Below are 48,405 nucleotides of genomic sequence, written 5' to 3' on the forward strand. Positions count from 1 at the left end.
GGACCTTGTCCCTGTGAGAGTAGGACGTCGCCAAGCAACTAAAAACACAAGTCTTTTGACTTGTGTTTTTTTGTGTTTTCAAACAGTATGCAAAAAGAAGTAATGGTAATACAAACACGTTGCCCAAGGATGAATCATATTATATAAGAAATCGATGTATATTTTTCTGTAAATTGTTAAGGAATAGAAGTATAAAATATGTCCATTTAAATTAAATAGGGAGGGAAAGATATGAAATCACAAAACGAAGTTTGTATTGTTTGTGAGACAGAAAGAAAAGAAGGGATATATGTTTATAATAATTTAATATGTTATGAATGTGAAAAGGACATGGTGAATACGGAAACAAATGATCCGAAGTATATATATTATTTAAAACAGCTTCGGAAATTAGAAGTATCATATTTTTAAATAGGCATATGCCTATTATTTTTTTTGTTCTGTATAATAGAGAAAGAATGAAATAATAAGGAAGAGATATAGATGAATCAAAATCGCATACCTTTATATGAAGCATTAATAGAGTTTAAAGAAAGAAGGCCGTTATCCTTTCATGTCCCAGGTCATAAAAATGGTTTAAACTTCCCTCAGGAGGCGGTAGGAGAGTTTAAAGATATACTATCTATCGATGTAACTGAGTTGTCAGGATTAGATGATTTACATAGTCCGTTTGAATGTATAGATGAGGCACAACAATTATTAGCTGATGTATATGGAGTGAACAAAAGTTATTTTTTAATTAATGGCTCAACAGTCGGGAATCTAGCAATGATTTTGTCTTGTTGTGGGGAACATGATATTGTTCTTGTACAAAGAAATTGTCATAAATCCATTATTAATGGTTTAAAGTTAGCGGGAGCAAATCCTATTTTTTTAGATCCATGGATTGATGAGGCTTATAACGTACCAGTGGGAATTCATGATGAAATTATTAAGGAAGCAATTGAAAAGTATCCGAATGCGAAAGCACTCATTTTAACGCATCCTAATTATTATGGTATGGGTATGGATTTAGAGGCAAGCATCGCTTATGCACATGCACATAAAATTCCTGTGTTAGTAGATGAAGCGCATGGAGCTCATTTTTGTTTAGGCGGGGCATTTCCAAAGTCAGCGTTAGCATATGGTGCAGACATTGTAGTTCATTCTGCGCATAAAACATTACCCGCAATGACGATGGGATCCTATTTACATATAAATAGCCGCTTAGTGAAAGAAGAAAAAGTTTCTACTTATTTAAGTATGCTACAATCTAGTAGTCCATCGTATCCAATTATGGCTTCCCTTGATATTGCACGCTTTACGATAGCGCGTATAAAAGAAAAGGGACATGATGAAATTGTCGAGTTTTTACAGGAATTTAAAGAAGAATTGTCTTCTATCCCACAATTAGCTATTTTACAATATCCATTACAAGACGAGCTAAAAGTTACCATACAGACGCGTTGTCAGTTATCAGGATACGAATTACAGTCTGTATTAGAAAAGGTTGGTATATATACCGAAATGGCAGATCCATATAATGCCTTATTTATTTTGCCTTTGCAAGTAGATAAGAAGTATATGAAGGCTATAGAGATGATCCGGGCGGCATTGCAACCTTATGAGGTGAAAGACAAGACGGAATCTATTCGTTATACTTATAAAGGAGAAATTTCTCCCCTGCCGTATACATATAAACAACTGGAAGGATATGAAACAAAAGTAGTATCTGTAGAAGAAGCAGTTGGGATGATAGCGGCGGAAATGGTAATTCCATATCCACCTGGTATTCCATTGATTATGTATGGAGAAAGAATTACTTCAGAACATAAAGAGCAAATTATGCATTTAGAGAGAGCAGGCGCTCGTTTTCAAGGTAGCACGAAATATATGAAAGTGTATGATATAGAAAGTAGGTTTTAGGATGAAGGGATTATTTGTAACAATTGAGGGGCCAGAAGGTTCGGGTAAAACAACGTTAATTCAAGGTTTATTGCCATACTTTGAACAAAAGGAACAAAAGGTAATGGCGACGAGAGAACCAGGTGGTATTGCAATTTCTGAGGAGATTAGAACGATTTTACATAAGCAAGAATATACGATGATGGAAGCACGTACAGAGGCACTTCTATATGCCGCTGCACGTAGACAACATTTAGTGGAAAAAGTTATGCCGGCACTTGATGAGGATTACCTTGTATTATGTGATCGTTTTATAGATAGCTCTTTAGCGTATCAAGGCTATGCAAGAGGGTTAGGTATGGATAAAGTATTTGAAATCAATCGTTTCGCAACGGAAGACTGCATGCCTAGTTTAACAATTTACCTAGACATTGAACCCGAGGTTGGTTTAGCTCGAATTGCAAAAGATGCAGGACGTGAAGTGAATCGGTTAGATATGGAAGATATCACTTTCCATAAACGTGTGCGTGAAGGGTATTTACAAGTTGTAGAACGTTTCTCGGATCGTATTGTATTAGTAAATGCTGATCAACCAATGGAAAAACTTATAGAAGAAGTTATTCAAGTTATAGAAGATAAATTGTTATAATAGAAGGAAAGAATGAAATAAGTGAGGTATGCATTATGACGAAGACGTGGGAGCAGCTTTCTGCTATACAACCCATCGGTGTAAAAATGTTGATGAATAGCATCGCAAAAGAGCGTATATCCCACGCTTACTTATTAGAGGGAGGGAAAGGGACAGGAAAGTTTGCGACAGCAATTCAAATGGCAAAGAGTTTCCTCTGTTCTCAGCGGAATGGGGTAGAACCTTGTCATGTATGTACAAATTGTAAGCGAATTGATTCAGGTAACCACCCAAACTTACATATTGTAAAGCCAGACGGATTGTCTATTAAGAAGCAGCAAATTCATGATTTACAAGAAGAGTTTTCAAAAACAGGATTAGAAGCAAATAAAAAAGTATATGTTATTGAGCACGCAGACCGTATGACAGCAAATGCGGCGAATACACTGTTGAAATTTTTAGAAGAACCAAGTAGTGATACAACAGCTATTTTACTTACTGAACAAAGTCATCAAATTTTAAATACGATTTTATCTCGTTGTCAAGTTGTTACATTTAGACCGTTACCTACGGAATCTTTAATTAGAAGATTACAGGATGAAGGTGTTACGACATCTTTATCGACACTTGCTGCACAACTCACAAATAGTTTTGATGAAGCTTTAGCTTTATGTAGTGATGAATGGTTTGCACAAGCACGAGCTTTAGTGATAAAATTATGTGAAGCGCTCGAAAAAGATAAAGCCTCTATTTTTTTTGTACAAGAAAAATGGGGAAAACACTTTGGAGAGAAGGAACAATTACAGCAAGGTTTAGATATGTTACTCCTTATTTATAAGGATTTATTATATGTTCAACTTGGAGAAGAAGATCGTCTTGTTTTTCATGAGCAGAAAGAGATGTTTGAATCTTTCTCCTACGCTCAGAAGCGCATTGTATCAGCTCTCTTTAATATATTAGAGGCAAAAAATAGAATCAACGCTAATGTAAATGCGCAGCTTGTGTTCGAACAGTTAGTGTTGCGGTTGCAGGAGGGATGACCGTTTTGTATGATGTAGTAGGTGTTCGCTTTAAGAAGGCCGGAAAGGTGTATTACTTTGATCCGAATCAGTTCGATATCTCTGAAAATGAGTTTGTAATTGTAGAAACGGTAAGAGGTATTGAATACGGAAAAGTAGTTATTACCAAAAAGCAAGTTGATGAAAACGACGTTGTATTACCACTAAAAAAGGTTATTCGCATTGCAAATGAAAACGATCGTACCATTGTTGAAGAGAACAAACATGCTGCAAAAGAAGCATATCAAGTTTGTCAGCAAAAGGTAGTAGAACATAATCTTGATATGAAACTTGTAGATGTAGAGTATACGTTCGATCGCAATAAAATTATTTTCTACTTTACTGCGGATGGTCGGATTGATTTTCGCGAACTAGTGAAGGACTTAGCAGCAATTTTTAGGACAAGAATTGAACTAAGACAAATCGGTGTTCGTGATGAAGCGAAAATGCTTGGTGGTATTGGTCCATGTGGTCGTATGCTTTGTTGTTCTACTTTTTTAGGGGATTTTGAACCTGTATCCATTAAGATGGCAAAGGATCAAAATTTATCATTAAATCCTGCAAAAATCTCTGGTTTATGTGGTCGCTTAATGTGTTGCTTAAAATATGAGAACGATGAATATGAGGCAGCAAAGGAACAACTTCCTGATTTAGATCAACGTATACAAACCCCGCATGGTACTGGCCGTGTTATCGGATTAAATATTTTAGAAAGATTAATTCAAGTGGAACTAGTAGACAAGGAACGGATAGTAGAATATACGTTAGATGAGTTAGTGAATAAAGGGGTCGTTTCGAGTCAAACCACAGATTAATGAGGTGGGTGCTTGTGGAGAAAAAAGATATTTTTGCATCGGTTTCTAGTATGGAAGAGCAAATTGGACATTTATACAAACAGTTGGGAGAATTAAAACAACATCTTGCAGAGTTACTGGAAGAAAACCAACATATAAAAATGGAAAATGAAAATTTGCGACACCGCTTTGAAGAAGTACAGATTAAAGAAAAACAAAAAACTCAAAAACGTAAAGAAGTGAAGCCGAAGACAGATATTGGTGAAGGCTACGATAATTTAGCAAGACTATATCAAGAAGGTTTTCATATTTGTAATCTGCATTATGGAAGTGTACGTAAAGAGGGAGATTGTTTATTCTGCCTGTCATTTTTAAATAAAAAGTGAAATTACCTTTCCAATAATAATTGGAAAGGTAATTTTTTATACATGAGAGTAGAATCGAATATGTTTTTTATTAGTAGAAGATGAAATAGGGTAGGTTAAGTGTAAGAAAAGGAGCAACATATGAATTTATATGAAGATGAACGTTTAGATTACTTATTAGCACAAGATTTGAAGATTATACAAAGCCCATCAGTATTTAATTTCTCGTTAGATGCTGTTTTACTTGCAGACTTTGCTTGGGTGCCAATTCAAAAAGGTAATTTACTTGATTTGTGTACAGGTAATGCAGTTGTGCCCCTGCTATTAAGTACAAGGACGAAAGGGAATATTACTGGTGTAGAAATTCAAGAACGCTTATATGATATGGGAATAAGAAGTGTCCAATACAATAAGTTGGAAGAAAGAATTCACTTAATACACGGGGATTTGAAAGATATGCCGGAGAAACTTGGGCGTCATCAATATGATGTTGTCACATGTAATCCGCCTTATTTCCAAACACCTGCAACTTCTGAAAAAAATATGAATGAACATTTAGCGATAGCTCGTCATGAAATTATGTGTACACTAGAGGATGTTGTATCTGCAAGTAGTCAGCTAGTAAAGCAAGGCGGGAAAGTAGCATTTGTACATCGTCCAGGTCGTTTATTAGATATTGTTACATTAATGCGTAAATACAAAATTGAACCGAAGCGTGTACGATTTGTTTATCCTAAGGCAGGGAAAGAAGCGAATACATTGTTAATTGAAGGAATTAAGGACGGAAACGCAGATTTGAAAATATTGCCACCCCTTTTTGTATATGAAGAAAATAATGAATATACAAAGGAGATTCGCTCGATTTTATATGGAGAAGAATAAGCATTGTTTTTATGTAGTGGAGTGCTCTGATGGAAGTTACTATGCTGGATATACAAATCATATAGAGAAGCGGATTGAGACCCATAATAGCGGAAAAGGGGCTAAGTATACGCGTGCTAGACTTCCTGTTGCTTTAAAATATGTAGAATTTCATGAAGATAAGCGTACAGCTATGCAAGCAGAGTATTATTTTAAGCAATTAAATAGAAAACAAAAAGAAGAATATATGCAAAAAGGAGAACGCTATGTGGCAACAAAAAAGCTTTCAACAAAGTGAAAAGGGAGTTTTATATTTAGTACCAACTCCTATTGGAAATTTAGAAGATATGACATTTCGTGCAATCCGAATTTTAAAAGAAGCGGATTTAATTGCTGCTGAAGATACGAGACAAACGAAAAAACTTTGTAATTATTTTGAAATTGAAACGCCTGTTATGAGTTACCACGAGCATAATAAAGAAGTAAGTGGAAAGAAAATATTAGAGAAGTTAGATGAAGGAAAGACTGTAGCACTTGTTAGTGACGCTGGTATGCCGTGTATTTCCGATCCAGGCTATGATATTGTTGTCGAGGCAGTAGCTGAGCAATATCATGTAATCCCGCTTCCTGGGGCAAATGCAGCCCTTACAGCATTAATTGCATCAGGACTTGAAACAAAACAGTTTTATTTCTATGGGTTTTTACAAAGAAATAAAAAAGAAAGAAAAATGGAGTTAGAGAAGCTTCGTTACATACAAACTACAATGATGTTTTATGAAGCGCCTCACCGCCTGGATGATACTTTAATCTCGATGCAAGAAGTATTGGGAAATAGAGAAATCGTATTATGCCGAGAGTTAACGAAAAAATTTGAGGAATTTATTCGAGGAACAGTTGAAGAAGCAATTGAGTGGACGAAACAAAATGAAGTTCGTGGTGAGTTTTGTATTTTAGTAGCTGGTTCAAAGGAAGAACCTGCTCCAGAAGAAAAATGGTGGGAATCTATTTCAGTATATAATCATATTGAACATTATATAAATGAAAAAGGTATGAATTCAAAAGAGGCGATAAAAACAGTCGCTAAAGATCGAGATTTGTCGAAACGCGATGTATATCAAATCTATCATGTCGATAAAAAATAAGCTTCTCATAATTGAGAAGCTTATTTTGCTGTTTCGATATAATTTTGAAGCTCGTTTAAGATTTGCTCAGCGCCTTCTTTGCTTAAGATAATTTTACCTTCAGCTAAAGATAGGTTACCATCAGATACTTCACCAGTTACTTGGCAAGTCATGTTTGGCTTATATTTTTTTAAGATGATTTTCTCGTCATCAACATAGATTTCAAGAGCATCCTTTTCTGCAATACCTAAAGTACGGCGTAATTCGATCGGAATTACTACACGACCTAATTCATCAACTTTACGAACGATACCAGTAGATTTCATAATTCTTTTCCTCCTAAAGAAATAGTTTATAAGTTTCGAGTCTATTTTTAGATTCGTCATTTTTCGACAAAATACCCTATGGACATATGATACCAATCATTTACATTTCCGTCAATTCTTTAATTCTATATTTTTTAAAAAGATTTATAGATTTCTTACTTCTTATATATAATAGAATTTGAGTAATTTCTACTATTATTTCACTTTATTTTCGGAAAAATCAAGAAATTATAGGTAATGACTGTATATTTTCTTGAAATATGAGTAATAGATGATAAATATAAAAATATGAACTTGTTTTTATCCTGCATTAACGAGTAGTAAGATTCTAAATTTTAAATTCGGCTGGGCCAAAAAGAAGTTAAGTGGAAGTCGGATTGCTCGTAAAAGTCCGATTGGTGTGGGTTGATAATCTGTGGGAATGAACAAGACCCTCACAGATTAAAGTTTCACTTTATATATAAGTTTTTGATATACTATTTATAAATACATATGAGGTTATCCGGGAGGTCCAAAACAATGACAAAGGAAAACAAATCCTTTTATATTACTACCCCAATTTATTATCCAAGTGGAAAATTACACATTGGACATGCTTATACAACAGTAGCAGGAGATGCGATGGCACGATATAAGCGTATGCAAGGATATAATGTTCATTATTTAACAGGAACTGATGAGCATGGACAGAAGATCCAAAAGAAAGCAGAAGAATTAAATGTTACACCACAAGCATATGTGGATAACATCGTTGCAGGAATTAAAGAACTTTGGGAGAAGATGGATATCTCCTATGATGACTTTATCCGTACAACGGAAGATCGTCATAAAGATGTTGTCGAAAAAATCTTCAAGCAACTAGTAGATCAAGGTGATATTTATCTTGATGAATATGAAGGTTGGTATTCTGTACAAGATGAGACATTCTATACAGAGCATCAATTAGTAGATCCAATTATGGAAGGTGACAAAGTAGTTGGGGGAAAAAGTCCAGACAGTGGTCATGATGTAGAACTTGTTCGTGAAGAATCATATTTCTTTAGAATGGGTAAATATGTTGACAGACTATTAAAGTTCTATGAAGAGAATCCACATTTCATTCAGCCAGAGTCTCGTAAGAATGAAATGATTAATAACTTTATTAAACCAGGATTGGAAGATTTAGCAGTTTCCCGTACTTCATTTGACTGGGGAGTTCGTGTTCCAGGTAATCCGAAACACGTTATTTACGTATGGGTTGACGCATTATCTAACTACATTACAGCATTAGGTTATGGAACAGAAAATGAAGAGATGTATAAGAAGTTCTGGCCAGCAGATGTGCATTTAGTTGGAAAAGAAATCGTTCGTTTCCATACGATTTATTGGCCAATCATTTTAATGGCATTAGATTTACCTCTTCCGAAAAAAGTCTTTGCTCACGGTTGGATTTTAATGAAGGATGGAAAGATGAGTAAGTCAAAAGGAAATGTAGTAGATCCAGTTACATTAATTGATCGTTACGGATTAGATGCATTACGTTATTACTTACTTCGTGAAGTTCCATTTGGATCTGATGGCGTATTCACACCAGAAGGATTTGTGGAGCGTATTAATTTCGATTTAGCAAATGACTTAGGTAACTTATTAAATCGTACAGTAGCTATGATTGATAAGTACTTTAACGGAGAAATCCCTGCATTTAAAGAAAATGTAACGGAATTTGATGAAACGTTAGTAACATTTGCGAAAGATACATTGAAAAAAGTTGAAGAAGCAATGGAGAATATGGAATTCTCTGTAGCTCTAAGCTCAATTTGGCAATTGGTTAGCCGTACGAATAAATACATTGACGAAACACAACCGTGGGTATTAGCGAAAGATGAGAATGATCGTGAAAAGTTAGCCTCTGTAATGGCTCACTTAGCAGAAGTACTTCGTCAAACAGGTATTATGCTTATGCCATTCTTAACAGTAGCACCAAGCAAGATGTTTGCTCAGCTTGGCCTGACTGATGAAGCACATACATCTTGGGGAAGCCTATCTACAATCGGCTGTATTCCAGCTGGAACAAAAGTAGAAAAAGGACAACCAATTTTCCCTCGTTTAGAAATGGACGTGGAAGTGGCGTACATTAAAGAACAAATGAAAGCCTCTGCTCCTAAAGTAGAAGAGAAAAAAGAAGAAGAACCGAAGGCAGAAGAAATTACAATTGATGATTTCTTTAAAGTAGAATTGCGTGTAGCTGAAGTTCTATCTGCGGAACCTGTGAAAAAAGCAGACAAGTTGTTAAAAATTCAACTAGACTTAGGTACAGAAAAGCGTCAAGTTGTTTCTGGAATTGCAAAATTCTATTCGCCAGAAGACCTAAAAGGTAAAAAGGTTATTTGTGTAACAAATTTAAAACCTGTAAAATTACGCGGTGAATTATCGCAAGGTATGATTTTAGCGGGTGAAGAGAATGGCGTATTGTCATTAGCATCTATTGACCAAAATCTACCGAATGGTACAAAAATTAAGTAATTAAGACAAGAAAAGAGATGTTTCACGTGTAACATGTGTGAAGCGTCTTTTTTCTTTTTACACTCTCAATTTTTGCATTAAGATTGTAGTATTGTTATCGTTAAGTTATAAAAGAGCTTATTTGCGTAGAATAAATTTGATTTCAATATAAAAGGAGTTATGTATTATGTTGTTTGATACACATTCACATTTGAATGCAGAGCAATTTGAAGAAGACTTACAAGAAGTTATTGCCCGAATGAAAGAAGCGGGGGTTACTTATACAGTTGTTGTTGGTTTTGATGAAGTAACGATAAAAAAGGCGATTGAATTAGCTGAAGCCTATGATTTTATTTATGCCGCGGTTGGATGGCATCCAGTTGATGCAATCGACATGACAGAAGAGCATTTAGCTTGGTTAGAAGAACTTGCTTCTCATCCTAAAGTCGTTGCACTTGGAGAAATGGGCTTAGATTATCACTGGGATAAGTCTCCAAAAGAAATACAGAAAGAAGTATTCCGTAAACAAATTGCATTAGCGAAAAAAGTAAAATTACCGATTATTATACATAACCGCGATGCAACTCAAGATATTGTTGATATTCTAGAAGAAGAGAATGCAGCTGAAGTAGGGGGTATTATGCATTGCTTTAGCGGTAGCGTAGAGGTAGCAGAGCGATGTGTTGATATGAACTTTTTAATTTCGTTAGGTGGACCAGTTACATTTAAAAACGCTAAGAAACCGAAAGAAGTTGCTACGGAGATTCCATTAGAGAAATTATTAATAGAGACGGATTGTCCGTATTTAACACCGCATCCATTTCGCGGGAAACGAAATGAACCAAGTTATGTAAAACTCGTAGCAGAAGAAATTGCGAACTTAAAAGGAATTTCTTATGAAGAGGTAGCGGAAGTAACAACTAAGAATGCAAAAGCTTTATTTGGTGTCGAATAAAAAGAATGGGGGAGCCCATTCTTTTTATTTTTTGAGAAACAGAATAGTAGAAGTGGTAGAGAAAACGAGGGTGAATGAGTAAGTGTTACAATAAGGAGAGAGAACAAAGTTTTGGACATTCTATTTTTTAAAATGTAACAATGGGGAAAATAATAATGGAAAAGTCGTCATTTTTTTGTTTTACTAAGTAGAGACGAAACGAGTGTGGAGGCAAGCATGAAAATTAAAGAGATTATCGTTGTAGAAGGTAAAGATGATACAGTCGCGATTAAGCGTGCTGTTGATGCGGATACAATTGAAACGAACGGTTCAGCAATCGGTGATCATGTTATTGAACAAGTTAAATTAGCGCTGCAAAAACGAGGCGTTATTATTTTCACAGATCCGGATTATCCTGGAGAGCGTATTCGAAAAATTATTTCTGATAAGGTGCCTGGATGTAAACATGCTTTTTTACCGAAGGAAGAAGCACTTGCTAAGAGGAAAAAAGGTGTCGGGATTGAACATGCTTCTGATGAATCAATTCGCCGTGCTTTAGACAATATACATGAAGAAATGGAAGCTTACACAAGTGAAATCAGTTGGAGCGATTTAGTCGATGCAGGTTTAGTGGGCGGAGAAATGGCAAAGAGTCGCAGAGAAAGAATGGGTAAGCTATTAAAGATTGGTTATACAAACGCAAAACAGTTACATAAACGTTTACAAATGTTTCAAGTTTCAAAAGAATCATTTGCAGAAGCTTATAAGCAAGTCATACAGGAGGAAAGAAAATGAAGGATATCGCAACGCCAAATCGTACGAAAGATATTGTTGAAAAGTATGGATTTTCATTCAAAAAAAGTTTAGGACAAAATTTTTTAATTGATACGAATGTATTAAATCGTATCGTTGATCACGCTGAAATTGGTTCAGAAAGTGGTGCAATTGAAATTGGACCAGGTATCGGTGCATTAACAGAACAATTAGCGAAGCGTGCTAAAAAAGTAGTGGCTTTTGAAATTGATCAAAGGTTATTACCGATTTTAGATGAGACGTTAGCTCCATATGGCAACGTTACTGTTATCAATAAAGATGTACTAAAGGCAGATGTACATGAGGTGTTTAGTGAGCAATTTGAAGAAGGGCAAGATGTAATGGTAGTAGCTAACTTACCATACTATATTACGACGCCAATTTTATTTAAATTGCTGGAAGAGAAATTACCGGTTCGTGGATTCGTTGTTATGATGCAAAAAGAAGTTGGGGATCGTTTAGCGGCTAAGCCTGGAACGAAAGAGTATGGCTCTTTATCCATTGCTATTCAGTATTATACAGAGGTAGAAACAGTTATGACTGTACCGCGTACAGTGTTTGTGCCACAACCGAATGTTGATTCTGCAATTATTCGCCTCCTAAAGCGTCCTAAACCAGTGGTAGAAGTAACAGATGAGACATTCTTCTTTGAAGTAGTACGAGCAAGTTTTGCACAGCGTCGTAAAACTTTAATGAATAATTTATCAAATAATTTAAATGGTTTCCCGAAAGATAAAGAGCTGTTGGATCGGATTCTAACAGAAGTAGGAATTGATCCAAAACGAAGAGGCGAAACGCTATCTATCGAAGAGTTTGCGACATTAAGTAATGCATTAGTTCTTCATAAGTTATCATAAGGGTACAAAAGGGACAGTTCAATTTGAACTGTCCCTTTTGTCACCTTTCTCCTCCTAAATTCATACTTTAAAAACAGGTAAGATGGCCTAACGAGTTTGGAGGTAGGAGAATGGCTTTACATGTTGGAGAATTAGTGGAACGATATTCTCATAATAGGGATATCCTTTTTCGTATTATAGAAATAAAAGGCGAGATAGCTATATTGTTTGGAGAGGAAATTAGATTAGTGGCAGATGCGCCACTTGAAGATTTAATTAGTATAGATCAACGAGAACATAAAAAGAGAGCGAAGCGTGAGAAAGAAACAATGGAGCGGACGTATCGTTTGTTTCAACAAGATTACGTATTAATGAAACAAAGGCATGAACACACTTCAACTGGTGGATATACAAGTGAAGTGAATTATTTTCAAATGCCAGGGCGTGTCTTGCATATAGATGGAGACCCGTTATATTTGCGCAAGTGCCTAGATTTATATAATAAAATTGGTGTTCCTGTACAAGGTATTCATTGTAAAGAAACAGAGATGCATGAAAAGGTAGTAGATTTAATAGATCATTTTCGTCCGGACATTTTAGTTATTACAGGGCACGATGCGTATACAAAATCAAAAGGCGTAAAGGGAGATTTAGCAGCCTATAGGCATTCAAGGCATTTTGTACAGGCTGTTCGAGAAGTGAGAAAAAAATATCCATCATTGGATCAACTCGTTATTTTTGCTGGGGCATGTCAATCACACTTTGAAGCATTAATTCGAGCAGGTGCTAATTTTGCTAGTTCCCCATCTAGAATTAATATTCACGCACTAGATCCTGTATATGTGGTTGGCAAAATTAGTTTTACGTCATTTATGGAAAGGGTTAATGTATGGGATGTTGTACGTAATACCATTACTGGTGAAAAGGGGCTTGGCGGGATTGAGACGAGGGGGATTTTACGAACTGGATTACCTTTTCAACATTATGAAGAATAAGCAAGGTACATATGTATCTTGCTTTTTTATTTGGAGAGGATTTAAATCAGTTTGGATAAAAAGAGACAAGAACGCACAGACTACATAATGATACTTTTACAATATAGTATTTCTTCTATCTATTCGAACGCATGATGCTTTTATAATGATATTGTCTGTGAGTTGCGGTTAATAATTGGGATAGATATATCGTGTTTTAAGTGTTCAATCTAAATTACAGCGAGGTGTAACGAAGTATATGTCAAAACGTTTAGATGAAATTAAAAGCGAATTAGATCACCATCTTGGACAGAGACTGATGTTAAAGGCGAACAGTGGGAGAAGAAAAACTGTAGAACAATCGGGTGTACTTGCAGAAACGTACCGTTCTGTTTTTGTTGTACAACTGGATCAACAAGAAGATGCGTTACAACGTGTATCGTATAGTTATGCGGATGTTTTAACAGAGACAGTAGAGTTAACATTTTATGGTGAACCTCATAATGAAGTGATTTTATAATTCATGTATCGTTACATATATTCCCACAAATGAAAAGCTATATTATTTTGCATACTAATGATACCGTAGCAAAATAAGGAGGGACTCTGCATTGAGTAGACGAAGAGGTGTCATGTCGAATCAATTTAAAGAAGAGCTTGCAAAAGAGTTGGGCTTTTATGATGTTGTTCAGAAAGAAGGATGGGGCGGAATTCGTGCGAAAGATGCTGGTAACATGGTGAAACGTGCTATAGAAATTGCAGAACAGCAATTAATGAAACAAAACCAGTAGTTGTAAGATACTTTCTATGCTACGGTAGCCGAGGAGTGATTCCTCGGCTTTTTGTACTATAAAAGGTGCCATCATTTTACATAAGTAGTTTCATTCTGAATGCTTTTCGTTATAATTAGGGAAGTGTCATCGTCTTACTATAAATTTATGGTAAAATAAACGATAAAAGATTGAGTACATAGAGTGGGTGAATAGATTGAAGCTACTAGTGAAAGCACCAGCAAAGATTAATCTGTCGTTAGATGTACTGGGAAAAAGACAAGACGGATATCATGAAGTGAAAATGATTATGACAACAATTGATTTAGCGGATCGTTTAGAACTAATGGAATTAGCAGAAGACCGTATTGAAATTTTATCCCATAATCGGTATGTCCCAGACGACCAAAGAAATCTGGCTTATCAAGCAGCGAAATTATTAAAAGAGAAGTTTAATGTGAAAAAAGGTGTATCTATTACTATTGAAAAAACGATTCCAGTAGCAGCTGGATTAGCGGGTGGAAGTAGTGATGCAGCAGCGACATTACGTGGTCTTAATAAATTATGGAATTTAGGGCTTACAATTGATCAGTTAGCAGAGCTTGGCGCAGAAATTGGGTCAGACGTATCGTTTTGCGTATATGGTGGGACAGCAATTGCCACTGGAAGAGGGGAGCAGATTGAGCACATAAAAACTCCACCTTCTTGTTGGGTTATTTTAGCAAAACCCCATATTGGTGTATCTACTGCTGATGTGTATGGAAATTTAAAGTTAAATCGAGTTACACATCCAAATGTAGATAAAATGGTGGATGTCATAAATGCTGGAGACTACAAAGGGATTTGTGATACTGTCGGTAACGTTTTAGAAGATGTAACGTTTGCGATGCATCCTGAAGTTGCACGTATTAAGGCACAGATGAAGCGATTTGGAGCAGATGCCGTATTAATGAGTGGTAGTGGTCCAACTGTATTCGGTCTTGTGCACCATGATTCGCGAATGCATCGTATATATAACGGATTAAAAGGATTTTGTGAACAAGTATACGCAGTACGTTTATTAGGAGAGCGAGAAACGCTTGAATAAAGACGTATAATACGTTATGATTTGTTTAGAATATTCGTGATTTGAGGTGAGAGTATGAAAATTAGACGAAGTACAAGATTGGTCGATATGACTTATTACTTGTTACAAAACCCTCGTCAGCTAGTTTCTCTCACTTTTTTTGCTGAAAGGTATCAATCAGCTAAGTCTTCTATTAGTGAAGATTTAGTTATTATTAAGCAAACGTTTGAACAACAAGGGGTCGGCACATTGCAAACGATACCAGGAGCAGCAGGAGGAGTGAAATATATACCATATATAAGTGAAGAAGAGGCAGATCTAATTATTGGTGAGCTGTGTACCTTATTTGAAAATCCAGATCGTATTTTGCCTGGTGGTTACTTATATATGACAGATCTTTTAAGTAATCCTCGTCATATTAATGGCGCAGGTCGTTTGTTTGCTTCTGTTTTTGCTAGGCAACCAATTGATGCAGTTATGACGGTGGCAACGAAGGGGATCCCACTTGCATATGCAGTGGCGAACTACTTAGATGTACCGGTAGTGATTGCAAGAAAAGATAATAAGGTAACAGAAGGCCCCACTGTTAGTATTAACTATGTATCAGGTTCTTCTAAGCGAATTCAAACAATGACGTTAGCGAAGCGTAGCCTTCCAGAAGGATCCAATGTTTTAATTATTGATGACTTCATGAAAGCTGGCGGAACCATTCAAGGTATGATGAGTATGTTAGAAGAGTTTAAAGCTAATGTTGTTGGTATTGGTGTATTAGTAGAGTCTACGGATATTGAAGAAAGACTAATTAATAATTTTGTATCATTAATTCGTCTATCGGAAGTTGATGTGAAAGAAAAAGCGATTCAAGTGGAAAAGGGAAATTATTCACTGGCACCATTTGATGAAGGGCTTGTAGAGGCTGAGTAAAAAGGTAAAGCAAATAGCTTTATCTTTTTTTATTCTATTTATAAGTTATAAAATAGATGGACAAACTGCTTTTCGTGCACTATTTTTAAAGAGTAAAAATAAATAATAAAAGGGTGAAAAGTATGAAAGTTGTTCAAACAAACAATGCACCACAAGCGATTGGACCATATTCACAAGGGATTATTGTAAATAATATGTTTTACAGTTCAGGACAAATTCCGTTGACTGCAAGTGGAGAGCTTGTAGCAGGAGACGTAACAGTACAAACAGAGCAAGTATTTCAAAATTTACAAGCAGTATTAGAAGAAGCAGGTGCTTCATTTGATACGGTAGTAAAAACAACAGTATTCTTAAAAGACATGGATGATTTTAATGCTGTTAATGAAGTATATGGATCTTATTTCTCTGCTCATAAGCCAGCTCGTTCTTGCGTACAAGTAGCAAAATTACCGAAAGATGTTTCAGTTGAAATTGAAGTAATTGCCCTAGTTAAGTAATTCTTTGTAAGCGATAACCTCCACTAATCTCTATATTCAATTACACTAAAAATTTTTATCTTAAAAATTTTTAAAAAATTAAAGGGAAAATAGAAATTTTGTGGAATTTATACAAATATATCGCTTATTTAGAAAAGGGTGGTGAACACAAGATGGAAGTGACTGACGTAAGATTACGCCGCGTAAACACAGAAGGCCGCATGAGAGCAATTGCCTCTATTACTCTAGACCATGAATTTGTTGTTCATGATATTCGTGTAATTGATGGTAATAATGGATTATTTGTAGCAATGCCAAGTAAACGTACTCCAGATGGAGAATTCCGTGACATTGCACATCCAATTAATTCTGGTACACGCTCTAAAATTCAAGATGCGGTTTTAACAGAGTATCATCGTTTAGGCGAGTTAGAAGAGGTTGAGTTTGAAGAAGCGGGCGCTTCGTAAAATTCGAATGAAAAGGGCTTTTTAAAGGAAGCCCTATAATTTTGCAACAAACTCCTGTAAGCATTTACAGGGGTTTGTTTTTTGTGTTTATACATATATCTCGTTTAGAAAATTCCGAATTAAATAAAATAAAGAGGGGAACTTCTAATTTTTTCAAAATCATTTTAAATAGTATAGCTTATTTCTTAAAAAAGATACTAAAGAGTAAAACATCTTATAAGAATTATGGTAAAATTTAATAGTTAAAATGTGTTTCTTGAAATATATGATGATTTAGGATAATATCGTTAATGGATAAATAGGTTGCGATGGAGGGTCTATATGTCAAACAGATTTGCAGTGATTCTAGCGGCAGGTAAAGGCACACGTATGAAGTCTAAGCTATACAAGGTGCTTCATCCTGTATGTGGAAAACCTATGGTACAACATGTTGTCGATCAAGTATCTCAATTAGGATTGCAGAAACTTGTAACAGTCGTAGGACATGGTGCTGAAATGGTACAAGAACAGCTAGGAAACGTAAGTGAGTTTGCATTACAAGCAGAACAACTTGGTACAGCGCATGCCGTAGATCAAGCTGCAAGTGTACTTGCAAACGAAGAAGGAACAACTTTAGTTATTTGTGGTGATACACCGCTAATAACTGCTGAAACGATGGAAGCATTACTTCAGCAACATAAAGAAGCAGGGGCAATGGCAACGGTATTAACAGCTTACATAGAAGAACCTGCTGGATATGGTCGTATCGTTCGTAATGAGAATGGTCATGTTGAAAAGATTGTTGAGCATAAGGATGCAAATGAGAAAGAATTAGCTATTAAAGAAATCAATACAGGTACGTATTGTTTTGATAATAAAGCTTTATTCGCTTCACTTTCTAAAGTTTCAAATGATAACGTACAAGGTGAATATTACCTGCCAGATGTTATTGAAATTTTAAAAAATGAAGGTCATATTGTATCAGCTTATCAAACAGAGCACTTCGATGAAACGTTAGGTGTTAACGACAGAGTCGCTCTATCGCAAGCGGAAATTATTATGAAAAACCGTATCAACCGAAAGAACATGGTAAATGGTGTTACTATTATTGATCCAAGTAACACGTATATTTCTGCTGATGCAATTATCGGTAGTGATACAGTTCTTCATCCAGGAACAATTATTGAGGGGAACACTGTAATTGGTTCTGATTGTGAGATTGGACCGCATACAGTAATTCGCGATAGTGAAATTGGAGATCGTACGACAATTCGTCAATCTACTGTACATGATAGTAAGCTTGGTACAGAAGTATCGGTTGGCCCATTTGCACATATTCGCCCAGATTCAGTTATTGGAGATGAAGTACGCGTTGGAAACTTCGTGGAAATCAAAAAAACTGTTTTTGGTAATAGAAGTAAAGCTTCACACTTAAGTTATATCGGGGATGCACAAGTTGGAGAAGACGTGAATCTTGGTTGTGGTTCAATTACGGTGAACTATGACGGTAAGAATAAATTTAAAACTGTGATTGGTAACGGGGTATTTATTGGATGTAATTCAAACCTTGTTGCTCCTGTAACAGTTGAAGATGGTGCTTATGTGGCAGCAGGCTCTACAATTACAGAGAATGTTCCATCAAAAGCATTATCTGTAGCACGTGCACGTCAAGTTAACAAAGAAGACTATGTTGATCAATTGCTGAATAAGAAAAAATCATAATGTGGAGGGTTAATCTAGATGTCGACTCAATATCTAAATTCTAATTTGAAAGTATTCTCTTTAAACTCTAATAAGGAACTTGCTGAGCAAATTGCAAAGCATATTGGAGTAGGACTAGGAAAATGTTCTGTTGATCGTTTTAGTGATGGAGAAGTTCAAATTAACATTGAAGAAAGTATCCGTGGTTGCGATGTATTCATTATTCAATCTACAAGCTTCCCAGTAAACGAACATATCATGGAATTACTTATTATGATCGATGCATTAAAGCGTGCATCTGCAAAAACAATTAATATTGTTATTCCTTACTATGGTTATGCGCGTCAAGACCGTAAAGCGCGTTCTCGTGAACCAATTACATCGAAACTTGTAGCAAACTTGCTTGAAACAGCAGGTGCAACTCGTGTAATCACTCTAGATTTACATGCTCCACAAATTCAAGGGTTCTTTGATATCCCAATCGACCACCTAATGGGTGTACCGATTCTTTCAGATTACTTTGAAACAAAAGGTCTTAAAGATATCGTAATCGTGTCACCTGACCACGGTGGAGTAACTCGTGCTAGAAAAATGGCAGATCGCCTAAAAGCACCAATCGCTATTATTGATAAGCGTCGTCCTCGTCCGAACGTATCTGAGGTAATGAACATTATCGGTAATATTGAAGGTAAAACAGCAATTTTAATTGATGACATCATTGATACAGCTGGTACAATTACATTAGCAGCAAACGCTCTTGTTGAGAACGGTGCTTCTGAAGTATATGCTTGCTGTACACACCCAGTATTATCTGGTCCAGCAATTGAGCGTATCCAAAACTCAAATATTAAAGAGTTAGTTGTAACGAACTCTATCGTATTACCAGAAGAGAAGAAAATCGACAAAGTACATGAACTTTCAGTTGCTCCGCTAATCGGAGAAGCAATCATTCGTGTATACGAAGAAGAATCTGTAAGTGTATTATTCAATTAATTGGATAGAATGAGACGTAACCAAGATTGGTTACGTCTTTTCGTATCGAAAAAAGAAAGTAGTGGTACAAGAATGAAATTGATAGTAGGACTTGGGAACCCAGGTAGAGAATATGAATTAACAAGGCATAATATTGGATTTATGGCGATTGATGAACTTGCAAAGCGTTGGAATATTTCTTTGAACGAACAAAAGTTTAAAGGAGTATTTGGTGCAGGATTTGTTAATGGAGAAAAAGTAATCTTATTAAAGCCACTTACATATATGAATTTATCTGGGGAAAGTATTCGTCCGTTAATGGATTACTATAAAATTGATGTAGAGGACTTCGTTGTTCTGTACGATGATTTAGACATCCCTGTAGGTAAATTACGCCTTCGTATGAAAGGCAGTGCGGGTGGACATAATGGTGTGAAATCAACAATTTCACATTTAGGAACACAAGAGTTTCAACGTATCCGCATGGGAATCGATCGTCCGAAAAATGGAATGAAGGTAGTAGATTACGTATTAGGACGTTTTACATCAGAAGAGATTCCTGATGTAAATCATTCTATTGAAAAAGCAGCAGATGCATGTGAAGAATGGTTAAATAAACCTTTTCTTCAAATTATGAATACTTTCAATAGTTAAGAGTACGATTGGGAATATTTTATTTTATTTTTACCCATACTAGCAGTAATTGGATTTTTAGGAGGCTAGTATGGAAGGGTATTATTATTGCAGACATTGCGGGAGTAATGTAGGCTCCGTTACCGCAGAAAAAGTATATAGCGACGTTTTATTTCAACTAACAGAGCAAGAAGTAGTAGAAATGATTCATTTTCATGAGAATGGAAATATATATATAAAAACGATTTGTGAATTGTGTCAAGAAACGCTCGCATCTTATCCTGAGTATTATGAATATGAAAAATTTCTGCAATAAAATGTTGTCGCTTTGGCATGTCCAAAGCATTTTTCTGTTTTCTTTTTCCGAAATATTTGCATAAAATATAGTGGCTTGCTCTTTATGTTGAGAGGGGTTTTGAAAATGATAGGTTTATTAGAGCAATTTTATAAAAATGAAGAGATCCAATCGGTCATTAATGGATTAGAAGATGGTTTAAAAGAGCAACTTGTATCAGGTATGGCAACCTCTTCTCGTTCGTTATTAATGGCGGCCTTATATAAAAAAACAAAAAAATCACAACTTATTGTGACGCATAATTTATATCAAGCACAAAAAGTACATGAAGATTTAGTGGCGTTACTTGGTGAAAAAGATGTATGGCTATATCCAGTAAATGAATTGATAGCATCAGAACTTGGTGTTGCAAGCCCAGAATTGAAGGCGCAACGTATTGAAGTGTTAAATCGCTTAGCTGCAGGAGAGCATGGGATTATTGTAGCACCAGTTGCAGGACTACGCAGATTTTTACCAATGAAAGAGTTGTGGAAGCAAAGGCAAATCGAAATTAGTCTAGGGCAAGAGATTGATTTAGATACATTTTTGCATACCTTACATCATATTGGCTATGAGCGTAAGTCTATGGTAGAAGCTCCTGGAGAATTTAGTTTGCGTGGGGGAATATTAGATATATATCCACTAACTGAAGAGTTACCATTTCGTATTGAATTTTTCGATACAGAAGTCGATTCTATTCGATTATTTGATGTGGATGAACAGCGCTCTCAAGATAAAAAAGAAAGTGTTAGATTTGGTCCAGCAACAGAGTTTTTATTTTCGCAGGAAGAATTGAAATCGGGAATTAAGCATCTTGAAGAAGGCCTGACTAAGACGATGCAAAAACTTTCTGATGATAAGTTGAAGACTACAGTGCTTGAGACGGTAAGTCATGAAATTGAGATGTTAAAAAACGGGCAAAGTATAGAACAGATGTTTAAATATTTATCTATTTTCTATAACGAACCTGCTAGTCTGATAGATTATTTACCAGAAGATGGTGTTGTGATTTTAGATGAGATTTCACGTATTCAAGAAACAGCATCACATCTTGAAACAGAAGAGGCGGAATGGTATATATCCCTTCTTGGTGAGGGAACAATTATTCAAGATTTAACTTTCTCTCATTCCTTTGAAGAATTTCTTCATCATAAAAAAAGAAGCTTTGTATATTTAACGTTATTCTTACGTCATATAGCACATACACATCCACAAAACATTGTGAATGTGACATGTAAAACAATGCAAGATTTCCATGGGCAGATGCAGTTGTTGAAAACTGAAATTGATAGATGGAACGAAGGGCATTTTACGACTGTTGTGCTAGGTACAGATGATGAACGTGTGAAAAAACTACAACATATTTTAAGTGATTATGATATTGAGGCAGATATTGTAGAAGGTACAGATATATTATTGCCTGGAAGGTTACAAATTGCTGTAGGTGATTTACATGCAGGATTTGAAATGCCGATGCAAAAGCTTGTTGTCATTACTGAAAAAGAGCTTTTTCATAAGAAAGTTAAAAAATCACAACGTAAGCAAAAGTTATCGAATGCTGAACGTATTAAAAGTTATTCGGAATTAAAAGTTGGGGATTATGTAGTTCATGTAAATCATGGTATAGGTAAATTCTTAGGTATTGAAACATTAGAGATTAACGGTGTTCATAAAGATTATTTGAATATTAAATATCAAGGTAATGATAAGTTATACGTTCCAATTGAACAAATTGACCAAGTGCAAAAATATGTAGGATCTGAGGGTAAGGATCCGAAAGTTTATAAATTAGGTGGGAATGATTGGAAGAAGGTCAAAACGAAAGTTGAAAAATCTGTACAAGACATTGCGGATGACCTAATTAAACTATATGCTGAGCGCGAAGCTTCAAAGGGTTATGCATATACACCGGATACGGCAGAACAACAAGAATTCGAGTCCTCTTTCCCGTATCAAGAGACAGAGGATCAATTACGTTCTATTGAAGAGATTAAAAAGGATATGGAACGTGGACGTCCGATGGATAGGCTTCTTTGTGGTGATGTAGGATATGGAAAGACGGAAGTAGCTATTCGTGCGGCGTTTAAAGCAATTATGGATGAAAAACAAGTTGCAATTTTAGTGCCGACAACGATCCTTGCACAACAACACTATGAAACAATTCGAGAGCGTTTTCAAGATTATCCAATCAATATAGGATTATTAAGTAGATTCCGTACGAGAAAACAGCAAAATGAAACAATTAAAGGTTTAAAAGATGGCACAGTAGATATTGTAATCGGAACGCACCGTATTTTATCTAAAGATGTTACTTATAAAGATTTAGGTCTTCTTATTATTGATGAAGAACAAAGATTTGGTGTAACGCATAAAGAAAAAATTAAACAATTAAAAGCAAATGTTGACGTATTAACATTAACGGCAACTCCGATTCCGCGTACGCTCCATATGTCTATGCTTGGTGTGCGTGATTTATCTGTTATTGAGACGCCGCCGGAAAATCGTTTCCCGGTTCAAACATATGTAGTAGAGTATAATCCAGCATTAATGCGAGAAGCGATAGAACGGGAGCTTGCAAGAGGTGGTCAAGTTTACTTCCTATATAATCGTGTAGAGGATATCGAACGAAAAGCAGATGAAATTTCGATGTTAGTTCCAGATGCGCGTGTAACTTATGCACATGGGAAAATGAACGAGAGTGAATTAGAGTCTGTTATGCTATCGTTTTTAGAAGGACAGCATGATGTTCTTGTAAGTACAACGATTATTGAGACGGGTGTAGATATTCCAAATGTAAATACATTAATTGTATTTGATGCAGATCGTATGGGATTATCGCAGTTGTATCAGCTTCGTGGGCGTGTTGGACGTTCTAATCGTGTTGCATATGCTTACTTTGCATACAAACGGGATAAAGTGTTATCGGAAGTTGCGGAGAAGCGCCTGCAAGCCATTAAGGAGTTCACAGAGCTTGGATCTGGTTTCAAAATTGCGATGCGAGATTTATCAATTCGTGGTGCTGGTAACTTGTTAGGAGCCGAACAACATGGATTTATTGATTCTGTCGGATTTGATTTATATTCTCAAATGTTAAAAGATGCAATTGAACAGCGTAGAGGAACAGACGGAGTTGAAAATACAGTTAATGTTGAAATTGATTTAGAAGTAGATGCATATTTACCGGATGCTTATATTTCTGATAGTAAACAAAAAATTATGATGTATAAACAGTTTAGAGGTGTTTCTGCAATTGAGGATATTGAAGAGTTGCAGGAAGAGATGATAGATAGATTTGGTGATTACCCGCAAGAAGTTGGTTACTTATTGCAAATCGCAAATATTAAAGTATTAGCAATGAAAGAACAAATTGAATTAATTAAGCAAAATAAATTTGAAGTAACAATTCTGTTCTCAGAACAAGCGAGTCAAAACATTGATGGCGGAAAATTATTCATGCTTGGAAATAGTTTTGGACGAATGATCGGTCTAGGAATGGAAGGATCACAATTGAAAATCGTCATGAAAACAAATGGCTTAGAGACATCGAAGTGGTTAACAATTGCTGAAAATTTATTAAAAGGCTTGCCAGATGTAAAAAAAGAAGTCATAAATGCCTAATATTAGATAAAAAAATGCAATTCGACGTGCATAGAAGAACTAATGTGTAAAATACTATGTCTAACAGTTGGTGATTTTTACATGAACAGGTAAATTCACCACTTTCATCATCAGTAGAAAGTGAGGCAGCATTAGAATGAAAGCAACTGGAATCGTACGTCGAATTGATGATTTAGGTAGGGTAGTAATCCCGAAGGAAATTCGTAGAACTTTACGTATTCGAGAAGGGGACCCACTAGAAATATTTGTAGATCGCGATGGAGAAGTAATTTTAAAGAAATATTCTCCAATTAGCGAGCTAGGTGATTTTGCAAAAGAATATGCAGATGCTTTATATGATAGCTTAGGACATAATGTGCTTGTATGTGATCGAGATTCTATTATCGCAGTATCAGGTGTATCAAAAAAAGAATACTTAAATAAAAGCGTTGGCGATCTAATTGAAAAAACGATGGAAGAAAGAAAGTCTGTTATTATGACGGACGAAAGTGATATTTCCATTATTGATGGTGTAACAGAAAAGGTTCATTCTTATACAGTTGGGCCGATTGTTGCAAATGGAGACCCAATTGGGGCTGTCATTATTTTTTCAAAAGAAGCGATTATAAGCGAAATAGAGCACAAGGCGGTCAATACTGCTGCCAGTTTCTTAGCGAAACAAATGGAACAGTAAAGGTGTATGATTTTAGAAGTAGCAATCTTTCCTAATTATGATATTTCTTCTTGAGAAATCAATTATTTGGAGATATATGTATATTGAATGAAGGTAGCGCTTTGCTACCTTTTTTCATTGAATATTTCTAACGTTGCACGAACGTATTCTTACTTGTGTAGGTAAGGAAGCTTGTCCTTTTCTTTATGATATAATACGAGGGGTGAGAATAGAAAAAGGAGTTTTCTTGCATGGAATCGAAGAAGTATCAAGCCTTTTGGCGTGGGGCTATTATATTAACAATCGCAAGTTTTGTTACAAAGGTATTAAGCGCCTTTTACCGTATTCCATATCAAAATATAGCGGGTGACGTTGGTTTTTATATTTACCAACAAATTTATCCATTTTATGGATTTTGTTTAATTTTAGCTACTTATGGGTTCCCTATTATAATTTCAAAAATGGTTGCGGAACGATTAGAGCGAGGGAAAAAACAAGAAGCAGAGGAAATTATTTGTGTATCTTTTTGGTTTTTATTAGGGATTGGTTTCATAGGATTTTTTACATTGTTCTTTGGTGCCGAAGCAATTGCGATAGCTATGGGCGATATACACTTAGATAAGCTATTACGCGTTATTTCCTTTTCATTCATATTGATGCCGTTTTTATCTGTAGCAAGAGGATATTTCCAGGGATTCAATAATATGATGCCAACAGCTGTTTCGCAAGTGATAGAACAAACGATTCGTGTTTCTATTATTGTATTTTTATCTCTATTCCTAATTGCTCACGAATTTGATTTATATACAGTTGGTGCAGGTGCTATGCTCGGTTCAATCGCAGGTGGATTGATTGGGATTATCGTACTTATACTTTATATGCGTCATGACTTTCGTTCTATATTCTTCAAAAGTGTAAAGAGGATTAAAGGGAAAAAGAAGATTATAAAAATCCTGTTTTGGCAGGGGTTAGCGATTTGTGTTAGTAACTTAGTGCTTATTTTTATACAAATGGCTGATTCTATTTCTTTCTATTCTCTACTTATTGGAGCGGGAGAGCCAGTTGAAAGTGCAAAGGTGTTAAAAGGTGTTTATGACAGAAGTATCCCGCTTATGCAATTGGGTACTGTCGTGACAACTTCCTTCTCGTTGTCGCTTATTCCAATTATTACAGCAGCGAAGGAAAGAGGGGATCTTACCTTTATTCGAGAAAAGGTAAGGTTAGCGATGAAAATAACATTTGTTATCGGATTTGCAGCAGCCATTGGATTAACTTGTATTATCCAACCTACGAATATTATGTTGTTTGAAAATAGTGACGGGTCAGATGTTTTATCTATTTTATCTTTATCTATTTTATTTAGTTCATTGTCGATTACAACTGCTTCTATTTTGCAAGGGTTAGGACAAACATTAAAACCAGCAATATTCGTTATATTTGGCGGTTGTTTAAAGTTAGCTTTAAATTATATATTAATGCCATATTTTAGTGTGAAGGGAGCTGCAATTGCGACGCTAGTTGCGTTAATTGTAATTTCTATACTAAATAGTGTATTACTTATGCGAGCTGTATCCGAATCGCTTATCGACAAACGGAATATGTTAGGTATAGTTATTAGTGGTATCGGTATGGGATTTGTACTAATAATGTTTATGCGTGTATTGCAAATGTCTGGATTAGTAATGGATACAAGTCATAGAGGTGTTGCAACACTTGAGGCGTTGTTAGGTGTAGCCATCGGCGGATTGGCATATATGTTTTTCATTTTAAAATTACGTGTATTTACAAAAACAGAAATAGGAACCGTTATGAAAAAAGAGAAAAAAGAAGGTTCATTGAAGAAGAGTGGATAGAGGTGACAGGTTGTGAGTGGAATCATTACTATTTTAGGATTAGGTGCTGGTGAATTAGATCAGTTAACGATGGGTGTATATAGAAAAATAAAAGAAGCAGATCACATGTTTGTTAGAACGAAGGAACATCCCGTTATAGAAGAGTTAGAGAAAGAAGGTATACGATATACTGCTTTTGACAATGTATATGAAGCACATGATACATTTGAAATTGTATATGAAACAATTGCGAATACATTGCTAAAACAAGCTGAAGGTGCAGAAATCATCTATGCTGTTCCAGGGCATCCACTTGTAGCGGAAAGAACGGTTCAGCTACTATTGGAAAAAAGTGAAGTAGCGAATATTGAAGTGCGAATTGAAGGTGGGCAAAGTTTCCTTGATCCTATGTTTGCAAGTCTTAAGATTGATCCGATTGAAGGATTCCAATTAATTGACGCTACATCATTTGAAAGAGGACAATTAGAATTACGTCAACACTTAATCTTTTGCCAGGTATATGACGCATTCGTTGCATCAGATGTGAAATTAACATTAATGGAGATGCTGCCAGATGATTATGAAGTGTATATCGTAACAGCTGCAGGGACTTCATTTGAGCAAGTGAAAAAGGTGCCGTTGTACATGTTAGATCATGAAACGGAGTTGAATAATTTAACGAGTGTGTACGTACCGCCAGTTCAGGAACGTGCGTCCTTGTATCAACAGTTTGATGTGCTTAGAGAAATTATTGCAGACCTTCGTGGACCGAATGGTTGCCCATGGGATAAAAAGCAAACACATCAATCTTTAAAGAAGTATTTAATTGAGGAAGCTTATGAAGTATTAGAAGCAATTGATGAAGAGGATGATGATCACTTAGTAGAAGAACTGGGTGATGTATTATTACAAGTTATGCTTCATGCCCAAATCGGAGAGGACGAAGGTTGGTTCTCTATAGATGATATTATTCGAACTTTATCTGAGAAAATGGTTCGTCGTCATCCGCATGTATTTGGGAATACGGATGTAAATAATGCCGATGAAGTAATTGCCAATTGGGAAGAAATTAAAAAACAAGAAAAAGGGTTTGTAAAAGAATCTGTTTTAAATGGGGTTCCAAAAAGTTTGCCGCAGTTACTACGCGCTTATGAAATCCAGAAAAAAGCTGGTAAGGTTGGTTTCGATTGGGTTGATGTACAGCCGATGATAGAGAAAGCCTTAGAAGAATGGCAAGAGTTCCAACAAGAAGTTACAAACATGGATGAGGCGAAGATGTTAAGTGAATTTGGCGATTTACTATTTGCGTTTGTTAATATAGCTCGTCATTATAAAATAGATCCAGAAGAAGCGTTACGTTCAACAAATGAGAAATTCGTCAGTCGTTTTTTATACATGGAAGCAAAGGTAGCTGAAATGAAGAAAGAGATGCAAGATTTATCATTAGAGCAGTTAGATATTTTCTGGGAAGAGGCAAAACAAACAGAGCGTTAATAGGGGGATTTAATATGCGTCTAGATAAGTTTTTAAAAGTATCACGTTTAATTAAAAGAAGAACATTGGCGAAAGAAGTAGCTGATCAAGGAAGAATATCCATTAATGGTCAAGTGGCAAAAGCAAGTTCAGATGTAAAAGTAGCTGATGAATTAACAATTCGTTTTGGTCAAAAAATAGTAACTGTAAAAATAAATGAATTGAAAGAAACGACTAAAAAAGAAGATGCAGCAAATATGTATAGCTTAGTTCGTGAAGAAAAAGTAAAGGCCGAAGAAGGCTTGTTCTAAAATTGATTATCTTTTCATACATTACTATTAGCTAGTATAAATGTATGGGGGGATTTACGTGAATAATGGTTACTCACCTATGTCTTCTAATCAACAAAATGTTTCTGTAGAGCATGATATTATTATGCGTGGCAGACGTGTAATTGATATTACCGGTGTAAAGCAGGTAGAGAGTTTTGATAGCGAAGAGTTTTTACTTGAGACCGTAATGGGCTTTTTAACAATTCGCGGTCAAAATTTGCAAATGAAAAATTTAGATGTAGAAAAAGGTGTTGTATCGATTAAAGGGAAAGTTCATGAGATGCTGTATATTGATGAGAATCAAGGGGAGAAAACTAAAGGCTTCTTTAGTAAGTTGTTTAAATGAGTCTAACAATTCAGTTGTATACGATGCTCTCAATGATCGGAATGGGTGCTTGGATTGGAGCGTCTTTAGATACATACCAACGATTTTTAAAACGTCAAGAACGTAAGCGTTGGATTGTATTTATACATGATATACTATTTTGGATTGTCCAAGCATTATTCGTTTTTTACGTATTACTTCTTGTAAATGAAGCTGAACTACGTATATATGTATTTTTAGCATTATTATGTGGTTTTGCGGCATATCAAAGCATGTTGAAAGCAATATACATGAGACTGTTAAATTTTCTCATCTATATTTTTGTGCAAACAACACACTTTTTTGTTCAAATTATACAGCTACTCATGATAAAACCTGTTATTATTATAGCGCAGCTATTTATTGCATTTATATTATTCTTATTTCGTATACTGCTTTCAATTGGACATGTGTTATGGAAAATGGTGATTTGGATATTACTTTTCATATGGAAAGTTTTTTTCTGGCCTGTTCGATTTATTGCTTCGCTCATATGGAAACTTCTCCCTAATCGTGTTAAACTTTTTATAATGAAGCATGTAGGGTTCCTGCAATATATAGCAAAATTGAAGGGACATATCTTCCAATTATGGGAGCGTATAAAAAAGAAGTTAGGGGGACCTCGGAAATGAGGGAACTGAGACAAAGAACAATCGAAAAACAGAGTCCAAATCCTGTTAAAGAGCATATAATACAAACGGATGAGAACAGGAAGCGACTTTATCGCCGTTTAGCGGTTTTTCTTGTCTTTGCTTTTACAATTATTGCGAGTATTAGTGTAACGTTTTATCAACAAAACAGTTCCATTAAAGCAAAAGAAGCAAAAGTTAAGGACATGAAAAAAGAACTGGATTCATTAACGAACAAAGAAAAGAGTCTAAAAGACGAAGTTCAAAAGTTAAATGATGAAGAGTACGTATTAAAGATTGCTAGAAGGGATTATTTCTTCTCTGGAAAAGGGGAGATAATTTTTCCTGTTTCTAAGTAGAGTATGTCTTATTGACACTATATTTTAGGATTATATATAATAAAGTAAAATTTGACTTTTTAACCACTAAGGAGGAGCATTTTTTTTATGTCAATCGAGGTAGGCAGCAAGTTACAGGGTAAAGTAACAGGTATTACAAATTTTGGGGCTTTTGTGGAGCTGCCAGAAGGCTTAACGGGTCTTGTTCATATTAGTGAAGTTGCTGATAATTATGTGAAAGATATTAACGATCACTTAAAAGTGGGCGACCAAGTAGAAGTAAAAGTTATTAACGTTGAAAAAGATGGTAAGATTGGTCTATCTATTAAAAAAGCGAAAGAGCGTGAAAAAACAGAAGGAGATCGTCCACGTGGTGAATACCAACGCGGTGGTGATCAACAACGTTCTGGACGTCCACAACGTAATCGTTCTTTCAACAGAGATAACCGTGGTGGCGGTAACGACCGTGCTCCAAAAGAAACATTCGAGCAAAAGATGGCACGTTTCTTAAAGGATAGCGAAGATCGTTTAACTTCTTTAAAGCGTAACACTGAATCTAAACGTGGTGGCCGTGGCGCACGTCGCGGATAATAAGAACGTTTAATTCTTAGAATATAGAGAGGTGCCCAGGGCGATTGCTCAGGGTGCTTTTTTATATGTGAAAATATATTTTTAAAAAAGTTTTCAAGATGTGTTGACTTTAAATTATATCTGAGGTAAGATACTAATTGTCCGTTAAATAAGACGACATGGCGGTGTAGCTCAGCTGGCTAGAGCGTACGGTTCATACCCGTGAGGTCGGGGGTTCGATCCCCTCCGCCGCTATATTTAATTTAACGGCCCGTTGGTCAAGTGGTTAAGACACCGCCCTTTCACGGCGGTAACACGGGTTCGAATCCCGTACGGGTCATCTAAAAAGATCATGCAAATGCGCATGATCTTTTTTTGTTAAATAAATTAAGACATACAACACTTCTACAAAATCACCCTATATTTTCTGAATGTTCGATTAAAATATTAAAAATAAAATACATACTGTGTATATATGTAGAGTTATTTCGAATAAAAAGTCGAACGATTATAAAAGTGAAAACTGTTGTTTTGACAAAAATCCCAATAATCATCTTTTATAATGACAGTAATTAAACTATGCAGGTGGTGTTAAAAATATGCCTAAAGCAGGAAGGAATACTATGAATACAAGTGCATTGGCAATGAATGAAGGTCAGCTTGGAGGAGTAAAGTGGACGAGTAAGTTGCGAATGAAGTTTGAGCAAGTTTTCTTTAGATGGGGATTCATTATTGTTGTTATTGGTTTTCTTTTGGGACGAGCATATATATTAACAAACATTTTACCGTTTGCACTACCGTTTTTTGCTGCTGTTTATGTTATGAAGCGGGATAAAATGCCGCTCGCATTCTTGGCCCTAATGGGGGGCGCACTTTCAGTTTCGATAGATAATTTATTCTTTACCTTTGCATCTATTTTTACTTTCTTCATTTATAATATCTTCTTTAGTCGGTTTACACGTAAAACTGTTGGACTTGTACCATTCCAAGTATTTATCTCCGCATTAACTGCACATTTAGTTGTCGTATATTTTGCACAACAAACTGTTACCATGTACGATTTACTCGTTAGTACGATTGAGGCAGGGCTTAGCTTCGTATTAACTATGATATTTTTACAAAGTGTCCCGCTTTTAGTAGAAAGAAAAGGGAAACAACAAGCGTTAGAGACAGAAGAAATTGTTTGTTTAATTATATTACTAGCATCTGTTTTAACTGGTACAACAGATTGGTTCATATATGACGCTTCTATTCAACATATTTTTACTAGGTATTTAGTGCTTGTGTTTGCGTTTATCGCAGGAGCGGCTACAGGATCTACAGTAGGGGTCGTCACTGGGTTAATATTAAGCTTAGCAAATGTCTCTAGTTTGTCCCAACTTAGTCTGCTTGCCTTTTCTGGATTGCTTGGTGGTTTGTTAAAAGAAGGGAAACGCTTAGGTGTTAGTTTAGGTTTATTAATTGGGACAAGCTTGATTACGCTATATGTAGACAAGCAAACAAACATTGTGACAACTTTAATTGAATCTGGTGTGGCGATTGCTTTCTTTTTATTAACACCGAAACTTGTTATGGATCGTATTGCTAAATTTATGCCAGGCACACAGGAGCATTCGCAAGATCAACAACAGTATTTAAGAAGAATGCGTGATGTTACAGCGAATAAAATCAATCAATTTGCCAATGTATTTGCTGCTTTATCTAATAGCTTTTCTGTATATGGATATGTGGAGGAGGAAGATAAAGAGACGGAGGCAGATTTGTTCTTAAGTACAATTACTGCAAAAACATGTCAAACATGCTTTAAAAAGGACCAATGCTGGGTAGTTAATTTCGATAAAACGTATGATTATATGAAACAAATAATGAGTGAAACGGAAGAAGGAACTCTGCAGCATAATCGGAAGTTAGTTCGTGAATGGGACAAGCATTGCGTAAGAGGCAAGAAAGTGACGGATTTAGTAGCGGGTGAATTAGATCACTTCTATGAGGGACAAAAATTACGAAAACAAATGAAAGAAAATCGTAGAATAGTAGCGGAGCAATTGTTAGGTGTATCAAAAGTTATGGAGGATTTTGCTAAGGAGATACAAAGAGAAAGAGAAAATCATCAAGTACAGGAAGAACAGATTCTGCAAGCGTTTCGTGATTTTGGTGTAGAAATAGAGCATGTTGATATTTATTGTTTAGATAGAGGAAGTATTGATATTGAAATGTTGATTCCAGTTGCATCTAATGAACATGGAGAGTGTGAAAAATTAGTTGCACCAATGCTTTCTGATATCCTGAAGGAAAACATAGTTGTGAAACATGAAGAAAAATCTTCTTATCCGAATGGGCACAGTTTAATATCATTTGGTTCAGCAAAAACGTATTCCCTTGATACCGGCTTGGCCACAGCCGCGAAAGGCGGTGGGTTTGTTTCGGGTGATTCTTATGCGATGATGGATTTAAGTGTTGGGAAATATGCCCTTGCAATTAGTGATGGTATGGGAAATGGGCAAAGAGCTCATATGGAGAGTAAAGAAACGGTGAAATTATTACAAAAAATACTTCAATCAGGCATTGATGAAGAAATAGCGATTAAGTCTATTAACTCTATTCTTTCTTTAAGAACAACAGAAGAGATGTTTACGACGTTAGATTTAGCTATGGTAGATTTACGGGATGCGAGTGCGAAGTTTTTAAAGATTGGATCGACGCCGAGTTTTGTTAAACGCGCAAATAATATTTTGAAAATTGAAGCAAGTAATTTGCCAATGGGAATTATCGAGGATGTTGAAGTTGATGTAGTGGGTGAGCAATTAAAAACAGGTGATATTCTTATTATGATGAGTGATGGGATTTTTGAGGGCGCGCAGCATGTGGAGAATCACGAGTTATGGATGAAGCGGAAAATTAAAGAGTTACAAACTGAAGATCCGCAAGAAATTGCTGATATCATTATGGAAGAGGTGATTCGATCTGGCGATGGTTATATAAATGATGATATGACTATTGTAGTAGCGAAAGTGAAGAAAAATATGCCGAAGTGGGCTACCATTCCAATTGTAGGAATGCAAGCGCAATAAAGTGAAACTTGAAGTGTAATGTTTCTTTCTAAAAACCTAGGTGAATACCTAGGTTTTTTTGCTTTAAAAGATAATGTTATTATTTTTGTGAATATATACGGATGATGTAAGATAAAAATGTAATTTTTGTATATCTTTTTTTTGCACAATGTTTGTAAAAGTTGTACCATTATAAACAAGGTAACTAACGTTGCTGTTCTTGTTTAATGAAAGGTGATTACGAAGTTGAAAGATACATTTGTTGAAAAGGTAGATGACTTTGTAAAGCAGCATGATGTATTAAAGGAACGCTCAACAATTGTTGTAGGGGTTTCTGGTGGTCCTGACTCTTTGGCTCTTCTATATTATTTGTTAGAAAAAAGAGCGGCAAAACAGTTTGAAATTGTAGTGGCGCATGTGGATCACATGTTTAGAGGTGATGAATCTCATGAGGACCTACAGTTTGTGCAGGACCTTTGTAAAGGACTGGGAGTTATTTGCGAAACGATAAGAATTAATGTGTCGCAATATCAACAGCAATACGGGATGAATGCACAGGTTGCTGCTAGAGAATGCAGATATGCATTTTTGGAAAGAATAATGAAGAAATATGATGCGAGATATGTAGCCCTTGGACATCATGGTGATGACCAAGTAGAGACGATTTTAATGCGTCTTGTACGAGGGAGTACTCCGAAAGGATATGCAGGAATTGCAGTGAAGCGTCCTTTTCATAATGGATATTTAATTAGGCCGTTACTTGGAGTAACAAAGGAAGAAATTGTTGATTACTGTAATAAGCTGAAAATAATTCCTCGTATAGATCCAAGTAATAAAAAGGAAGTATATACAAGGAATCGATTACGTAAATACGTTCTTCCTCATTTGAAAGAAGAAAACCCACAAGTGCATGAGAAATTCCAAAAATTTAGCATGCAGATGCAAGAGGATGAGGCGTATTTGCAGGAATTAGCTTTTGAGAAAATGAATAAAGTAATTACAAAAAAAAGTGATAAACAAATTAGCTTATCAATTCCTGCCTTTGAATCCATGTCTATGCCTTTACAAAGAAGAGGGATTCAACTAATATTAAACTATCTTTATGAATATAAGATTCCATCTTCTCTTTCCTCTATACATATTGACAAAGTGATTGAGTTTTTTAAGCGGACACAGCCTTCGGGTTCACTTGATTTCCCAGGTGATTTGAAAATTGTTCGCGCATACGAGGAGTGTAGCTTTGGATTTAAACAAGAAATTGTTTCTCCTTTCTTACAAGATTTATCAGTGCCCGGGACAATTACGCTATCGAACGGGGATAAACTTGTAACAGAGGTGAGCGAAGATATACCAAGTGACATGAATGAAACAGTATTTGTTGCTAAGTATAATGATATATCATATCCACTTCGTATTCGGTCTAGAGAAAATGGAGATCGCATGTCAATACAAGGTATGAATGGCACTAAAAAGATAAAAGCTATTTTTATCGAAGCAAAAGTACCAAGAGAAAAAAGAGAAGAATGGCCGGTCGTTTGTGATGCAAGTGGGAATGTTATTTGGTTACCCTTGTTGAAGCGATCTGCATTTGCTATCTCGAAAGAGACAGCAAAGAAGGATAAATATATGATTATTCACTACAAAAGCAAGGAGTCTTCCGGGAGGATAATGAAATGATGAATCAAGATATCGAAAAAGTATTAATTTCTGAAGAGCAAATACAAGAAAAGGTGCTCGAATTAGGCGCAATTATTGCAGAGGATTATAAAAACACAGTACCTCTTGCGATTGGTGTACTAAAGGGTGCAATGCCATTCATGGCAGATTTATTAAAGAGAACAGATACATATCTTGAAATGGATTTTATGGCTGTATCTAGTTACGGTCACTCAACTGTTTCAACAGGCGAAGTGAAAATTTTAAAAGACCTTGATACTTCTGTAGAAGGTCGCGATATTTTAATCGTTGAAGATATTATTGATAGCGGTCTTACGCTAAGTTACTTAGTAGACCTATTTAAATATCGTAAAGCGAAGTCTGTAAAAATCGTTACGTTATTAGATAAACCAACAGGCCGTAAGGTAGATTTGAAAGCGGATTATGTTGGGTTTACTGTACCGCATGAATTTGTTGTAGGATATGGATTAGATTATAAAGAGCAATACCGTAATCTTCCTTATGTAGGAGTATTAAAACCAAGCGTTTACTCAAATTAATTAAATACAGGCGTCACAATTGTATAGGAAAGTTTTTCTATGTTACGATTTACTATAGTGTTTATGCCGTGAGAGGAGGTTAGGAATGAATCGTATCTTCCGTAATACCATCTTTTATTTACTGATATTCCTAGTAGTAATTGGAATCGTGAGCTATTTTAATGGTTCGACACAAAAAACGACATCAGTTAGCTACGATAAATTCATTACTAAACTAGAAAAAGGTGAAGTGCGTAATGTGCAGCTTCAACCGAAAAATGGTGTGTTTGAAGTAAAAGGACAATTTAATAACTCTAGCCAGGGAGAACAATTTGTTACTTATGCACCAAATACTGAGGAATTACAAAAGAAAATTAATGATAAAGCGCAAGGTGCTGAAGTTAAGTATCAACCAGCAGAAGAAACAAGTGCTTGGGTAACCTTCTTTACTTCTATCATCCCGTTTGTCATTATCTTCATTTTATTCTTCTTCTTATTAAACCAAGCTCAGGGCGGCGGTAGCCGTGTTATGAACTTCGGGAAAAGTAAGGCGAAGTTATATAATGACGAAAAGAAAAAAGTTCGTTTCAGAGATGTTGCTGGAGCAGATGAAGAGAAACAAGAGCTTGTTGAGGTAGTTGAATTCTTGAAAGATCCTCGTAAGTTTGCTGAAGTTGGTGCCCGTATTCCGAAGGGTGTTCTATTAGTGGGACCTCCAGGTACAGGTAAAACTTTACTAGCACGTGCCGTTGCGGGTGAGGCAGGCGTTCCGTTCTTCTCTATCAGTGGTTCTGATTTCGTAGAGATGTTCGTCGGTGTCGGTGCATCACGTGTACGTGATTTATTCGAAAACGCAAAGAAAAATGCTCCTTGCATCATTTTCATTGATGAAATTGATGCGGTAGGACGTCAACGTGGCGCTGGTCTTGGTGGTGGCCATGATGAGCGTGAACAAACGTTAAACCAATTGCTTGTTGAAATGGATGGATTCGGTGCCAACGAAGGTATTATTATCATCGCTGCGACAAACCGTCCTGATATTCTTGACCCAGCATTATTACGTCCAGGTCGTTTTGACCGTCAAATTACAGTAGATCGTCCAGATGTAAATGGCCGTGAAGCTGTACTGAAAGTGCATGCTCGTAATAAACCGCTTGATGAGAATATCAACTTAAGAGCAATTGCAACTCGTACACCAGGATTCTCTGGTGCCGATCTTGAAAACTTATTAAACGAAGCTGCTTTAGTAGCTGCGCGTCAAGATAAGAAGAAAATTGATATGAGTGACATTGATGAAGCGACGGATCGTGTTATTGCAGGTCCGGCTAAGAAAAGTCGTGTTATCTCTGAAAAAGAACGTAATATCGTTGCTTTCCATGAAGCGGGCCACACTGTAATTGGTGTTGTCCTTGATGAAGCTGATGTCGTTCATAAAGTAACAATTGTCCCTCGTGGTCAAGCTGGTGGATATGCAGTAATGCTTCCAAAAGAAGATCGTTACTTCATGACAAAACCAGAGTTACTTGATAAAATCACTGGTTTACTTGGTGGTCGAGTAGCTGAAGAGATTGTATTTGGTGAAGTAAGTACAGGTGCTCATAATGACTTCCAACGTGCGACTGGTATTGCAAGACGTATGGTAACGGAATTTGGTATGAGTGATAAGCTTGGACCAATGCAATTTGGTAGCTCACAAGGTGGTCAAGTGTTCTTAGGAAGAGACTTCCATTCAGAACAAAACTATAGTGATGCGATTGCACACGAAATCGATATGGAAATGCAAACGATTATGAAAGAATGTTATGCTCGTGCAAAACAAATTCTTACTGACAATCGTGATAAACTAGATCTTATTGCGAAAACGTTACTTGAAGTAGAAACGTTAGATGCAGAGCAAATCAATCATTTATGTGACTATGGCAGATTGCCAGAACGTTCAACATCTTCAGCTGATGTGAAAGTAAACATCAACATGAAGAAGGACGATGAAGAATCAGAAGATAAGTAAGAAGAGATGAAGGAGTGACGATAGTCACTCCTTTTTTATTTGTAGAAGGGAACTAAGTAGAAAAAGAATTTAAATAAATCTGGTACTAAAAATTGAAATAGGGAGTAATCTTTTTGTAAAATGATGAGGATAGAAAAGCTGATTATATAAGTATGTGTGATATGATGTTTTTATAAGTTTTATACATACTGCACAAATATAGATTAAATAAGATAAGTGGTGAGAATATGATTTTTGTATTGGATGTAGGGAACACAAATGCTGTACTGGGCGTGTTTGAAGAGGGGGAACTTCGTCAACATTGGCGCATGGAAACGGATCGTCATAAGACAGAAGATGAATATGGAATGCTTGTAAAACAGTTGCTTGAGCATGAGGGTCTTTCGTTTGAAGATGTGAAAGGTATTATCGTGTCTTCAGTCGTACCACCAATTATGTTTGCTTTAGAGCGCATGTGTGAAAAGTATTTTAAAATTAAGCCGCTTGTAGTAGGTCCTGGAATAAAAACGGGGCTAAATATTAAATATGAAAATCCACGAGAAGTAGGTGCGGATCGAATCGTAAATGCAGTAGCAGGAATCCACTTATATGGAAGTCCGCTTATTATTGTCGATTTTGGTACGGCTACTACATATTGTTATATTAACGAAGAAAAGCATTATATGGGTGGAGTTATTACACCAGGAATTATGATTTCAGCAGAGGCTTTATATAGTAGAGCGGCAAAACTTCCTCGTATTGAAATTACAAAACCAAGCAGTGTAGTTGGGAAGAATACGGTAAGTGCGATGCAATCCGGTATTCTTTATGGTTATGTTGGACAAGTGGAAGGTATTGTTAAGCGCATGAAAGAGGAAGCTAAACAAGAACCAAAAGTTATTGCAACAGGTGGATTAGCGAAATTAATTTCAGAAGAATCGAATGTAATTGATGTTGTAGATCCATTCTTAACATTAAAAGGTTTGTATATGTTATACGAGCGTAATGCAAATTTACAGCATGAGAAAGGTGAATAAATAAGTATGAAAGATTATTTAGTAAAAGCGTTAGCATTTGATGGGGAAGTGCGTGCGTATAGTGTACGTACTACAAACACGGTAAGCGAGGCGCAAAGACGTCATGATACATGGAGAACAGCTTCAGCGGCACTTGGTCGTTCTTTAACTGCAGGTACAATGATGGGGGCAATGTTAAAAGGTGACCAAAAGCTAACAATTAAGGTAGAAGGAAATGGTCCGATTGGTCCTATCTTAGTAGATGCTCATGCAAATGGAGATGTACGTGGTTATGTAACGAATCCACATGTTGACTTTGAAGGAACAGAACAAGGGAAATTACGTGTATATCAAGCGGTAGGTACTGAAGGATTTGTAACGGTAATTAAAGATATTGGTATGCGTGAGCCGTTTATTGGTCAATCTCCAATTGTTTCAGGAGAATTAGGAGAAGACTTCACGTATTATTTTGCAGTTTCTGAGCAGACGCCTTCTTCTGTAGGTGTTGGTGTCCTTGTAAATGGAGACGATAGCATATTAGCGGCAGGTGGATTTATCCTTCAAATTATGCCGGGTGCACAGGAAGAGACAATTTCATTCATTGAAGAGCGTTTGCAGAAGATTCCTCCTGTATCAACATTGATCGAACAAGGGCTTTCTCCAGAAGAGTTACTGTATGCAGTCCTTGGAGAAGATAAGGTAAAAGTATTAGAAACGATGGATGTTCAATTTAATTGCACATGCTCACGCGAACGTATCGAGAGTGTGTTAATTAGTTTAGGTAAAACGGAGTTAGAGCAAGTTCGTGAAGAAGAAGAAGAAACAGAAGTTCATTGTCACTTCTGTAATGAGCGATACAAGTTCTCTAAAGAAGATATTACAAATTTAATTGAGAATTTGTAATAAGGGAATTTACCCTCTAAATACATTGACAAACAGGGAATTTTCTGACAAAATCTAAATATATACAAAACCAATAAAAATACTCGGTGTTAGGAGTGACAGGAATGCGAGTGGCACAATCAGTTTCAGAATTAATCGGGAAAACGCCGATCGTTAAGTTGAACCGCATCGTAGAATCAGACAGCGCAGATATATACTTAAAATTAGAATTTATGAATCCGGGGAGCAGCGTTAAAGATCGTATCGCATTAGCAATGATTGAAGATGCTGAGAAAAAAGGATTATTAAAAGAAGGCGATACAATCATTGAGCCGACAAGTGGTAACACAGGAATTGGTTTAGCGATGGTAGCAGCTGCTAAAGGATATAAGGCAATTTTAGTAATGCCAGAAACAATGAGCGTTGAGCGTCGCAATTTATTACGTGCTTATGGCGCTGAATTAGTATTGACTCCAGGGCCTGAAGGAATGGGCGGAGCAATTCGTCAAGCGACTGAATTAGCAAAAGAACATGGCTACTTTATACCGCAACAGTTCAAAAATCAATCAAATCCAGAAATTCATCGTTTAACAACAGGTCCAGAAATTGTTGAGCAAATGGGCGACCAATTAGATGCATTTATTGCAGGTATTGGTACAGGGGGGACGATTACTGGTGCTGGTGAAGTGCTGAAGGAAGCATATAAAGATATTAAAATTTATGCAGTAGAACCTGCGGATTCACCAGTGTTATCTGGTGGAAAACCGGGTCCACATAAAATCCAAGGAATTGGGGCTGGATTTGTTCCAGAAACATTGGATGTAGAAGTATATGATGAAATCATTCAAGTGAAAACAGAGCAAGCGTTCGAATACGCAAGAAGAGTGGCTAAAGAGGAAGGTATTTTAGTTGGTATCTCTTCAGGAGCAGTTATTTATGCAGCGACAGAAGTTGCGAAAAAGTTAGGTAAAGGGAAAAAGGTACTTGTGATTATCCCAAGTAATGGTGAACGTTATTTAAGTACACCACTTTATCAATTTGAGTCTTAATTACATGTGATTGAAAAAGCATCCTTAAAAAAGGATGCTTTTTCTTTTTGGATTGGAAATAGGAAAAGAGTGAATGACTAGAAAACTTCATGTAAAATAAGAGGTAGTATCATTAATTTATTTTCACTAGCCTTCGAATATAACCCTTCTATATACATAACGAATGTAGCTTGAAGTGGTTAATATAAGAGGGTGGGATAAAAGAAGACGGGGTGTTGATATGCAACGAAGAAAATCTTTAGCGCTTTCTATTCCATATCAGTTAGATTTCTTTAAGCAATATAAATTTCTTTCTAAGGATAAACCGCAACATATTTTGTTAGAGAGTGGACGTGGCGGTCGTTATAACATCGTGGGATTAAACCCAGTAGCGGTAATCCGAGGGAAGGGTGAAACGTTACATATAAGTGAAAGTGGTAAGGAAACAATAAAGCAAGGAAACCCATTAAATTTAATGCAGGAATATATGGAGCGATGGAAAACGGATTATAATCCGGAATACCCGCCTTTTCAAGGTGGTGCAATTGGTTACTTTAGTTATGATTGCATCCGTTATATTGAAAAACTTCCTTCTCTTGCGGAAGATGATATTAATATACCTGATATATTCTTTTTATTATTTGATGATGTGTTTGTGTATGATCAAAAAGAAAAAGTATTATGGATTATTACACATTATGTAGATAAGCACGAAGAGGCAAAAGAGCGATTAAATGAATGGAAGATTCTTTGGGCAACAGAAGCGCCGGAAGTGACTATACCGTTTGCGTGCCCTGAAAAGAAAAATGAAGCAGTTGCTTTTACTGAAGAAAGCTTTATGAAGGCGGTTGAATGTATTCAAGAATATATTGGGGCTGGTGATGTGTTCCAAGTAAACTTGTCGACAAGACAAGAAAGAACGTTACAAACACACCCACTAGAAATATATACAAGTCTTCGTGAAATTAATCCATCTCCATATATGGGTTACTTGGAGCTCGGGGATTTTCAAATTGTAAGTGGATCGCCAGAGTTGCTAATTAAGAAACAGGGAACTGAAGTAAGTACAAGACCAATTGCTGGAACGAGATCTAGAGGGGCAAATGAGCAAGAGGATGAAGAATTGGCAAGGGAATTAATTGAGAATGAAAAAGAAAGAGCAGAGCACGTCATGCTTGTAGATTTAGAGCGAAATGATTTAGGACGTGTTTGTAAATATGGCACTGTAGAAGTAGACGAGTTTATGGTAATTGAGAAATACTCACATGTTATGCATATTGTTTCTAATGTGCGTGGTGAGGTGGAAGAAGATAAAGATACTTTCGATTTAGTGAAGGCTGTATTCCCTGGAGGAACAATTACGGGTGCTCCGAAAATACGTACGATGGAAATTATTGAAGAATTAGAACCTGTTCGCCGAGGGATTTATACAGGTTCAATCGGTTGGATCGGTTATTCTGGAGATACAGAATTGAATATTGTAATTAGGACACTTCTTGCTAAAGACGGAAAAGCGCATGTACAAGCAGGGGCGGGAATTGTAATTGATTCAAATCCGGAAAATGAATATAAAGAGTCGTTAAAAAAGGCGATTGCTTTATGGCGTGCAAAAGAACGTAGTGAAGAAACGGTTAGGTGAGAGAAATGATATTAATGATTGATAATTATGATTCTTTTACATTTAATTTAGTGCAGTTTCTTGGAGAACTTGGACAAGATCTTGTTGTTAAACGTAACGATGAAGTGACTATTTCAGATATTGAGAATATGAAACCAGACTTTTTAATGATTTCGCCAGGTCCATGTAGTCCGAATGAGGCAGGAATTAGTATGGAGGTTATTCGATACTTTGCTGGAAAGATTCCGATTTTTGGGGTTTGTCTTGGTCATCAATCTATTGCGCAAGTGTTTGGTGGAGAGGTTGTTCGTGCAGAGCGATTAATGCATGGGAAAACATCGCTTATGCATCATGACGAGAAGACGATTTTTTCGGATATCCCTAATCCGTTTACCGCGACACGCTATCATTCCCTTATTGTTAAGAAAGAGACGTTACCTGATTGTTTAGAGGTAACGTCTTGGACAGAAGAAGGGGAAATTATGGCGCTCCGCCATACAACATTACCGATTGAAGGTGTGCAGTTCCACCCGGAATCTATTATGACTTCTCACGGGAAAGAGTTGTTGCAGAATTTCATTCGTAAATATAGTCCAAGTGTGACATCATGTTAATTTACGTAAATGGTCAGTATGTAGAATCGAGTGAAGCGAGAATTTCTCCTTATGATCATGGTTATTTATATGGTCTTGGAGTTTTTGAGACTTTTCGTATTTATAATGGTCATCCTTTCTTATTGGATGATCATTATGACCGTTTAATAGATGCGCTGGATACATTGCAAATAAAATGGACAAAGACGAAAGATGAAGTAATGCTTATTTTGAAGAATTTAATCGTTAAGAATAAATTAGAGCATGCGTATGTCCGTTTTAATGTATCGGCGGGTATAGATGAAATTGGATTGCAAACAGAAATGTATGAAGAGCCGTCTATTATTGTTTTTATAAAACCTTTAGCGGCCCCGGGAGATGTAGTGGAAAAAGAAGGGGTTATCTTAAATCAAGTGAGAAATACCCCAGAGGGTGCATCTCGCTTGAAGTCTCACCATTATTTAAATAACATTTTAGGGAAACGTGAAATTGGAAATGGTGTGAATAAGGAAGGGATTTTCCTGACTGAAGTAGGTTATGTTGCAGAGGGTATTGTTTCGAATCTCTTTTTTGTGAAAGGTGATATTTTATATACACCTTCGCTTGAAACAGGGATTTTAAATGGTATCACTCGTGCGTTTATTATAAAGGTTGCTGAAGAGATTGGTATAGAAGTAAAAGAAGGTTTCTTTACAAAAGATGAATTACTTTCAGCCGATGAAGTCTTCGTAACAAACTCGATTCAAGAAATTGTTCCGCTTAATCGTATAGAGGGACGAGATTTCCCGGGTAAAGTAGGTATGGTTACAAAAAGATTTATGAACCTTTATGAAATGCAGAGAGAGAAATTGTGGAGCAGAAATGAATTACGAAGAGGAGATGTGTAGTTTGAAGTGGGATTATGATTTGCGCTGCGGCGAATATACATTGAACTTAAATGAAAAAACGTTAATTATGGGGATTTTAAATGTAACACCAGATTCGTTTTCTGATGGTGGGAGTTACAACGAGGTAGATACTGCAGTGCGCCATGCGAAAGAAATGCGAGATGAAGGTGCTCATATTATTGATATTGGTGGCGAATCTACTCGTCCGGGCTTTGCTAAAGTGTCAGTGGAAGAAGAAATAAAACGAGTTGTTCCAATGATTCAGGCTGTTTCAAAAGAGGTGAAATTGCCTATTTCTATCGACACATATAAAGCGGAAGTTGCAAAACAAGCAATCGAAGCTGGTGCTCATATTATTAATGATGTTTGGGGAGCGAAGGCGGAACCGAAAATCGCTGAAGTTGCGGCTCATTACGATGTACCTATTATCTTAATGCATAATCGCGATAACATGAATTATCGTAATTTAATGGCTGATATGGTTGCTGATTTATATGACAGTATTAAAATTGCTAAAGATGCTGGTGTACGAGATGAGAATATCATTTTAGACCCGGGCATCGGTTTTGCTAAAACACCTGAACAAAATTTAGAAGCGATGCGTAATTTAGAACAGTTAAACGTACTAGGTTATCCAGTTCTCTTAGGTACTTCAAGAAAGTCCTTTATTGGGCATGTGCTAGATTTGCCGGTAGAAGAACGTCTTGAGGGGACGGGAGCTACCGTTTGTCTTGGTATTGAAAAGGGTTGTGAGATTGTTCGTGTTCATGATGTGAAGGAAATGGCACGTATGGCTAAGATGATGGATGCGATGATTGGTAAGGGGGTAAAGTAATTGGATAAAATTTATATTCATGATATGGAGTTTTACGGTTATCATGGTGTATTCCCAGAGGAAAATAAATTGGGCCAGAGATTTAAAGTGGACTTAACGGTGGAATTGGATTTGAAACAAGCAGGAGAAAGTGATGACTTAGAGCATTCTGTTAATTATGGAGAGCTTTTCGAATTATGTAGGAAGGTTGTAGAAGATAGAACATATAAGCTTGTAGAGAGTATTGCTGAAAATATTGCTACAGATATATTGAAACAATATGAGAGTATTTCAAGATGTACGATAAAGGTAATTAAACCAGATCCGCCGATACCAGGACATTATCGTGCTGTAGCGGTAGAAATTACGAGAGAACGTCCATGAATAATATAGCTTACATTGCATTAGGTTCAAATATTGGAGAGCGTTATACGTATTTAACTGAAGCGATTCAGTTTCTGAATAAAAATCCTTATATCAAAGTTGAGGATGTTTCGTCTGTATATGAGACGGAACCGGTTGGCTATACTGACCAAAGTTGCTTTTTAAATTTAGTTATAAAAATTTCTACCAATTTATCACCGCAAGAATTATTGAAAGTAACGCAAAAAGTAGAAAATGATCTAGGAAGAAAAAGGGAAATTAGGTGGGGACCTAGGACTATTGACCTTGACATTTTACTATATAATCAAGAAAATATTGAAGCAGAGAATCTTATTGTTCCGCATCCGCGGATGTTCGAAAGAGCTTTTGTTATCGTTCCGTTGTTAGAGATTAATCAAGATATAAAACAAAACATTTCACGTTCACAAGTAGAAGAAATGAAAAGGCGAGAGGGAGTAACGGTATGGAAGCAGAAAAATGGGGAAGACGCATTCGTGCTTTTCGAAAACTAAAAGGTTATACGCAAGAAGGTTTTGCAAAAGAATTAGGGGTATCTGTATCTGTTTTAGGTGAAGTTGAGCGAGGAAATCGATCGCCTTCCCAAGACTTTGTAGTGGAAGTTGCTAAAGCATTAAAGGTCTCGATAGATGAGCTAATGCCAAAGTGACCATGAAGGAAGGAGTAAATCGAGTGTTAAAAATCGCAAATATTGAGATGAAAAATCCGGTTGTATTAGCACCGATGGCGGGAGTGTGTAACTCTGCATTCCGTTTGACAGTAAAAGAATTCGGTGCAGGCCTAGTTTGTGCTGAAATGGTAAGTGATAAGGCGATACTACTGAACAATAAAAGAACATTAGATATGTTATATATTGATGAGAGAGAAAAGCCATTAAGTTTACAAATTTTTGGTGGCGAGAAAGAAACTCTTGTAGATGCTGCGAAATACGTAGATCAATATACGACAGCAGACATCATTGATATTAATATGGGGTGCCCAGTACCAAAAATCGTTAAGTGTGATGCAGGAGCAAAGTGGCTTTTAGACCCAAATAAAATATATGAAATGGTAGCGGCAGTTGTAGATGCTGTAGAAAAACCAGTTACAGTAAAAATGCGTATCGGTTGGGATGAGGATCATATTTTCGTAATCGAGAATGCGAAAGCTGTTGAGCGTGCTGGTGGACAAGCGGTAGCAGTTCATGGGCGCACACGAGTACAAATGTATGAAGGAAAAGCGGATTGGGATATTATTAAACAAGTAAAGCAAGCTGTAAATATCCCGGTTATCGGAAATGGTGATGTCGCAACGCCGCAAGATGCAAAGCGTATGCTTGATGAAATTGGTGTAGATGGTGTTATGATTGGCCGCGCTGCCCTTGGAGATCCATGGATGATTTATCGTACGGTAAAGTATTTAGAGACTGGTGAATTAATGCCGGAACCGACAGTACGTGAGAAAATTGACGTATGTATGTTGCATCTAGATCGTCTGATCGATTTAAAGAATGAAAATGTCGCTGTAAGAGAGATGAGAAAGCACGCAGCTTGGTATTTAAAAGGCATTCGTGGTAATGCAACTGTACGTAATGGTATCAATGCTTGTAATACGCGTGAAGACCTTGCAAATGTATTAGGTACATTTGTAGAAGAAGTAGAAGCGAAACAACAAACAATTCACGTTGGTTAATAATAGGAAGGGAAGATTGACATTCTTCTATACACTTCCTATAATTACGTGAAAGAAAGAAGAACTGCCAGTTAGTTGCTGGCAGTTTTTCTAGTTGAGTAGAAAATGCTATACTGTATATATTGTAAAAATTAATAGAGCTGGAGTGATATCAATACCATGGATAACATGAACCACGAAGAATTAAACGACCAATTGCTTGTTCGTCGTGAAAAGCTACATAACTTACGTGAGCAAGGGATCGATCCGTTCGGTAAACGTTTTGAACGTACAAATGCAACAAATGAATTATTAAGCCTATATGGAGAGTTCTCTAAAGAAGAATTAGAGGAGAAAGAAATCTCTGTTTCTATCGCTGGTCGTATTATGACAAAACGCGGTAAAGGAAAAGCTGGATTTGCACATATTCAAGATTTACATGGACAAGTTCAAATTTACGTTCGTAAAGATGCTGTTGGAGATGAAGAGTACGAATTATTTAAAACAGCAGATTTAGGTGACTTAGTAGGTATTGAAGGTAAAGTTTTCAAAACGAACGTTGGAGAACTTTCGGTGAAAGCAACGGGCTTTACGCTATTAACGAAATCTCTTCGTCCATTACCGGATAAATATCATGGATTAAAAGATGTTGAACAACGCTACCGTCAACGTTACTTAGACTTAATTACAAGTATGGAAAGCCGTGAAACATTTGTTACTCGCAGTAAAATCATTCGTGAAATGAGAAGATACTTAGATGACAATGGTTATCTTGAAGTGGAAACACCTATGATGCACGCAATTGCAGGTGGAGCTTCTGCGCGTCCTTTTATCACGCACCATAATGCGTTAGATATGGAGTTATATATGCGTATCGCAATTGAACTTCATTTAAAACGCCTTATTGTGGGTGGATTAGAAAAAGTTTATGAAATCGGCCGTGTATTCCGTAACGAGGGTGTATCAACTCGTCATAATCCCGAGTTTACGATGATTGAATTATATGAAGCGTATGCTGATTATAAAGATATTATGAAACTAACAGAAAATATGGTTGCTCATATCGCGAAGCAAGTACTAGGTACAACAACAATCCAGTATGGTGATTATGAAATTAATCTAGAACCAGAATGGACACGTCTTCATATGGTAGATGCAATTAAAGAACATTCTGGAGCAGATTTCTGGAATCCGATGAGTGTAGAAGAAGCGCGTGAACTTGCAAAAGAACATAATGTAGAAATTAAGGATACAATGGAAGTTGGTCATATTATTAATGAATTCTTCGAGCAAAAAGTAGAAGATAAATTAATCCAACCAACATTTATTTACGGTCATCCGGTAGAAATTTCGCCACTTGCGAAAAAGAATGACGAAGATCCACGATTCACAGATCGTTTCGAATTATTTATCGTTGCACGTGAACATGCAAATGCATTCACTGAGTTAAATGATCCAATTGATCAGAAAGAACGTTTTGAAGCGCAATTAAAAGAACGCGAACAAGGTAATGATGAAGCTCACATGATGGATGATGATTATATCGAAGCTCTTGAGTATGGTATGCCTCCTACGGGTGGACTAGGAATTGGTATTGATCGTCTTGTTATGTTATTAACGAATGCACCATCTATTCGTGATGTACTATTATTCCCTGCTATGCGTCATAAACAAGACTAAGCTTTGGAGATTTCTCCAAAGCTTTTTTTATCGCGATTGGTGAGGCTTGATTAAAGTTTCACTTTATTTGAGTATGAGTGTGGAGATTAGATGTTGATGTTGGAAGAAATTATATTTATATAGAAGAAAAGTGCTGTTTTTATACTTTTTTACTAAGTTAAAAATTTTATTAGAAAAACTATTGCATTTTAATAATCAAACTGGTATATTTATATTCGTTGCCACGAAAGGTAACAAGCAAAACAAACGAAAAACAACTTTTTGAAAAAAGTTGTTGACGAAAATATAACGAAATGTTATATTAATAAAGTCGCTTCTGAGCGACGAAGTAGTTCTTTGAAAACTGAACGAAACAAACAACGTGAAACGTCAATTTTTATTTTAGATGCTAGACAAAC

50 protein-coding genes and 2 tRNA genes are annotated in these 48,405 nt (G+C 36.2%); 51 read left to right on the plus strand and 1 reads right to left on the minus strand.

Annotated features, from left to right (window positions below; translation table 11 throughout):
• Positions 1 to 231: 231 nt before the first annotated feature.
• The 9 genes from BAQ46_RS25645 (at position 232) to rsmI (ending at position 6,732) form a co-directional block, all read left to right on the plus strand.
• Positions 232 to 411, plus strand: a complete 180-nt coding sequence (locus BAQ46_RS25645) for a sigma factor G inhibitor Gin (RefSeq protein WP_000842028.1) — start codon at positions 232 to 234, stop codon at positions 409 to 411.
• 72 nt (positions 412 to 483) lie between these two features.
• Complete coding sequence (locus BAQ46_RS25650) at positions 484 to 1,905, plus strand: aminotransferase class I/II-fold pyridoxal phosphate-dependent enzyme (RefSeq protein ID WP_061131935.1); 1,422 nt, start codon at positions 484 to 486, stop codon at positions 1,903 to 1,905.
• Position 1,906: 1 nt separating this feature from the next.
• Positions 1,907 to 2,533 carry a dTMP kinase gene (gene tmk, locus BAQ46_RS25655; RefSeq protein ID WP_000677231.1) on the plus strand — a complete coding sequence of 209 codons (627 nt, stop codon included), beginning with the start codon at positions 1,907 to 1,909 and terminating at the stop codon, positions 2,531 to 2,533.
• Between the two features lie 35 nt (positions 2,534 to 2,568).
• Positions 2,569 to 3,552, plus strand: a complete 984-nt coding sequence (gene holB, locus BAQ46_RS25660; protein ID WP_000169574.1) for a DNA polymerase III subunit delta' — start codon at positions 2,569 to 2,571, stop codon at positions 3,550 to 3,552.
• 5 nt (positions 3,553 to 3,557) lie between these two features.
• Complete coding sequence (locus BAQ46_RS25665; RefSeq protein WP_000272429.1) at positions 3,558 to 4,385, plus strand: PSP1 domain-containing protein; 828 nt, start codon at positions 3,558 to 3,560, stop codon at positions 4,383 to 4,385.
• Between the two features lie 14 nt (positions 4,386 to 4,399).
• Positions 4,400 to 4,750 carry a DNA replication initiation control protein YabA gene (yabA, locus tag BAQ46_RS25670; protein ID WP_000412056.1) on the plus strand — a complete coding sequence of 117 codons (351 nt, stop codon included), beginning with the start codon at positions 4,400 to 4,402 and terminating at the stop codon, positions 4,748 to 4,750.
• 120 nt (positions 4,751 to 4,870) lie between these two features.
• On the plus strand, positions 4,871 to 5,611 hold the full coding sequence (locus BAQ46_RS25675; RefSeq protein ID WP_001055351.1) for a tRNA1(Val) (adenine(37)-N6)-methyltransferase: 741 nt from the start codon (positions 4,871 to 4,873) through the stop codon (positions 5,609 to 5,611).
• Complete coding sequence (locus tag BAQ46_RS25680; protein WP_000414340.1) at positions 5,598 to 5,888, plus strand: GIY-YIG nuclease family protein; 291 nt, start codon at positions 5,598 to 5,600, stop codon at positions 5,886 to 5,888. Before BAQ46_RS25675 ends, BAQ46_RS25680 begins: the two co-directional genes overlap by 14 nt.
• Positions 5,857 to 6,732, plus strand: a complete 876-nt coding sequence (gene rsmI / locus BAQ46_RS25685; protein WP_061131936.1) for a 16S rRNA (cytidine(1402)-2'-O)-methyltransferase — start codon at positions 5,857 to 5,859, stop codon at positions 6,730 to 6,732. Before BAQ46_RS25680 ends, rsmI begins: the two co-directional genes overlap by 32 nt.
• A gap of 20 nt (positions 6,733 to 6,752) precedes the next feature.
• Here rsmI and abrB read toward each other — a convergent pair whose 3' ends face one another.
• Complete coding sequence (gene abrB / locus BAQ46_RS25690; protein ID WP_061131937.1) at positions 6,753 to 7,037, minus strand: transition state genes transcriptional regulator AbrB; 285 nt, start codon at positions 7,035 to 7,037, stop codon at positions 6,753 to 6,755.
• Between the two features lie 519 nt (positions 7,038 to 7,556).
• Between abrB and metG the strand changes: the two genes are divergently transcribed.
• The 42 genes from metG (at position 7,557) to lysS (ending at position 48,007) form a co-directional block, all read left to right on the plus strand.
• Positions 7,557 to 9,539 (plus strand): methionine--tRNA ligase, encoded by a 1,983-nt coding sequence (metG, locus tag BAQ46_RS25695; RefSeq protein ID WP_061131938.1) that lies wholly within the window; start codon positions 7,557 to 7,559, stop codon positions 9,537 to 9,539.
• Positions 9,540 to 9,705: 166 nt separating this feature from the next.
• Entirely contained in the window at positions 9,706 to 10,473 is a 768-nt protein-coding gene (locus BAQ46_RS25700; protein WP_000895831.1) for a TatD family hydrolase, read from the plus strand.
• 216 nt (positions 10,474 to 10,689) lie between these two features.
• Positions 10,690 to 11,247, plus strand: coding sequence for a ribonuclease M5 (rnmV, locus tag BAQ46_RS25705; RefSeq protein ID WP_071743055.1), 558 nt, complete (start codon positions 10,690 to 10,692; stop codon positions 11,245 to 11,247).
• Positions 11,244 to 12,122 (plus strand): 16S rRNA (adenine(1518)-N(6)/adenine(1519)-N(6))-dimethyltransferase RsmA, encoded by an 879-nt coding sequence (gene rsmA / locus BAQ46_RS25710; RefSeq protein ID WP_000651552.1) that lies wholly within the window; start codon positions 11,244 to 11,246, stop codon positions 12,120 to 12,122. The genes rnmV and rsmA overlap by 4 nt, the downstream gene beginning before the upstream one ends.
• Before the next feature lie 110 nt (positions 12,123 to 12,232).
• Positions 12,233 to 13,096, plus strand: coding sequence for a sporulation peptidase YabG (yabG, locus tag BAQ46_RS25715; protein WP_001173738.1), 864 nt, complete (start codon positions 12,233 to 12,235; stop codon positions 13,094 to 13,096).
• A 238-nt stretch (positions 13,097 to 13,334) separates the two neighbouring features.
• Positions 13,335 to 13,595 carry a biofilm formation stimulator Veg gene (gene veg / locus BAQ46_RS25720; protein ID WP_000044349.1) on the plus strand — a complete coding sequence of 87 codons (261 nt, stop codon included), beginning with the start codon at positions 13,335 to 13,337 and terminating at the stop codon, positions 13,593 to 13,595.
• 91 nt (positions 13,596 to 13,686) lie between these two features.
• On the plus strand, positions 13,687 to 13,866 hold the full coding sequence (gene sspF / locus BAQ46_RS25725; RefSeq protein ID WP_001985066.1) for an acid-soluble spore protein SspF: 180 nt from the start codon (positions 13,687 to 13,689) through the stop codon (positions 13,864 to 13,866).
• 196 nt (positions 13,867 to 14,062) lie between these two features.
• Entirely contained in the window at positions 14,063 to 14,932 is an 870-nt protein-coding gene (ispE, locus tag BAQ46_RS25730) for a 4-(cytidine 5'-diphospho)-2-C-methyl-D-erythritol kinase (protein WP_000772094.1), read from the plus strand.
• Between the two features lie 54 nt (positions 14,933 to 14,986).
• Positions 14,987 to 15,835 (plus strand): pur operon repressor, encoded by an 849-nt coding sequence (gene purR / locus BAQ46_RS25735; protein WP_061131940.1) that lies wholly within the window; start codon positions 14,987 to 14,989, stop codon positions 15,833 to 15,835.
• Between the two features lie 122 nt (positions 15,836 to 15,957).
• On the plus strand, positions 15,958 to 16,332 hold the full coding sequence (locus BAQ46_RS25740) for a RidA family protein (protein ID WP_000869808.1): 375 nt from the start codon (positions 15,958 to 15,960) through the stop codon (positions 16,330 to 16,332).
• Positions 16,333 to 16,484: 152 nt separating this feature from the next.
• A complete protein-coding gene (spoVG, locus tag BAQ46_RS25745; RefSeq protein ID WP_000454041.1) occupies positions 16,485 to 16,778 on the plus strand; it encodes a septation regulator SpoVG in 294 nt (97 codons plus the stop codon).
• A gap of 321 nt (positions 16,779 to 17,099) precedes the next feature.
• Positions 17,100 to 18,479 carry a bifunctional UDP-N-acetylglucosamine diphosphorylase/glucosamine-1-phosphate N-acetyltransferase GlmU gene (gene glmU, locus BAQ46_RS25750; RefSeq protein ID WP_000071036.1) on the plus strand — a complete coding sequence of 460 codons (1,380 nt, stop codon included), beginning with the start codon at positions 17,100 to 17,102 and terminating at the stop codon, positions 18,477 to 18,479.
• An 18-nt stretch (positions 18,480 to 18,497) separates the two neighbouring features.
• Positions 18,498 to 19,451: a ribose-phosphate diphosphokinase gene (locus BAQ46_RS25755; RefSeq protein ID WP_000107420.1), complete on the plus strand. Its 954-nt coding sequence runs from the start codon at positions 18,498 to 18,500 to the stop codon at positions 19,449 to 19,451.
• 72 nt (positions 19,452 to 19,523) lie between these two features.
• The gene (gene pth, locus BAQ46_RS25760) at positions 19,524 to 20,084 is read left to right on the plus strand and encodes an aminoacyl-tRNA hydrolase (protein WP_001979768.1); all 561 of its coding nucleotides are present in this window, start codon (positions 19,524 to 19,526) and stop codon (positions 20,082 to 20,084) included.
• A 70-nt stretch (positions 20,085 to 20,154) separates the two neighbouring features.
• Positions 20,155 to 20,379 carry an anti-sigma-F factor Fin gene (locus tag BAQ46_RS25765; protein WP_000399440.1) on the plus strand — a complete coding sequence of 75 codons (225 nt, stop codon included), beginning with the start codon at positions 20,155 to 20,157 and terminating at the stop codon, positions 20,377 to 20,379.
• A gap of 105 nt (positions 20,380 to 20,484) precedes the next feature.
• On the plus strand, positions 20,485 to 24,015 hold the full coding sequence (mfd, locus tag BAQ46_RS25770; protein ID WP_071743057.1) for a transcription-repair coupling factor: 3,531 nt from the start codon (positions 20,485 to 20,487) through the stop codon (positions 24,013 to 24,015).
• Between the two features lie 136 nt (positions 24,016 to 24,151).
• Positions 24,152 to 24,688, plus strand: coding sequence for a stage V sporulation protein T (gene spoVT, locus BAQ46_RS25775; RefSeq protein ID WP_000648302.1), 537 nt, complete (start codon positions 24,152 to 24,154; stop codon positions 24,686 to 24,688).
• A gap of 230 nt (positions 24,689 to 24,918) precedes the next feature.
• Positions 24,919 to 26,520, plus strand: coding sequence for a putative polysaccharide biosynthesis protein (locus BAQ46_RS25780; protein WP_000444157.1), 1,602 nt, complete (start codon positions 24,919 to 24,921; stop codon positions 26,518 to 26,520).
• Positions 26,521 to 26,532: 12 nt separating this feature from the next.
• A complete protein-coding gene (gene yabN, locus BAQ46_RS25785) occupies positions 26,533 to 27,993 on the plus strand; it encodes a bifunctional methyltransferase/pyrophosphohydrolase YabN (protein WP_071743058.1) in 1,461 nt (486 codons plus the stop codon).
• Positions 27,994 to 28,007: 14 nt separating this feature from the next.
• The gene (locus BAQ46_RS25790; RefSeq protein ID WP_001234876.1) at positions 28,008 to 28,283 is read left to right on the plus strand and encodes an RNA-binding S4 domain-containing protein; all 276 of its coding nucleotides are present in this window, start codon (positions 28,008 to 28,010) and stop codon (positions 28,281 to 28,283) included.
• 58 nt (positions 28,284 to 28,341) lie between these two features.
• Positions 28,342 to 28,650: a sporulation protein YabP gene (gene yabP, locus BAQ46_RS25795; RefSeq protein WP_001059101.1), complete on the plus strand. Its 309-nt coding sequence runs from the start codon at positions 28,342 to 28,344 to the stop codon at positions 28,648 to 28,650.
• Positions 28,647 to 29,300, plus strand: coding sequence for a spore cortex biosynthesis protein YabQ (gene yabQ / locus BAQ46_RS25800; RefSeq protein WP_000059762.1), 654 nt, complete (start codon positions 28,647 to 28,649; stop codon positions 29,298 to 29,300). The genes yabP and yabQ overlap by 4 nt, the downstream gene beginning before the upstream one ends.
• Positions 29,297 to 29,656, plus strand: coding sequence for a cell division protein DivIC (gene divIC / locus BAQ46_RS25805; RefSeq protein ID WP_001208736.1), 360 nt, complete (start codon positions 29,297 to 29,299; stop codon positions 29,654 to 29,656). Before yabQ ends, divIC begins: the two co-directional genes overlap by 4 nt.
• Positions 29,657 to 29,743: 87 nt before the next feature.
• Positions 29,744 to 30,226 carry a S1 domain-containing RNA-binding protein gene (locus tag BAQ46_RS25810; RefSeq protein WP_000021452.1) on the plus strand — a complete coding sequence of 161 codons (483 nt, stop codon included), beginning with the start codon at positions 29,744 to 29,746 and terminating at the stop codon, positions 30,224 to 30,226.
• A gap of 160 nt (positions 30,227 to 30,386) precedes the next feature.
• Positions 30,387 to 30,460: transfer RNA gene (locus BAQ46_RS25815), tRNA-Met, on the plus strand.
• A 13-nt stretch (positions 30,461 to 30,473) separates the two neighbouring features.
• Positions 30,474 to 30,545 (plus strand) — tRNA-Glu (locus tag BAQ46_RS25820).
• Between the two features lie 259 nt (positions 30,546 to 30,804).
• Positions 30,805 to 33,276 (plus strand): stage II sporulation protein E, encoded by a 2,472-nt coding sequence (gene spoIIE, locus BAQ46_RS25825; RefSeq protein WP_001123528.1) that lies wholly within the window; start codon positions 30,805 to 30,807, stop codon positions 33,274 to 33,276.
• Between the two features lie 225 nt (positions 33,277 to 33,501).
• Positions 33,502 to 34,932, plus strand: a complete 1,431-nt coding sequence (tilS, locus tag BAQ46_RS25830) for a tRNA lysidine(34) synthetase TilS (protein WP_000655447.1) — start codon at positions 33,502 to 33,504, stop codon at positions 34,930 to 34,932.
• The gene (gene hpt, locus BAQ46_RS25835; protein ID WP_000981838.1) at positions 34,929 to 35,471 is read left to right on the plus strand and encodes a hypoxanthine phosphoribosyltransferase; all 543 of its coding nucleotides are present in this window, start codon (positions 34,929 to 34,931) and stop codon (positions 35,469 to 35,471) included. Before tilS ends, hpt begins: the two co-directional genes overlap by 4 nt.
• 85 nt (positions 35,472 to 35,556) lie before the next feature.
• Entirely contained in the window at positions 35,557 to 37,458 is a 1,902-nt protein-coding gene (gene ftsH, locus BAQ46_RS25840; RefSeq protein WP_001079660.1) for an ATP-dependent zinc metalloprotease FtsH, read from the plus strand.
• A 227-nt stretch (positions 37,459 to 37,685) separates the two neighbouring features.
• A complete protein-coding gene (locus tag BAQ46_RS25845; RefSeq protein WP_000578367.1) occupies positions 37,686 to 38,474 on the plus strand; it encodes a type III pantothenate kinase in 789 nt (262 codons plus the stop codon).
• 6 nt (positions 38,475 to 38,480) lie between these two features.
• Positions 38,481 to 39,356, plus strand: a complete 876-nt coding sequence (gene hslO / locus BAQ46_RS25850) for a redox-regulated molecular chaperone HslO (protein WP_000656366.1) — start codon at positions 38,481 to 38,483, stop codon at positions 39,354 to 39,356.
• A 104-nt stretch (positions 39,357 to 39,460) separates the two neighbouring features.
• The gene (gene cysK, locus BAQ46_RS25855; protein WP_001261709.1) at positions 39,461 to 40,384 is read left to right on the plus strand and encodes a cysteine synthase A; all 924 of its coding nucleotides are present in this window, start codon (positions 39,461 to 39,463) and stop codon (positions 40,382 to 40,384) included.
• 220 nt (positions 40,385 to 40,604) lie between these two features.
• Positions 40,605 to 42,002: an aminodeoxychorismate synthase component I gene (gene pabB, locus BAQ46_RS25860; RefSeq protein WP_071743060.1), complete on the plus strand. Its 1,398-nt coding sequence runs from the start codon at positions 40,605 to 40,607 to the stop codon at positions 42,000 to 42,002.
• Between the two features lie 5 nt (positions 42,003 to 42,007).
• Positions 42,008 to 42,595, plus strand: coding sequence for an aminodeoxychorismate/anthranilate synthase component II (pabA, locus tag BAQ46_RS25865; protein ID WP_000602276.1), 588 nt, complete (start codon positions 42,008 to 42,010; stop codon positions 42,593 to 42,595).
• Complete coding sequence (gene pabC, locus BAQ46_RS25870) at positions 42,589 to 43,461, plus strand: aminodeoxychorismate lyase (RefSeq protein ID WP_000909887.1); 873 nt, start codon at positions 42,589 to 42,591, stop codon at positions 43,459 to 43,461. Before pabA ends, pabC begins: the two co-directional genes overlap by 7 nt.
• Positions 43,436 to 44,296: a dihydropteroate synthase gene (gene folP / locus BAQ46_RS25875; protein WP_071743062.1), complete on the plus strand. Its 861-nt coding sequence runs from the start codon at positions 43,436 to 43,438 to the stop codon at positions 44,294 to 44,296. Before pabC ends, folP begins: the two co-directional genes overlap by 26 nt.
• The gene (gene folB / locus BAQ46_RS25880) at positions 44,297 to 44,659 is read left to right on the plus strand and encodes a dihydroneopterin aldolase (RefSeq protein WP_000358059.1); all 363 of its coding nucleotides are present in this window, start codon (positions 44,297 to 44,299) and stop codon (positions 44,657 to 44,659) included.
• Positions 44,656 to 45,171 (plus strand): 2-amino-4-hydroxy-6-hydroxymethyldihydropteridine diphosphokinase, encoded by a 516-nt coding sequence (gene folK / locus BAQ46_RS25885; RefSeq protein ID WP_001059445.1) that lies wholly within the window; start codon positions 44,656 to 44,658, stop codon positions 45,169 to 45,171. The genes folB and folK overlap by 4 nt, the downstream gene beginning before the upstream one ends.
• Positions 45,123 to 45,326 (plus strand): helix-turn-helix domain-containing protein, encoded by a 204-nt coding sequence (locus BAQ46_RS25890; protein ID WP_000387027.1) that lies wholly within the window; start codon positions 45,123 to 45,125, stop codon positions 45,324 to 45,326. The genes folK and BAQ46_RS25890 overlap by 49 nt, the downstream gene beginning before the upstream one ends.
• Positions 45,327 to 45,349: 23 nt before the next feature.
• Complete coding sequence (gene dusB, locus BAQ46_RS25895) at positions 45,350 to 46,348, plus strand: tRNA dihydrouridine synthase DusB (protein ID WP_071743064.1); 999 nt, start codon at positions 45,350 to 45,352, stop codon at positions 46,346 to 46,348.
• Positions 46,349 to 46,507: 159 nt separating this feature from the next.
• Positions 46,508 to 48,007 carry a lysine--tRNA ligase gene (gene lysS / locus BAQ46_RS25900; RefSeq protein WP_000369678.1) on the plus strand — a complete coding sequence of 500 codons (1,500 nt, stop codon included), beginning with the start codon at positions 46,508 to 46,510 and terminating at the stop codon, positions 48,005 to 48,007.
• Positions 48,008 to 48,405 lie beyond the last annotated feature (398 nt).

It is taken from the genome of Bacillus paranthracis, assembly GCF_001883995.1.
GTDB lineage: Bacteria > Bacillota > Bacilli > Bacillales > Bacillaceae_G > Bacillus_A > Bacillus_A paranthracis.

What these genes read in the sequence shown, in the direction of transcription:
- BAQ46_RS25645 (WP_000842028.1), top strand. Translation starts at nt 232, where the DNA reads ATGAAATCACAAAACGAAGTTTGTATTGTTTGTGAGACAGAAAGAAAA.
- BAQ46_RS25650 (WP_061131935.1), top strand. Translation starts at nt 484, where the DNA reads ATGAATCAAAATCGCATACCTTTATATGAAGCATTAATAGAGTTTAAA.
- tmk (WP_000677231.1), top strand. Translation starts at nt 1,907, where the DNA reads ATGAAGGGATTATTTGTAACAATTGAGGGGCCAGAAGGTTCGGGTAAA.
- holB (WP_000169574.1), top strand. Translation starts at nt 2,569, where the DNA reads ATGACGAAGACGTGGGAGCAGCTTTCTGCTATACAACCCATCGGTGTA.
- BAQ46_RS25675 (WP_001055351.1), top strand. Translation starts at nt 4,871, where the DNA reads ATGAATTTATATGAAGATGAACGTTTAGATTACTTATTAGCACAAGAT.
- BAQ46_RS25680 (WP_000414340.1), top strand. Translation starts at nt 5,598, where the DNA reads ATGGAGAAGAATAAGCATTGTTTTTATGTAGTGGAGTGCTCTGATGGA.
- rsmI (WP_061131936.1), top strand. Translation starts at nt 5,857, where the DNA reads ATGTGGCAACAAAAAAGCTTTCAACAAAGTGAAAAGGGAGTTTTATAT.
- abrB (WP_061131937.1), bottom strand. Translation starts at nt 7,037, where the DNA reads ATGAAATCTACTGGTATCGTTCGTAAAGTTGATGAATTAGGTCGTGTA.
- metG (WP_061131938.1), top strand. Translation starts at nt 7,557, where the DNA reads ATGACAAAGGAAAACAAATCCTTTTATATTACTACCCCAATTTATTAT.
- BAQ46_RS25700 (WP_000895831.1), top strand. Translation starts at nt 9,706, where the DNA reads ATGTTGTTTGATACACATTCACATTTGAATGCAGAGCAATTTGAAGAA.
- rnmV (WP_071743055.1), top strand. Translation starts at nt 10,690, where the DNA reads ATGAAAATTAAAGAGATTATCGTTGTAGAAGGTAAAGATGATACAGTC.
- rsmA (WP_000651552.1), top strand. Translation starts at nt 11,244, where the DNA reads ATGAAGGATATCGCAACGCCAAATCGTACGAAAGATATTGTTGAAAAG.
- yabG (WP_001173738.1), top strand. Translation starts at nt 12,233, where the DNA reads ATGGCTTTACATGTTGGAGAATTAGTGGAACGATATTCTCATAATAGG.
- veg (WP_000044349.1), top strand. Translation starts at nt 13,335, where the DNA reads ATGTCAAAACGTTTAGATGAAATTAAAAGCGAATTAGATCACCATCTT.
- purR (WP_061131940.1), top strand. Translation starts at nt 14,987, where the DNA reads ATGAAAATTAGACGAAGTACAAGATTGGTCGATATGACTTATTACTTG.
- BAQ46_RS25740 (WP_000869808.1), top strand. Translation starts at nt 15,958, where the DNA reads ATGAAAGTTGTTCAAACAAACAATGCACCACAAGCGATTGGACCATAT.
- spoVG (WP_000454041.1), top strand. Translation starts at nt 16,485, where the DNA reads ATGGAAGTGACTGACGTAAGATTACGCCGCGTAAACACAGAAGGCCGC.
- glmU (WP_000071036.1), top strand. Translation starts at nt 17,100, where the DNA reads ATGTCAAACAGATTTGCAGTGATTCTAGCGGCAGGTAAAGGCACACGT.
- BAQ46_RS25755 (WP_000107420.1), top strand. Translation starts at nt 18,498, where the DNA reads ATGTCGACTCAATATCTAAATTCTAATTTGAAAGTATTCTCTTTAAAC.
- pth (WP_001979768.1), top strand. Translation starts at nt 19,524, where the DNA reads ATGAAATTGATAGTAGGACTTGGGAACCCAGGTAGAGAATATGAATTA.
- BAQ46_RS25765 (WP_000399440.1), top strand. Translation starts at nt 20,155, where the DNA reads ATGGAAGGGTATTATTATTGCAGACATTGCGGGAGTAATGTAGGCTCC.
- mfd (WP_071743057.1), top strand. Translation starts at nt 20,485, where the DNA reads ATGATAGGTTTATTAGAGCAATTTTATAAAAATGAAGAGATCCAATCG.
- spoVT (WP_000648302.1), top strand. Translation starts at nt 24,152, where the DNA reads ATGAAAGCAACTGGAATCGTACGTCGAATTGATGATTTAGGTAGGGTA.
- BAQ46_RS25780 (WP_000444157.1), top strand. Translation starts at nt 24,919, where the DNA reads ATGGAATCGAAGAAGTATCAAGCCTTTTGGCGTGGGGCTATTATATTA.
- BAQ46_RS25790 (WP_001234876.1), top strand. Translation starts at nt 28,008, where the DNA reads ATGCGTCTAGATAAGTTTTTAAAAGTATCACGTTTAATTAAAAGAAGA.
- yabQ (WP_000059762.1), top strand. Translation starts at nt 28,647, where the DNA reads ATGAGTCTAACAATTCAGTTGTATACGATGCTCTCAATGATCGGAATG.
- divIC (WP_001208736.1), top strand. Translation starts at nt 29,297, where the DNA reads ATGAGGGAACTGAGACAAAGAACAATCGAAAAACAGAGTCCAAATCCT.
- BAQ46_RS25810 (WP_000021452.1), top strand. Translation starts at nt 29,744, where the DNA reads ATGTCAATCGAGGTAGGCAGCAAGTTACAGGGTAAAGTAACAGGTATT.
- spoIIE (WP_001123528.1), top strand. Translation starts at nt 30,805, where the DNA reads ATGCCTAAAGCAGGAAGGAATACTATGAATACAAGTGCATTGGCAATG.
- hpt (WP_000981838.1), top strand. Translation starts at nt 34,929, where the DNA reads ATGATGAATCAAGATATCGAAAAAGTATTAATTTCTGAAGAGCAAATA.
- ftsH (WP_001079660.1), top strand. Translation starts at nt 35,557, where the DNA reads ATGAATCGTATCTTCCGTAATACCATCTTTTATTTACTGATATTCCTA.
- BAQ46_RS25845 (WP_000578367.1), top strand. Translation starts at nt 37,686, where the DNA reads ATGATTTTTGTATTGGATGTAGGGAACACAAATGCTGTACTGGGCGTG.
- hslO (WP_000656366.1), top strand. Translation starts at nt 38,481, where the DNA reads ATGAAAGATTATTTAGTAAAAGCGTTAGCATTTGATGGGGAAGTGCGT.
- cysK (WP_001261709.1), top strand. Translation starts at nt 39,461, where the DNA reads ATGCGAGTGGCACAATCAGTTTCAGAATTAATCGGGAAAACGCCGATC.
- pabB (WP_071743060.1), top strand. Translation starts at nt 40,605, where the DNA reads ATGCAACGAAGAAAATCTTTAGCGCTTTCTATTCCATATCAGTTAGAT.
- pabA (WP_000602276.1), top strand. Translation starts at nt 42,008, where the DNA reads ATGATATTAATGATTGATAATTATGATTCTTTTACATTTAATTTAGTG.
- pabC (WP_000909887.1), top strand. Translation starts at nt 42,589, where the DNA reads ATGTTAATTTACGTAAATGGTCAGTATGTAGAATCGAGTGAAGCGAGA.
- folP (WP_071743062.1), top strand. Translation starts at nt 43,436, where the DNA reads ATGAATTACGAAGAGGAGATGTGTAGTTTGAAGTGGGATTATGATTTG.
- folK (WP_001059445.1), top strand. Translation starts at nt 44,656, where the DNA reads ATGAATAATATAGCTTACATTGCATTAGGTTCAAATATTGGAGAGCGT.
- BAQ46_RS25890 (WP_000387027.1), top strand. Translation starts at nt 45,123, where the DNA reads ATGGAAGCAGAAAAATGGGGAAGACGCATTCGTGCTTTTCGAAAACTA.
- lysS (WP_000369678.1), top strand. Translation starts at nt 46,508, where the DNA reads ATGGATAACATGAACCACGAAGAATTAAACGACCAATTGCTTGTTCGT.